Origin of the sequence: Mesorhizobium sp. J18, assembly GCF_007829525.1 — a bacterium.
Lineage (GTDB): Bacteria > Pseudomonadota > Alphaproteobacteria > Rhizobiales > Rhizobiaceae > VLJP01.
Map to the genome: position 1 here is coordinate 1 of NZ_VLJP01000056.1, position 57,671 is coordinate 57,671.

Genomic DNA, 57,671 nt, shown 5'->3' on the forward strand with positions numbered 1-57,671 from the left:
TATGCGTGTTGGCCGTTGCCCCTGAAGACGGCGGAGCCGGCGACCAGCACATTGGCGCCGGCGGCAACCACCTGCGGCGCCGTCTCCGGCGTGACGCCGCCATCGACCTCGATATCGATCGGCCGCTCACCGACCAGCGCCTTGACGCGGCGGATCTTCTCCACCACCGCCGGGATGAAGGCCTGGCCCCCGAAGCCCGGATTGACCGTCATCAGCAGGATGAGGTCGAGCCGGTCGAGCACATATTCGATGACGCTTTCCGGCGTCGACGGGTTGAGCGAGACACCAGCCTTTTTGCCGAGGCTCCTGATCGTCTGCAGCGAGCGGTCGAGATGCGGTCCGGCTTCGGCATGGACGGTGATGATGTCGCAGCCGGCTTCGGCAAAGGCGGCAAGATAGGGGTCAGCCGGGGCGATCATCAGATGGCAGTCGAAGACCTTGTCCGTGCGGTTGCGGACCGCTTTCACGACCGGCGGGCCGAAGGTGATGTTGGGGACGAAATGGCCGTCCATGACATCGAGATGGATCCAGTCGGCGCCGGCCGTCGCCACCGCCTCCACCTCGTCGCCCAAGCGCGAGAAGTCAGACGACAGGATCGACGGCGCGATGAGAAGCGGCTTGGTCATGGATATCAGGCTCCAGGCGTGAGGCGAAAGCCTCCTCAGGCATCCGGCCTGACTAGCTTCTCACGCAGACAATGTCGAGCGGCAAGCCTGCGGGCGCTACAGGCGCGTTACCATCCGATGGGTCCCGGGATGTGCCATGCGCACCAACGTGATCGGCTTCTCCTTCAGCCATGTAATGCGTTCGCCGACGAACAGGGGAGCGCCAGCGCTCACATCGAGAAGACGCGCCTCCTCCTCATTGGCCGCTGCTGCCATGAAGGTGAATTCCGCGTCGGAGAAAGGCGCATGGGTGACCAGCCACTCGTTCGGGCCTATCGTTTCGAAGCTCTCCTGACGTGCCGCGGGAACAGCTGTGAGATTGATCCAGCGATCCTCGAACTGATAGGGCGCCCCATCAGCCAGATGCAAGCAGCGCACGTGAAGCACAAGCTCGCTCAGCGATAGCCCGAGCCGGGCCGCAATCACTTCCGGAGGCCTGTCGATCGTGCGGCTGAGGAGCCTGTAACGGTATTCCGCGCCACGGGCGGTTATCTCATTGCCCACAATGGGGATAACGAAACGCGCCTCGCGTAGCGGGTGCAAGGCGACGCGCGTGCCAGACTTGCGCCGGCGCTCCACGAGACCCGAGCGCGCCAGTTCCTGCAAGGCGCGATTGACCGTTGCCCGGGCCGCACCGAACTCGCGGGCAAGGACTTCTTCCCCCGGGATCAGCGTGCCCGGCGCCCAGACGCGTTCCGCGATGCGACGCGCCAGTTCTTCCTTGATGACGCGGAAGGAAATGCGGCCGTTTTTCACAGCCGGTCCATTATCAGGCGCATGGTCTCGCGATACCGGGCGCGGATTTCGCCTGCATGGATGTGCCGGCCGCTGCGTACCATGTGACGCCCGGCACTCCACAGATCCGTGATAGCGCTACCATTGCCGCAAAAGACCCAGCCGTCGAGGATCCCGTCGCCATCGCTGATACCGGGCAGGCGTTCCGTATCAATCGCCACAAGGTCGGCTAACCCGCCGGGAGTGATGGTACCGCATTCACGGCCCAATGCCTGCGCGCCGCCGGCAAGAGCCTTGCCGTAGAGCACGCGGCCGGCGGATTCCCCTGGGCCGGCAAGGACGACACGCGCCCTGTCGCGCAACCTTTGCGAATATTCGAGCTGGCGCAGTTCCTCGATTGTGCTGATGCGGATATTGGAGTCCGAGCCGACACCGAACGAGCCGCCCGCCTCCACGAAGCGCGGAGCGTCGAAAATACCATCACCGAGATTGGCTTCAGTGACCGGACAGAGCCCGGCAACCGCCCCCGTACGGGCAAGGCCGATGGTCTCTTCCGGCAACATATGTGTGCAATGGATGAGGCACCAGCGGCGGTCGACTTCGAAAGTGTCGAGCAGCCAGGCGACAGGCCGCGCGTCATGGACCGCCAGCATCTCGTCTATCTCGGCTTCCTGCTCCGCGATATGCATGTGGAAAGGGCTTTCCGGCCGCAGGGCCAGCGCAGCTTGGATATCGTCACGATTGGCGGCGCGAAGGGAATGCGGCGCCACACCGAGACCGACATCAACCGGCAGGGCCTTCAGAATGGTCGCGGCACGCGCCATGAGGGCTTCGAACCCGGGGAGATCATTGCCGAAACGCAACTGCCCACCGGCAAGCGGGCGGCCATCGACGCCGCCATGACGATAAAGAACCGGAAGAAGGGTCAGGCCGATACCCGTCTGCGAAGCCGCCGCGGCAATGCGCGCCGACAATTCGCCGACATCGTCATAGGGCGCTCCGCCCGGCTGGTGGTGCAGATAGTGGAATTCCGCCACGGCCGCGAAGCCTGCTTCCTGCATCTCCATGAATGCGAAGGCGGCGATCGCTTCGATGTCCTCGGGCGAAAGCAGATCGAGGAAGCGATACATGATCTCGCGCCAGGTCCAGAAACTGTCACGCCCAGCCGGCCCGCGCCTTTCGGCCAGCCCCGCCATGCCACGCTGAAAGGTATGGCTGTGGAGGTTCGACAGTGCAGGGAGAAGCGCGTCCACCTGTGTCATCTCGGGGCCAGGCCGCGTCTCCGAGTCGACCGTTGCGATACGGCCGTCAGCGTCGATGGAGACCTGCACATTCTTAAGCCAGCCTTGCGGGGTGAGGGCTATGCGCGCAAAAATTTCGGGCATCGGCAACACTTTCCGTTTGACTTGATTTGTATAGACATAATAGCGTTAAGTCCATACAAGAAACGGGAATAGCAGCCGATGGCCCGGAAGACGATTACGGGAATCCGTCTTGCGACGATGGAGCTGAATATGGGCCCATACGGGCTTGTCGATCGCGGTGCCGTCGCCGTCGAGGATGACCGGATCGTTTGGGCAGGACAGGAAAAGGACCTCCCCGCCGAGTGGCGCAAGGCTGAGGCGGAGGATTTCGATGGCCGCCTGGCGACCCCCGCACTTGTCGATTGTCACACCCATCTGGTCTTTGGCGGAAACCGCGCCCGTGAGTTCGAGATGCGGCTGGAGGGCGCCAGCTATGAAGAGATCGCGCGCGCCGGCGGCGGCATTGTTTCGACCGTTTCTGCCACCCGCGATCTGGATGAGAACCAGCTTGTCCAAGCCGCCTTGCCGCGGCTTGATGCTCTGATCGCCGAGGGTGTCGCGACGATCGAGATCAAGTCCGGCTACGGCCTGACGATCGAGGACGAATTGAAGATGCTGCGTACGGCTCGCCGGCTGGGAACCATGCGCCAGATCCGGGTCGTCACGTCCTATCTCGCCGCGCATGCGGTTCCGGCCGAATACAAGTCCCACGCCGATGCCTATATCGACGAGGTGGTGCTGCCGGGCTTGGAAGCTGCCCGGGAAGAAGGGCTGGTCGACGCCGTTGACGGTTTCTGCGAGGGCATCGCTTTTTCACCGGAACAGATGGCCCGCGTCTTCGACAGGGCGCGCTCGCTCGGTCTGCCGGTCAAGCTGCATGCCGAGCAGCTTTCCAATCTCGACGGAGCGAAACTCGCAGCCTCCTACGGCGCGCTCTCTGCCGATCATCTCGAATATCTGGACGAGGAAGGCGTGGCCGCCATGACGAAGAGCGGCACCGTAGCCGTCTTGCTGCCTGGGGCCTTCTACACACTGCGCGAGAAGCAGGCTCCGCCCGTCGCAGCTCTGCGTGAAGCAGGCGTTCCGATCGCGATCGCGACGGATTGCAATCCCGGCTCCTCGCCGCTCGCCTCGCTGCTCCTGACCATCAATATGGCATCGACCCTCTTCCGGTTGACGCCGGAGGAGGCTCTGGCCGGCGTGACAAGGAATGCCGCGCGAGCACTGGGCCTACATCGGGAAATCGGCACGATAGCACCCGGCAAGCGCGTCGAGATCGCCATCTGGGATGTCGAACACCCGGCCGAGCTTGCCTATCGTATTGGCTTCAACCCCCTTCACCGACGGATGGTCGAGGCGGTATCATGACCCTCATTCTGCAACCGGGCGCCGTCTCGCTCGAAACCCTGATGAAGATTTATCGTGAAGCCGGGAGCGTGCGCGTCGATCCCACCTTCGATGAGCGGATTGAGGCCTCCGCCCGGCGTATTGGCGAGATAGCTGGCGGTGATGAGCCGGTCTACGGCGTCAATACGGGCTTTGGAAAGCTCGCCAGCATGCGCATCCCGGCCGCCGATGTCGCTACCCTTCAACGCAACCTGATCCTTTCGCATTGCTGCGGGGTCGGCGCGCCGCTCGGACCGGATATCGTACGGCTCATCATGGCACTGAAGCTCGTCTCGCTTGGCCGCGGAGCATCGGGTGTCCGCCTTGAGATCGTGCGGCTGATCGAGGCGATGCTGGAGCGCGATGTCCTTCCGGTCATTCCCGAAAAGGGTTCCGTCGGCGCCTCGGGCGATCTGGCGCCACTGGCCCATATGGCCGCTGCCATGATCGGCGAAGGCGAAGTCTTTTATGAAGGCACCCCCATGCCGGCACGCTCGGCTCTTCAAAAGGCCGGTCTCGAACCGGTCAGGCTCGCAGCCAAGGAGGGGCTCGCGCTGATCAACGGCACGCAGGTCTCGACTGCCCTCGCCCTCGCGGGCCTGTTCCGAGCGCATCGCGCCGCGCGTTCGGCGCTGATTACCGGAGCGCTTTCGACCGATGCGGCCATGGGTTCTTCGGCGCCCTTCCATCCGGAAATCCACACGCTGCGCGGCCATCGCGGCCAGATCGACACCGCAGCAGCACTCTGGTGCCTGCTGGATGGTTCGGAAATCCGTGAAAGCCATCGCGAGGGTGACGAGCGGGTGCAGGATCCCTATTGTATCCGCTGCCAGCCGCAGGTGGATGGCGCCGCGCTGGACGTCCTGCGGCAGGCTGCACGGACTCTGGAAACGGAAGCCAATGCGGTCACCGACAATCCGCTCGTGCTTTCGGACGGGTCCGTCGTTTCCGGGGGCAATTTCCACGCCGAGCCGGTGGCATTCGCGGCTGACCAGATAGCGCTCGCTATTTGCGAGATCGGCGCGATCGCCCAGAGACGCATTGCGCTCCTGGTCGATCCAGCGCTCTCCTTCGGCCTGCCGGCCTTCCTCGCCAAGAAGCCGGGGCTGAATTCCGGTCTGATGATTGCCGAGGTCACTTCGGCCGCGCTGATGTCGGAAAACAAGCAGATGGCGCATCCGGCATCGGTGGATTCCACACCGACTTCCGCCAACCAGGAGGACCACGTCTCCATGGCCTGCCATGGGGCACGGCGGCTGATCGCAATGACAGATAATCTTTTCGGCATTATCGGCATCGAGGCCGTAACCGCCGCACAAGGCATTGATCTGCGCGCGCCGCTGAAGACAAGCGCGGAGCTTCAAAAGGCACATGCAGCGATCCGGCAGGTCGTGCCGGAACTCGAAGTGGACCGCTATATGGCCACGGATCTCGAGGCAGCAATCGAGCTGGTGCGTTCCGGCGACCTGAATGCCAGCGTGTCGGAAGGCATATTGCCGGGACTGGAAGCGTGATCATGGCCCCTGTTGAAGTCAGGCGGGGCTCTTCACCCGTTATCCTCGGCCTGCCTCATACAGGCACCGAGGTGCCACCCGATATCTGGGACGATCTGAACGAGGAAGGGCACCGGCTGCGTGACACGGACTGGCATGTCCATCGCCTCTATGACGGCTTGCTGCCCGACGTTACCACGGTTCGAGCGCACTTCCATCGCTATGTCATAGACGCCAATCGCGATCCCTCGGGCCGGAGCCTTTATCCAGGACAGAACACGACCGGACTCGTGCCGCTCACCGATTTCGACAATCAGCAAATCTGGCGGGAAGGTCGCGAGCCTGACGATAGCGAGATAGAAAGGCGGCGGTCGCTCTTCCATCAACCTTATCACGCCGCTCTCGCCGAGGAGATCGAGCGGGTGAAGAAACTGCATGGCGTGGCCATACTTTATGATTGCCACTCCATACGCTCGGTCTGCCCATATCTGTTCGAAGGCCGCCTGCCGGATTTCAATATAGGTACTGACAACGGCAGCACCTGTGCCCCCGAGATCGAAACGGCAGTAGCCGCGATCTGTGCCGATGCCTCGGGCTATTCTCACGTTCTGAACGGCCGCTTCCGCGGCGGCTGGACGACCCGCCATTACGGCCGGCCGCAGGAAGGCGTCCATGCCATCCAGATGGAACTCGCACAGGCGACGCATCTGGAGACCGAAGAACCGCCCTTCGCCTATGACGAAGGCAAGGCCGAAAAGCTGCGCATCCATCTGCGCTCCATCCTGGAGCGGCTCGAAGAGCTCGCGCTGACACTGAAATCCGGAGAGGTCCGATGAACAATCCCCGCCACAATATCCGTGAGGTGCGTGCGCCGCGCGGCACCGATCTCAACGCGCTTTCCTGGCTGACGGAAGCTCCGTTGCGGATGCTGATGAACAATCTCGATCCCGACGTGGCGGAGAATCCGAACGAACTGGTCGTCTATGGCGGCATCGGCCGCGCGGCCCGCACCTGGGACGATTTCGACCGTATCGTCGCCACGCTGAAGACATTGAAGGAGGACGAGACGCTGCTCGTCCAGTCCGGCAAGCCGGTAGGCGTTTTCCGCACCCACACTGATGCGCCGCGCGTGCTGATCGCCAATTCCAATCTCGTGCCGCACTGGGCGACCTGGGATCATTTCAACAAGCTCGATCGTCAGGGCCTGATGATGTACGGTCAGATGACCGCCGGTTCCTGGATCTATATCGGAACGCAAGGAATCGTACAGGGCACTTACGAGACTTTCGTCGAGGCGGGCCGCCAGCATTACGATGGCAATCTCAAGGGCAAGTGGATACTGACCTCCGGGCTTGGCGGCATGGGAGGCGCGCAGCCGTTGGCCGCAGTCATGGCCGGCGCCTCATGCCTCGCCATCGAATGCGATTCCGACCGCATCGCCTTCCGCTTGAGAACCCGTTATCTCGACGAGAAGGCCGAGACGCTGGACGATGCACTGGCGATGATCGAGCGCTGGACCAAGGCAGGCGAGACGAAGTCGGTCGGTCTTCTCGGCAATGCCTCAGAGCTTCTGCCTGAGCTCGTGAAGCGCGGAGTAAGGCCGGATATCGTGACCGACCAGACTTCGGCGCACGACCCGCTCAATGGATATCTCCCGAAAGGCTGGTCCCTGGCCGAATGGCGCGAAAAACGCGAGAGCGACCCGAAGGCGGTGGAGAAGGCTGCGCGCGCCTCCATGCGCGAGCATGTAGAGGCCATGGTCGCCTTCTGGAACGACGGCATTCCGACGCTCGACTATGGCAACAATATCCGCCAGGTGGCGAAGGAGGAAGGCTTTGACAATGCCTTTGCATTTCCGGGCTTCGTGCCGGCCTATATCAGGCCGCTCTTCTGCCGCGGCATAGGCCCCTTCCGCTGGGCGGCGCTTTCCGGCGACCCTGAGGACATCTATCGCACCGACGAGAAGGTGAAGGAGCTCCTACCCGACAATCACCACCTGCATCGCTGGCTCGACATGGCGCGCGAGCGCATCGCCTTCCAGGGCTTGCCGGCACGCATCTGCTGGGTCGGCCTCGGCGACCGTCATCGCCTCGGTCTTGCCTTTAACGAGATGGTGGCGAAAGGCGAGCTGAAGGCACCCGTTGTTATTGGCCGAGACCATCTGGATTCCGGCTCGGTGGCTTCCCCCAACCGGGAGACGGAAGCGATGATCGACGGATCGGACGCGGTGTCCGACTGGCCGCTGCTCAATGCCCTGCTCAACTGTGCCTCGGGCGCGACCTGGGTATCTTTACATCATGGTGGCGGCGTCGGCATGGGCTTCTCGCAGCATGCCGGCATGGTGATCTGCGCCGATGGCACCCCGGAGGCGGCGCGGCGGCTCGAGCGGGTGTTGTGGAACGATCCGGCGACCGGCGTCATGCGCCACGCCGATGCGGGCTACGAAACCGCACTCGAGTGTGCGCGTGAGCATCAGTTGAACCTTCCCGGCATCCTGCCCTGATGCCGGCAAACGAGCCGGCAACTGACGACATCGAAACCGGACAAGGAGATCAGGCGTGACGAATAATTCGATGATCATGACCGGTGGCAGCCAGGTGCAGAACCTGCTGAAGCTCATTCTCTGCAGCGCAGTGGGTATTTTTGCCTTCTTCGTGCCGGTCACCATCGGCGGCAAAACCACCATTCCGCTCGATCACGCCGCCAACGCGGTGACCACCTTTGCCAAGCCGGCTGCAATCGTATTCGTCTGCGCGCTGATCCTTTACGGTGCGATTGCGCCCTTCATTGCCGGGCGGTGGCGCGAGGATACTGCCGCGATCATATTCTCCATCCTGAGGCTGTTGGGTGTCGTCTTCACGGCAATGTATCTCACCGGCATCGGACCAGCAGCACTCTTTGCACCTGACATGCTGCCTTTCCTGTTCGACAAACTGGTGCTTTCGGTCGGCATCATAGTGCCGATCGGCGCGCTGGCTCTGGGTTTCCTCGTCGGCTACGGTCTGCTCGAATTCACCGGCGTCATCGTACAGCCGATCATGCGTCCGGTCTGGCGCACGCCAGGCTGGTCGGCCATCGATGCCGTGGCTTCCTTCGTCGGCAGCTATTCGATTGCGCTGCTGATCACCGACCGCGTGTTCAAGCAAGGCAAATATTCGGTCCGGGAGGCAGCGATCATCGCTACCGGATTCTCCACCGTTTCGGCCACTTTCATGATCATCGTGGCCAGAACCCTCGGACTGATGGATAGCTGGAATCTCTACTTCTGGGGCACGCTGGTGGTGACATTCGTCGTTACGGCCATATCGGCGCGGCTCTGGCCACTTGCCAGTCTCGAGCATGGCGACCGCACAGATCCGCCATTGCCGCAGGGACGTAACCGTCTGCAAACAGCGTTCGACGAGGGGCTAAAACAAGCCGCATCCGCCCCGCCCCTGCTGCGGAACCTGGCGGACACTTTCGTCGATGGGCTGCGCATGGCCTCGATCATCCTGCCGAGCATCATGGCGGTGGGACTGCTGGGACTCCTGGCTGCGAAATACACGCCCATCTTCGATGCAGTCGGCGTGCTGCTTTATCCGTTTGCCTGGATCGGGCGCCTGTCGGAAGCCATGGAGGCTTCCCGGGCTATGGCATCCGGTCTTGCCGAAATGTTCCTCCCGGCGCTGCTGCTCAAAGACGCCGACATCGTGGTCAAATTCACCGCTGCGGTTGTTTCGGTGAGCCAGGTCTTGTTCCTGTCAGCCTCGATCCCCTGCGTGCTGGCGACCAGCATCCCGATCCGTTTCCGTGACATGATCGTGATCTGGTACATCCGCACCGCGCTCAGCATCGTGCTGTCGGCAGGCCTTGCCTGGTTGGCGTTCGGCCTCGGCTGGCTCGCCTGACACCGGTTGAGCCGATACTGAGCTGCGGCGCGCGAACGGCGTAGAGACCGCCGGTTGCCGATCCTCAACTGAAGGGTTGCGGAAAATATTGGTAGAGCCAGGTTTCAGTCAGCGCCGTGCCGTCATTGCCTTCGACATACATCCGCATGTCGATCGGTTCGGATCCTTCCACGATTGTGTCGAAGAAGACACGGAACAGGCCGGGCTGATCGACAACGTGATAGGCGTCCGATATCGCGACTTCACCGCGTGAGAGCGTGATCCTGGGCCTTGCCTGCCCGCGGCGGGCATTCCGAACCTTCTCACCGCGGAAATCGACCACGAAGCGTACCGCGCCTTCAGGTCGATCCTGGCCGGGAATGCCGCCGATACCGGTATAGGTGGCAACCACCCGGCCGAGATCGGCCGGGAAAGGCTCGTCGGCATCCCAGAACATGCGGTAGGAAAAATCCAGAGTACGGCCCGGCTCGACGGCACCGTCAGGCACCCAGTACATGACGATGTTGTCATGGATTTCGACATCGGTCGGGATCTCGACGAGTTGAACCTGCCCCTTGCCCCAATTTCCTCGCGGTTCGATCCAGACGGAGGGGCGGCGATCATAGAAGACCCCATCGTCCTGATAGTGGTTGAAATCACGATCACGTTGCAGAAGGCCGAAACCCTTCGGGTTCTCGTCCAGGAAGGCGTTGGTAACGGTCCAGAGCGGGTTGTTGAGAGGACGCCACAGACGCTCTCCGTTGCCCATCCAGATGGCCAGCCCGTCGGAATCATGGATTTCCGGCCGCCAGTCGATCGCCTGCTGCTTGACCGTTTCCGAATACCAATACATCGAAGTCAAAGGTGCGATGCCAAGCCTCTCGATCGGCTTGCGCGGATAGAGTGAACAGTCCACGTCCATGATGACGCCTTTTGTCTTTGAGCAATCAAAGGAATAGGCGCCGGTAATGCTCGGGCTGTCGAGAAGCGCATAGACGAGAACGCGGTCGTTTATTCCTTCCTTCCGCTCCAGCCAGATTTCGGAAAAGCGTGGAAACTCTTCAGGCTTCTGCAGCGCCGTATCCACGGCCAGCCCCCGCGCAGACAGACCATACTGGTTGAGGGAGCCGGAGGAGCGGAAATAGGAAGCGCCAAGAAAGGCCAGCCAGTCATAGTCCTGCGACTGCTCGTGCAGGCGAAAACCGGAAAAGCCGATATCGTCCGGAAGCGCATGGGCGGGATGGTCCGGCGGCATGCTGAAATAGCTTTGCCGATAGAGGATTTCACGCGCCGTTCCGCCCTCCACGACATGTATGTGGACCGGTTCCTGGAAGTATCGCCCAAGATGGAAAAGCTGGACCGGCGAGCCGCCTTTGCCGTCATTCCAAAGAGCATCATTCTTGTTGAATACGATCTTCTGGAAAGCGTCATAGTCAATCTTCTGAAGGATTTCGCCGTAAGGGGACTTGCCGTCCTTCCACGGTTCTCCGGCCATGACTTCCGCGCGCTGCTTCAAGGCATCGAAGCTGAAGGCTTGAGGCGGGCCGAATGTAAGATGCTCGCTCGTGGAAGCATCTTTGTCGTTTGCGGACGCACGGGCTGAAAGGGTCGTTGCGAGCAAGGACGAAAGGAGAAGCGAAAGCGTGTCCCGGCGGTTGATCTCAGCCATGCCTAAGAAATCTCCGTCGATTGGTGTCGGTCGCAACGATCGCGGGCGACCGGTCGGGAATCTGGATTCCCGTTGAAGCGTCCCGATGAGCTTTTCGCGGCGATAGTTAGTCGTCTGTCTGCCGCCGTGCAAGATTGTCACGGCTTGAACAGGTCACATCATGTAGCAGTTTGTGAACGCGCCGGAGACTAAGCGACTTTCTTCGCTTCCTCGCGGATTTCCTCCGTCAGCCGCATCTTGAGTTCGAGGAAGTCCGGTTCGGCCTTCATGCGATAGTGCCGGGGATGGGCGAGCGGTATCTGGACATCGGCCTTGATGCGTCCGGGCCGGGCGGTCATCACGAGGCAGCGGCTGCCCAAAAAGATCGCTTCCTCAATATCATGCGTAACGAAAAGGACGGTCTTGCGCTCAGCTTCCCAGATCGTCAGCAGAAGCTCCTGCATCAGGCCCCGTGTCTGGTTGTCCAAGGCACCGAAAGGCTCGTCAAGAAGCAATATGGCCGGGTCGTTTGCAAGCGCCCGTGCTATAGCCACGCGCTGCTGCATGCCGCCCGAAAGCTGCTTCGGCCAATGCTCCTCGAAGCCGGTCAACCCGACCTTGGAGACGTAGTCGGCCACGATGGCGTCACGCTCGCCCTTGGACATCTTCTTCTCACGCAGGCCAAAGGCGATGTTCTGAGCCACCGTGAGCCAGGGGAAAAGCGTATAGGACTGAAAGACCATGCCGCGATCGGCGCCCGGCCCGGTGACCGTGCGGCCGCGTACGGTAACAGAACCCGTCGTGGGCTCCTCGAGACCTGCCACGATCCTGAGCAGGGTCGACTTGCCGCAACCCGACGGTCCGAGGATGGTGACGAAGTCATTCTCCGCGACGGACACATTTATCGGTGTCAGGGCCTTGGTCGGCACGCCGCCACGCACGCCGGGAAAGATGCGCGAGACATTCTTGATCACCACCGCGCTCATGCAAAGCTCCATGGGAAGAGGCGGCGATTCACCTCCTTGAAGAGAAAGTCGGAAACAAGGCCGATCAGGCCGATGACGATAATGCCGAAGATGATCTGACCGGTATTCAGCAGCGCCTGTGAATCGACGATCATGTGACCGATGCCGGAGGAGGAGCCGATAAGCTCGGCGACGATGACATAGGTCCATGCCCAGCCCAGCACCAGCCTCAGCGTCTCCGCGATCTGCGGCGCGGAAGCGGGGATGAGCACGCGTTTGACGATGCCGGCGTCGCTTGCGCCGAGCGTATAAGCGGCTTCCACGAGGTCCCTTCGCGTCTGGCCTACAGTCACCGCGACCATGAGAATGATCTGGAAGACCGAGCCGATGAAGATGACAAGCAGCTTCTGAGTTTCGCCGATGCCGGCCCACAGGATCAGAAGCGGAATGAAGGCGGACGCCGGCAGGTAGCGGGCGAAGGAAACAAAGGGCTCGAAAAAGGCTTCCACAGCCTTCCAGGCTCCCATGGCAATGCCGAGAGGCACCGCCACGATCGCTGCCAGGACGAAACCGCCCAACACACGCCAGATGGTGATGCCAATGTCAGCCATGAAGCCGTATTCGGTCAGCAGGCTCCAGCCCTCCTCGACCATGCGCAGCGGGCTTGCGAGGAACAGGGGGGATACGAACCCGCCAAAGGTCACGAAAGACCAGCCGGCCACGAAGAGAATGAAGAAAAGGATGCCGAGCAAAACCCGCAAAGCTGTGGGCACCGGCTTCAAGGGGCGCAGGTAATAACCGGGCTTTTCGGCAGCCTCACGTGCCATAGGAACTAACCCCCGCTGATTGACAGGAAGCTGGCTTCATCGATTTCTCCGACTGGGCAGGAATGCAGCAAGACGGCGCGAGGACGGACCGTTGTAGTCCGGCTACCTGCGCGCCGCCTCCGATATCAAAACCGGAAGGGTTATTCCATCCAGCTTGTATCGACCAAATCGGCAGTCGCGGGAATTTCCTTGATGATGCCGATATCCTTCAGAAGGGGTCCTGCCTTGGCGTAGAATTCCTCGATACCGCCGGCCATGAAGGCCTCGTTGGCCTCTTCGTCCTGCCATTCCAAGTAGCTGGCAGACTTGCCGAATTCCTCGCCGCTCTGCTTCACGCCCGCGCCCATGATTTCATAGGCTTTCGCCTTATCGGTATCGATCATGTCGAGGGCGTCATAATAGCTCTTGGCGAGCGCCTTCACCGCTTCCGGATTGGACGAGATGAAATCCGGCGTGCAGCCGAAACTATCCATCACGACCGGATAGTCGATGGTGGTGGCGATGATCTTGCCCGCATCAGGATTGTCGCGCACAGCCGAAAGGTAAGGCTCGTAGGTCATTGCAGCGTCGTTCTGCCCGGCGATGAAGGACTGGGCGGCGGCAGAGGGCTCCAGATTGGCGATTTTCACATCGTCCAGACTGAGACCATTCTCGTTGAGCATCCAGGCAAGCACGAAATAGGGCGAGGTGCCCGGCGCGGAAGCCGCCACCGTCTTGCCCTTGAGGTCGGCGATCGCTTCGATATCGTTGCGGACAACCATTCCATCGGCACCGTGAGACATGTCGAGTTGGAAGAGCTGCTTCACGGCGACGCCGTTCGCATTCCAGATCATGAAGGTCTCGACGGTCGTGGCGGCGCATTGGATATCGCCCGAGGCGATGGCCAAATGCCTGTCCTTCTGCGGGATCATCTTGATCTCGACATCAAGACCGTTCTTCTCGAAAAGTCCGGCCTCCTTGGCGAGCGTGAGCGGGGCGAAGCCGGTCCATCCGCTCATTCCTATTGCCACTTTCGTGGGCTCCTGAGCCTGTGCCGTGGCGAGGCTTGCCAATATGGCCGCGAAAGCGGCCCCGATCCCGTATCCGAATTTCATGTTCCCGCTCCATGCGTGTTCTGGTTATCGATCCTCCCGTTTGGAGATTTGCATCATTGGTGCATCGGAGCAAGAGGATTGCTCGCCGTCAGCGATCTGCCGGCGGGCAGCCTGATTATTGCCAAGATCGCCTAGCGCGCCAGCCTGGTCCAGGCCGCGTTCTTTTTCGAGGACTTGACGCAGGCTTCGACGAAGGCAACCCCTTCTACGCCGTCCTCGACCGTCGGATAGACAACATCCCTCCCTGCCGATCCGCCCTTGCGCCGCGCAGCACGGATCGCACGTGCGGCCTCGGCATAGATATTGGCGAAACCTTCGAGATAGCCCTCCGGATGGCCAGATGGTACACGGCTCACGCGGCCTGCCGCCGCACCCGCGCCGGCGCCGTTGCGGGTGATCAATCGGCGCGGCTTGCCGAAGGGCGTGAACCAGAGATGGTTCGGCTGCTCCTGGTCCCATTCCAGCCCGCCCCTGCTGCCATAGACTCGCAGCTTCAAGGCATTCTCGTTGCCCGGGGCGACCTGGCTCGCCCACAGCATGCCTTTCGCGCCGCCTTTGAAGCGCAGCAGGATATGAGCATTGTCATCGAGCTTGCGGCCTTCGACGAAGGCAGTCAGGTCGGCGGCCAAACTGTCGAGCTCAAGGCCGGTCACAAAGCGGGCCAGATTATAGGCATGGGTGCCGATATCGCCCGTCGCGCCGCCGACGCCGGACTGCTTCGGATCGGTACGCCACGCAGCCTGTTTCGAGCCGGCATCCTCCACCTTCTCGGTCAGCCAGTCCTGCGGATATTCGGCCTGCACAACTCTAATCTCGCCAAGCAGGCCCTTCTGGATCATCTCGCGTGCCTGCCGCACCATGGGATAGCCGGTGTAGTTGTGCGTCAGGATGAAAAGCATGCCGGATTTCTTCACCAACGCCGCCAGCTTCTTCGCATCGGCCAGGTTGGAGGTCATCGGCTTGTCACATATGACATGGATGCCTGCCTCCAGAAACGCCTTGGCGGCAGGCCAATGCATATGGTTGGGCGTCACGATCGAGACAGCCTCGATGCCGTCGGCGCGCTTTGCCTCTGCCTTGGCCATCTCGGCGAAGGACCCGTAAATCCGTTCCGGATCGAGGCCGAGTTCGGTGCCGGAAGCCTTCGCGCGCTCGGGATCGGAAGACAAGGCACCGGCGACAAGCTGGAATTCGCCATCGAGCCGCGCGGCGATGCGATGGACAGCGCCTATAAAGGCACCTTGTCCGCCGCCCACCATGCCGAGACGGATCACGTCTCCGCCAGCCTGCGCCCTCAACCCAGTGACCATGCGATTTCCCTCCTGTCAGCTAGCTTAGTTGGAGACGGTGGCGTCGGCCCCCGTCCGCCACCGTCTCCGTCCCCCAACCGTGGAACGAGGGTCAGGATCCTAATCGATGCCCATCATCCTGCGAAGCAGGTCGCGGTCGGCTTTGCCGGCCGCAAAATCGTCGAACGCCTTTTCCGTCACGCGGATGATGTGGGAGGCAATGAAAGGGGCGCCTTCCGCCGCGCCGTCCTCCGGATGCTTGAGGCAACACTCCCATTCCAGCACCGCCCAGGAATCGTAGCCATACTGGGCCAGCTTGGAAAAGATGGAGGTGAAATCCACCTGTCCGTCGCCGAGCGAGCGGAACCGGCCGGCGCGCTGCAGCCATCCTTGATAGCCGGAATAGACACCCTGTCGCCCATCCGGGTTGAATTCGGCATCCTTGACGTGAAAGGCCGTGATGCGCTCGTGATAGATGTCTATGAAGGCGAGATAGTCGAGCTGCTGCAGCAGAAAATGCGACGGATCGTAATTGATCGTGCAGCGCTTGTGCCCCTTGAGCGCGTCGAGAAACATCTCGAAGGTCACCCCGTCGAAGACGTCCTCCGCGGGATGAATCTCGTAGCCGACATAGACGCCCTGGTCCTCATAGGCGTCAAGGATCGGCTTCCAGCGTCTGGCAAGCTCGGTAAATGCCTCGTCAATCAGGCCAGCCGGCCGTTGCGGGAAAGGGTAGAGATAGGGGAAGGCAAGTGATCCGGTAAAGGAAACGCTGACATCAAGGCCCATCATGCGCGACACCTTCGCCGCCCTGACGACCTGATCGACCGCCCATTCCTGGCGCGCCCGAGGATTGTTGTGCACCTTTTCCGGCGCAAAACCGTCCATCTGGGCATCATAGGCTGGATGAACAGCGACGAGTTGGCCTTGCAGATGCGTCGAAAGCTCGGTGATCTCGACCCCGGCCTCCTCGCAGACGCCTTTTACCTCGTCACAATAATCCTTGGAGGCGGCGGCCTTGTCGAGATCGAATAGCCGGCTGTCCCAGGTCGGAATCTGGATCCCCCTGTAACCCAGTGCGGCGGCCCATCTGGCGATCGAAGGCAAACTGTTGAACGGCGCCTCGTCTCCGGCGAATTGCGCAAGAAAAATCGCAGGCCCCTTCATCGTCGCCGGCATCAAGCCAATCCTCCCGATCTGTGGAAATGCGAAGCATGACCGTCGCTTCGCAAAAAGCTCGCTTAATCCTTCACAAATTAGGGGTTCCCTCAACCCCCTATCGCCCCCGCCCGCCTTATTGTGATCCCCATTGGGGTTCCTTTCCGTGAGGAACGGGTGGGATTTTGCAGATAGTTTGGAATCATTCCAAACTATAGATGATAAGTTTTGTCAGGTTTGGATTGACAGGTCATTTGCGAACGGCTTTTATGCGCTCGTGTCCGAAGGATGCGTCGCTTTGATGTCGGGGCCTTTAACCCTGTCAATTGGGCGGCGCCATGTCGACCCAGACGCGTCGCCTCTCCCGTGCGGCGCGCCAAGGCAGGCTTAATCGCCTTCATTCGACAGGCTCCCCCATTTGTACAGACCTCCCGGCTCACAAGGTGACGCCCTCGCGATCCTTGTGTTCAGGAGAGTTCGTCCGGGTCATGCTGGTCTGTCACTGCAACATCGTCACGCAAAAGGAAGTTGAAGAGGCGATCATAGCGCTTCTCGATGATGACCCTTGGCAGCTTCTGGTTCCGGCGAAGGTCTATCATTCGCTGAAGAAGCGTGGTCGCTGTTGCGGCTGCTTCCCAAATGTGGTGGATACGATCATTCGGGTAACCGAAGAGTATCACCGCCGTTCGGACACCGGCGGTGCTGAGATCGTGACACATCTGGACCGCGTGCGTGCATTGCGCGGTCAGTACGGGAGCAGAATGCATGAAAGGCGAACCACGGGTAATAGAGCGGCTTAACGAAGCGCTTTTTCTGGAGCTTGGCGCGGTCAATCAGTATTGGCTGCACTATCGTCTCCTCGATGACTGGGGCTACACCAAGCTGGCGCAAAAGGAGCGCGCGGAGTCGATCGAGGAAATGCACCACGCCGACAAGCTGGTCGAGCGCATCATTTTCCTCGAAGGCCATCCCAACCTGCAATCGGTTGGTCCGCTGCGCATTGGCCAGAACGTCAAGGAAGTGCTGGAGGCCGACCTTGCCGGCGAATACGACGCCCGCACCTCCTACAAGAAATCACGCGAGATTTGCCAGGAACTCGGCGACTACGTGACGATGAAGCTCTTCGAGGAACTGCTGAGGGACGAGGAGGGCCATATCGATTTCCTCGAAACGCAGCTTGAGCTCCTGAATTCGATCGGCGAAGAGAAATACGGCCAGCTCAATGCCGGTTCGGCCGACGAGGACGAGGACTAGCAGCAGCCATTTCCATGATCCGGATATGCCGGCACCCCGGCATATCCGGAGGCCAGAACCGTACCGGAATTGACGCTGCCTCGGGCTCCGATCAGCTTGATCGGCGACGGCTTCAAATGCTGTCGCAGACTGCGCTCCAGGCAAGCGCCTTGGACAAAGCGGTGACAAAGCGCGCGCCGCCTTCCTCCAAGGTACCGGAATTGTCGATGACGGTGGCGCCGGGCGTACCATTGGCGTAATTTGCATTGCGCTCCAGCCGCGCAAGTATTTCGTCGTGACTTTCGCGGCCACGTCCGGCGAGCCGCTCCGCCAGCACTTCAGCAGGAGCGGTCACGATGATGACCGCCACATTCCGGTAACGCGCTTCAATCTCAGGAATGGCCGCGCGAGAGACGTTGGCGACCACGACGCCTCCCTTGCGTAGGATATCGTCGACCTCGGCAGGCAGAGCATAGCAAAGGCCGTTTGCTTTCCACGATATCGAGAACCGGCCCTCGGCATGCGCCTTGTCGAAGGCCTCCTTGCTGATCGTATCGTGATCCTCGTTCGATGTGTCTGCGGGTCGTGTCACGATCCTTCGAACAAAAACGATCGCATCACTGCGCTCAGCGAAATGCCGCCGGGCAAAATCCATCAGCGTATCCTTGCCTGCACCCGACGGGCCGGCCACGGCAACGAATACGCCGTCACGGATTGGGAAGGCCTGTTCGGAAAGGGCCTTCTCGATCGTCGCCGAAACTATCATGCCACCCGGCGGCCCTCACGCCAGACGGTGCGCACCACCGGCACATGCTCGTCAACGCGCACGCGCACGAGATCGGCGCGGCGCCCTTCAAGGATCGCTCCCCGATCGTTCAGTCCGATAGCCTCGGCCGGGTTCTTGGATACCATCGCCATAGCCCTGGGAAGGGAAATGCCCTCCACCACCTCGCCCAGGAAGAAGGCGGACTGGATCAGGCTGAAGGGGATGTAGTCGGAAGACAGGATGTCGAGATTGTCGCTTTCGGCCAGAGTGCGGGCCGAAATGTTGCCTGAATGCGAGCCGCCGCGCACCACATTGGGCGCACCCATCAGCACGGCCATGCCGGCTTCCTTGGACGCCTTCGCGGCCACGCTGGTGGTGGGAAATTCGGCGACGCGCACACCCTGACTGACGGCTTCCTCGACATGTTCCAGCGTCGCGTCGTCATGGCTGGCGAGGACGATGCCGCGCTCGCGGCAGGCTTCCGTCACAGCCTTCCGGTTGGGTGCCGAATTTTCACGCGATTCCTCTATGCGCTTCTCGCAGAAGAGGCGGAATTGTTCTTCCGTCAGCTTCATCTTGCGCATGTAATAGAGCCTGTAGCTTTCCATCTTGGTGAACTGGCGCTGTCCAGGCGAATGATCCATCAGCGAAGCGAGTTTGACCCGTTCATCGCCATCGAAGTAAGCGAAGCCCTCCATGCATTCGGGCGAAGAGACTTCGCAGCGCAGATGCAAAAAGTGATCGGCGCGCAAACGGTCGGTCTTGACACTGTCCTCAATGGCATCGGCGAGTTGACGCATGTCGGCCGGCGTCAAGTCGGCGTCACCGTCGAGACCGATACGAAGCGCATCGAGAACCGTCGTGATGCCGGAGGAGGCGACCTGGGCATCATGGGCCAGCACGGCCGCGATCGGGTTCCAGCGGACCTTCGGGCGTGGCGCGTAGTGACCCTCGAGGTGGTCGGTATGGAGCTCGACCAGACCCGGGATGAGGAAATCGCCTTCCAGATCCTCGCCCCTGCGCGTGTCCCCGGCCGAAACATCCAGGATGCGGCCGTCACGGATCGCCACGCTGCCCGTGATTACCTCGTCGGGCAGCACGATCCGGGCATTCTTCAATACAGTTTCACTCATTTTATGCGTACTTTCGTTTTCTGATTGGCCCCATCGGATGGAAGGAGCGGATATGGAACGGAGCACCGGGCTCGCTCTCAACAAAAACGGCAAGGCCGTCTACGTCCAATGGCCCGGAAAGCAGCGGCCCGAAAAAACCCTCGATCGCTTTGGCGACCCGTTCCTGTTCTGCAGCGGCTACGCGTCCGGTCAAGGTCATATGGAAGCGGAACTCCTCGAAGACGTAAGGATAACCCCATTTGTGGAGATTCTTCAGCTGCCCCGGCGTGAGCGCATCCGGATTGCGCCGCTCGATCTCAGCCGCCGTCAGAGGCGCCCGAAAGCGTTCGAAAGCCGTCACGACATTCGCGGCCAGATTGGCCAGTGCTGCTGAGCCTTGTGACGGCAGGATGGCGAAGAAGCCGTCCAGGCGACGAAGCGTGATCTCCGGCAGGCATACCGGCTCCTGGGATTGGGCAAAATTCTCCACAGCGCCGATGAGTTCGCTTTCGCTGACGCCCTCGGCAAGACGGAACGGGGCCTTCAGTGTAGCATGAAAGCCGTAACGCCGTGCGGCTGCGGTCTGAAAGGCGACTTCTGCGGGCGATAGAGGACCGGCGGCAGGCGACGGCAGGACTTCTCCGCTGAAGGCATCGCGCCCAAGCCACTGCGCCGCCCTCCGCGTCAGCGGATGATCCTTTTCCGGAGTAAAATAGATGGCAAAGCGCATGTTTGTTCCTCGCCCGATTCGCGATGCAATTAGGCGATTTGCATGACAGATTGACGAAAACGCGAAGCAAAACCCTTCTATCAGATCGTTCTGCTCGCCTCCACCCGTCAGTCCGAACTAGTGAGCCGGCGCACCAATCAGGCGTTTGCGCAGCCAGTTGGATACATTGTCGAAGACGAAAACCACGATCAGGATCAGGATCACCATATAGGCCACGTTTTCCCAGTCGGAATTTGTACGCATGGCTTCCCAGAGCTTGAGCCCGATGCCGCCGGCGCCGACCGCGCCGATAATGGTGGCCGACCGCGTATTCGATTCCCAGAAATAGAGCGCCTGACTGATCAGTACCGGCGCCACTTGAGGCACCACGCCATAACGCTGGACGACGGCCGGCGCGGCCCCCACCGAGCGCACGCCCTCGCGCTGCTTGTCGTCGATATTTTCCAATGCCTCCGAATAGAGCTTTCCGAATGTCCCGGTATCGGTGAAGAAGATTGCCGATATGCCGGCGAGCGGGCCGGGACCGAATGCGCGGGTAAAAAACAGCGCCCAGATGAGCATGTCGACGGAACGCAGGAAATCAAAGAAGCGCTTCAATACCTGGTTCACCAGGCGGTTCGGGTTGATATTGCGCGCCGCAGCGAAGGCGAGCGGGAATGCGACAAGCGTGGCAAGAACAGTGCCCGCAAAGGCCATCACTATGGTTTGCAGGAGTTTGAGCCAGACATCGCCATGCTGCCAGTCGGTATTGTTGACGATGTTGTTCCAGGCGAGGGCGAGATTGGACCTGTTCGGATCGAAGCGCTCACCAGTGAAGATTATCGAGGCAACTTCACTGACAGATTTGCCCCAGAAAGGTGAATTCGTGTCGAAAACGAAATTTTCCCACCCTAAGAAACGATGGCGGATTTTGACCTCGTCATCCTCGACCTCGGCACGGCCGGCAAAGCCGAAATAGACAAGCACTTTGTCGCCCGGATTCTTCTGCGTGGCCCAGTCCGGCAGTTCGCCCCGGGCTGTCACGCTCCGCCCGGGTTCGATGTCGAGGACGAGGACTTCATCGCCGCGCGTGACGGTCACCTGTTCGGGCGTCACGTCGATCAGATTGCCGCGGCCGATCTCGACGGTAGCCTGAACGACTTCTTCCGTCCTCTCCGTTGCCGGGGTTGCGGATCGAGGCGCGCCGGCGGAAGTCCCACCGCCATCCGCTTCGCCCTCGAGCGGACCGAGGAAGCCGTCGGTCGGCGCCGTTTCCAGCGTCCCCAGAAATCCCTGCTGGGCCGGAGCGCTGTTCTCGGGGGAAGACGGGGCAGAACTCGATATGGTGCGTTCCACCATCGCTGTCTTCCTGGTGAGCCAGTCCGGATTCGGGTTTGCCCCCAGCGGAGAGGTACGCGGAAACGATATGTCGAGATAGCCGTCCTCGAATTCGATATCGGGACGGATCTCATAGGAGATCCAATCGGCGAGATAGTTGCCCGCTATGTCCCAGTTGCCGTTCGATATGACTTGGCCGATGGCGAAGAACCACCATGCGAATACGAGGTAGACAGCAATTCCGACTGCTATCAGCCAGCCGGCGCGCTGCTTGCGGGCCGCTGCACGGAATATCTCCGGGTGGCGGGCTGCTATTGCGGCATCGGATTCGAAGGTCGCGCTCATGGATCAGCCTCCGCGTCCAAATTCGAATGCCTGTTCGCCGACAAGCCGACGCCGCAGCCAGGCAGAGAACTGATCGACGGCAACGATGGTGCAGAAAAGCAGGAGCACGATCGCCAATGTCTTGGCCTCGTGATTGCGGCTGATCGACAGGCGCAGCGCCTCGCCGATCCCGCCGCCGCCGACGGCGCCGATTATCGTCGAAGCGCGCACATTGATCTCGAGCCTCAACAGGGCATAGCTGAGGAAATTCGGCATCACCTGCGGCACGATGCCGAACCAGATACGCTCGACCCAGTTTGCGCCGGCGGCCCGGAGGCCTTCCTCCGGCTTCAAATCAGCATTCTCCACAACCTCGAAGAACATCTTGCCGAGAGCGCCGATCGTATGGATCGAAACCGCGATCATGGCAGGCACTGCCCCGATACTGAAAACGGCGAGGAAGAAGCCGGCAATGACGATTTCCGGGAAAGCGCGCAGAACTTCCATGAAGCGCCGCACAAGGAAGCGCAGCCAGCGCCGCGTCGTCAGATTGGAGGCCGCAAGGAAGCAAAGCAGGAAACCGAAACCAAAGCCGACCAGAGTGGAGACGAGCGCTATATTGATCGTCTCCAGCATCTTGTAGGCATATTCGGGCAGGTAGAGCGTCTCCGTCAGATAGATGCGCCCTTCCGGATAGTTGTATTTTAGACTGCCGTCGTAATAGGGCGAGGGCAGGTCGAAAAGGGCGCGCCAGACTTCCCATCCGTCGCGTGGAATCAATTGACCGATGAAATCAAAAAAATAAGGCAGGCGGTCGAGGAATTTGCCTGCATTCGAGGCATTGGCAAACCAGAGCGAGCCACTCATGGCCATCACAAGGAAGACCACGCTGCCAATCGTATAGAGTCGGCGGCGAGCGGTCATTTCCTGCCAATGGCTTTCGACCGTAAGACCCGCCGGCGAAAGAAGTTTTTCCGGAGCAGTGATGCTCATTCCCGCCCTCACACATGAAAGGGGCGCGGCGTGGCAAGACCGCGCGCCGCGCCCCGATACCTGAAATATCAGGAGCCGATCTGCGCCTTACGCGCGTCGATGATCGGCTGATAGAAGGCAGGCGTCACTTCGGTGTAGCCGGTATAGTCACCGCCCTGGATGGCCGAAAAGCATTCGGGATCCGATTCCGGCAGAGCAACCATGAATTCCTTGAACTTCGTCTTCATGTCCGCATCCATAGAGGTGCGCACGACGATAGGGCCGTTGGGGATCAGCGGCGATTTCCAGACCTCTACGAGGTCATCCATGTCGAGGATGCCCTTTTCGACCATCTTGTGCAGATTGCCGGAGGTATAGCCTTCTTCGAACTCGCCGACGCCCGACGCCCAGGTCGTACCGGCATCGAACGTGCCTTTGAGAACTTCGAGAACGAGGTTTTCGTGACCGCCGCCGAAACCGGTCTCGGAGAAATACTCCTCGACAGGCATTCCAAGGGACTGCGCCAGGGTGACCGCAGGAACGAGATAGCCCGAGGTCGAGTCCGGATCGGCGAAGCCGAGCTTCTTGCCCTTCATATCCTCCAGCGTAGCGATGCCGGAATCCTTGCGGGCGACCATTACCGAGTAGTAGCCTTTCGAGCCGTCGGTCTGGACCGTGGTAAGGATCGGCTCAACTGCGTCCGGGTTCTCAAGATAGATCTTGGCGTATCCGGAAGCACCGAGCTCGGCATAGTCGAGCGTGCCGCCGAGCAACCCCTGAATGACGCCATCATAGTCCGCAGCCGGGAAAAGCGACACCTTCTCGACCCCGAGCACTTCCGGCAGCTTTTCTGTCAGGCACTGGAAATTGCGCAGACGGTCGGCCTCGTTCTCGCCGCCCAGGATGCCGACGCGGAATTCCTTCAGGTCTTCGGCTTGCGCGGCGCCCATAGCCAACATGCCGAGTGCCACTGCACCCAAAAGTGTCTTTCTGATCATGGATTTCTCTCCTGTTCGCCAAAGTTGGCGGTTCATCCTTGGTGTGAGAAGCCCGTAACGGGGGCGAGTCGATCCCGGGTTCAGACGTCCGCCAAAGCGGGGCGGAGGCTGCCGGTGGATTCCACCTTCTGCCGCGAAGGCGCAGCTATACTTGTCGAGGTGATCGCCTCGGACAGTTCCTCTCCTTCGGCATCGGCACCGTAGATCCTCCGGACCGCAGTGGTCGTCAGCTCCTCCGGCGAGCCGTCGAAGACCACGGAACCCTGCGCCATGCCGATGATGCGCTGGCAATAGTTCCGTGCGGTGTCGAGCGTATGAAGGTTGGTGATGACGGTGATGCCATCACGTGCATTGATGTCACGCAGCGAATCCATCACCACTTTCGCGTTCAGCGGGTCGAGCGATGCGATCGGCTCATCTGCAAGGATGATTCTGGGCTCTTGCATCAGTGCCCTTGCGATGGCCACGCGCTGCTGCTGTCCGCCCGAAAGCGTGCCGGCGCGCTGGAGGGCAGTGTGTGCGATGTCGAGCCTCTCGAGTGCGGCAATGGCCCGGATGCGCTCCTCGCGCGTGAAGATATTGAGAAGATTGAGGGCCGTGGACCTGTGGTTCAGGCGGCCGAGAAGCACATTGGTGAGCACATCCAGCCGCGGCACGAGGTTGAACTGCTGAAAGATCATGGCACAGTCCCGCTGCCAGCGCCGCAGGGCAGCGCCTCGCAGCGATGAAACCTCGACCTGATTGAAGTGGATCGAGCCCTCGCTTGGCTCCACCAGGCGATTGATCATGCGCAAGAGAGTGGATTTGCCGGCACCGGAACGCCCGATGATGCCGACCATCTGCCCTTGGCCGATTTCGACATCGACGCCGTTCACAGCGATATTCGAGCCGAATCGTCGCGTGATCTTGCGGATTTCCAGCATCGCGCCTTTCCCCGATGGACGGGCTTTCTGCCCTTGTTTGGGAATGCCCTAAGGGATGCAGATGAAGCTGGGATGTCGATCACATGTAGGTTTTATGACGATCCACATCGTGTTCGACCCGAAAGGGAACAAGGGAACCCTTCCCGGGGTGGCGAATTGTAAGTGCCATAAGAGTGAAGGAGTTGAAGGAATGAAAGCCTATCTCTATGGCGCGGCCATCGCGCTGCCGATGCTTGCCGGCGCGGGCCTTGCCAACGCCCAGACGGTTATCGTTTCACCCGAACAGGAAACGGTGATTCGCGAATATGTCATCCAGCATGAAGCGCCGGTGGTACAGATGCCGGCAGACACGCAGCTTTCGATAGGCGCGACCCTTCCCGCCGATGTCGAACTGCAGGTGATCGAAGTGCCCGAAGTGCAGCCGGAATACCGCTATGTGGTGATCGACGGACGCACCTATCTCGTGCAGCCTGACACGCGCGAGATCGTGCATATCATCGAATAGGCCTGTCGATATGACATTCTGGCCCACCCACCGGGCGGGCCAGAATGATCAGGACCCGTATTTTTCCAGAAAGGCGTCGGCTGACAAGGCACGGAAATCATCCAGCGATTCGCGCAGCCGCGCATGATCCCAGTCCCACCAGGCAAGTTCCTCGAACCGGCGGGCGGTGCGCTTGTCGAAGCGCTCGCGTATCGGCTTGGCCGGTACGCCGCCGACGATCGTATAGGGAGCCACATCCTTGGTGACCACGGCGCCTGCCCCGATGACGGCACCGTTGCCGACCGTTACGCCGGGCAGGACGGTCGAGCCGTGTCCGAGCCAGGTATCGTGACCAATGGTCACCGCATTGCCGCGGCGCCAGTCGAAGAATTCCACTTCATGGGCCGCATCATCCCAATAGTCCGAGGCGCGATAGGTGAAATGATGCAGCGTAGCCCGCCATGTGGGATGGTTGGTCGCATTGATGCGTACGGCAGCGGCGATATTGGAGAACTTGCCGATCGTGGCGCACCAGACGCTGCAATCCTGCATGATGTAGGAATAGTCGCCAAGGCTGCTCTCGTGAACACGCGAGCGGGCTTCGACCTCGGTATAGACACCGAGCGTTGAGTTCTCGACCTCGGCCGTCGGATGGATGAGGGGCGTCTCGGAAAGCCTGGTCATGCGGCTGCCTTTCCCGGCGCAAACTGCGTGACGTCGATGATGCGGTCGGCCACCGCCTCCCGCACTTCCTGATCATGGAAGATGCCGAGCAATGCGGTGCCGGCCTTCTTTTTTTCATCGATCATCTCGATCACCACCTCGCGATTCGTCTTGTCGAGCGACGCGGTCGGCTCGTCGAGAAGAAGAATCGGATGGTTCGTGATGAAACCGCGGGCAATATTGACGCGCTGCTGTTCACCACCGGAGAAAGTGGCCGGCGGCAGAGACCACAGCCGCTCGGGAAGGTTGAGGCGGGAAAGCAAGGCGGCGGCCCTGTCCCGGGCTTCGGTTGTACTCACGCCCCGTGCCGACAGCGGCTCGGCCACGACGTCGATGGCCGGCACACGCGGGACGGTGCGCAGGAATTGGCTGACATAACCGATCGTATCGCGGCGAACGGCGAGTACCGTGCGCGGGGTGGCTGTGACCAGATCGATCAGGCCGTGGTCATGCTTGATGATGATCTGGCCCTCATCGGCGGAATAGTTGCCATAGACCATCTTGAGGATGGAACTCTTGCCGGCACCGGAAGGGCCTCCGAGCACGGCGCATTCACCGGCCCCGACCGAGAACGAGACGTTGACGACAACGGGCAGCCTCACGCCGCCGCGCAGATGCATGGTGAAGGTCTTGGCGACTTCGGAAACGACGAGCGGTGTCGGCATGGTCAGACCTGCAGGATCGAGGAAACGAGAAGCTGGGTATAGGGCGCGTGAGGGTCGTCCAAGATGCGATCGGTCAGGCCGGTTTCCACCACATGACCGTCCTTCATCACGATCATCCGATGCGACAGCAGGCGCGCAACAGCGAGATCATGCGTGACGACAATAGCCGCCAGCCCCATATCGTGCACGAGCCCGCGCAGGAGATCGAGGAGCCGGGCCTGAACCGACACGTCGAGACCGCCGGTCGGCTCGTCCATGAAGACGAGACGCGGCCCTGTAACCAGATTGCGGGCGATCTGTAGGCGCTGACGCATGCCTCCGGAAAAAGCGCGGGGTTCGTCATCGATCCGGTCGCCGGGAATTTCCACGCGCCCGAGCCAGTCGCTGGCGGTCGCGCGGATATTGCCGTAATGCCGATCGCCGATCGCCATCAGTCGCTCGCCTACATTGGCGCCCGCCGATACCGTCATGCGCAGCCCGTCAGCGGGGTTCTGGTGGACAAAACCCCAATCGGTACGCATCAGGAAGCGCCGCTCGGCCTCGCTCATGCGGTAAAGATCGCGAAAGATACCATCGCGCATACGGTAGGAAACGGTACCCGATGTCGGCATGAGCCGCGTTGAAAGACAATTGAGCAGGGTCGTCTTGCCGGAGCCGGACTCGCCGACGACGGCCAGCACTTCGCCCGGCCAGAGCTCGAAGGAGACATTCTCGCATCCGATGCGAGTGCCATAATATTTGGAAACGGAGGAAACCTTCAGGAGAGGCTCGTCGCCCGATCTTGATGTGGTCATTGGGCTGCCTCCTCGCTCATATGCCCCGTATGTCCGGCTTCCCGTCGCTCCTCGCAATGATCGGTGTCGGAACAGACGAACATGCGCCCGCCGCGATCATCGAGGATCACCTCGTCGAGATAGACATCGGTGCCGCCGCACAATGCGCAGGGCTGGTCGAATTTCTGGATTTCGAACGGATGGTCCTCGAAATCGAGGCTTTCCACCCGCGTATAAGGGGGGATGGCATAGATGCGCTTTTCCCGGCCCGCGCCGAAAAGCTGCAATGCCGGCGACATATGCATCTTCGGATTGTCGAATTTCGGCGTCGGCGAAGGGTCCATGACATAGCGGCCCTCAACCTTGACCGGATAGGCATAAGTGGTCGCGATATGACCGTGCTTGGCGATATCCTCATAGAGCTTCACATGCATGAGGCCATATTCCTCCAGCGCGTGCATCTTGCGCGTCTCGGTCTCGCGCGGCTCGAGGAAGCGTAAGGGCTCCGGAATGGGCACCTGATAGACGAGGATCTGGCCTTCCTGCAGAGGCTTTTCGGGAATTCGATGGCGCGTCTGGATGATCGTCGCCTCGCCCGTATGCGTAGTGACCGCAATCTCGGCCACCTTCTGGAAGAAGGCGCGGATGGAAACCGCATTGGTTGTGTCGTCAGCGCCCTGGTCGATCACCTTCAAGACGTCGCCCGGGCCGATCACCGACGCCGTGACTTGAACGCCGCCCGTGCCCCAGCCATAGGGCATCGGCATTTCGCGGCTGGCGAAAGGTACTTGATAGCCAGGAATGGCGATGCCCTTGAGGATCGCGCGGCGGATCATCCGTTTCGTCTGCTCGTCCAGATAGGCGAAGTTGTAGCGGGCGATGGTCTCGGTGCTCATTCGGCGGCCTCCTTGCGCTCGTCGTCGCCGGTCTGACGCTTCTCGAATTCCCTCCGCATGCGGCGGACGAGATCAAGCTCGGCCTGGAAGTCTACATAATGCGGCAGTTTCAGATGCTCGACGAAGCCCGTGGCCTGCACATTGTCGGAATGGGAGATGACGAATTCCTCATCCTGTGCGGGAGCGATGATATCTTCACCGAGCTCGCGGGCACGCAGGGCGCGATCACAGAGCGCCATGGCCATGGCCTTGCGCTCCGACTGGCCGAACACCAGCCCATAGCCGCGGGTGAATTGCGGGGGAGCCTTGGCTGAGCCTTTGAACTGGTTGACCATCTGGCACTCGGTCACACGTATGCGGCCAAGACTGACAGGGAAATCGAGCTCCGGCACATCGATCTCGATTTCCACTTCGCCGATGCGAATTTCTCCGGCAAAGGGATGATTGCGCGCGTAGCCGCGTTGTGTCGAATAGCCAAGCGCAAGCAGGAAGCCCTCGTCGCCTCGCGACAGCGCCTGAAGACGCGTGTCACGCTCCATGGGGAACTCCAGAGGTTCGCGCGTGATGTCGCCTATCTCGTGATCTTCCGGCATGGCGCCATCGCCTTCGATCAGGCCCTCATGGGCGAGGATTTCGGAAACGCGCAGCATGGTTTCATCTTCCTGAGGCCGGCTTTCCGGAGCCTCCGGCTCGTCGTCGGTCGCAAGCGAAGGGTCGAGCAGGCGATGGGTGTAATCGAAGGTCGGCCCAAGCAGTTGTCCGCCGGGCAGGTCCTTGTAGGTGGCCGAGACCCGGCGTTCCACAAGCATGCCGCCAGTATTGATCGGCTGCGAATAGCCAAAGCGCGGCAGGGTCGTGCGATAGGCCCGCAAGAGAAAGATCGCCTCGATCATATCGCCCCGCGCCTGCTTGATGGCCAGCGCGGCAAGCTCCCGGTCATAGAGCGAGCCTTCGGTCATGACCCTGTCCACGGCCAGCGCAAGTTGGCCGACGATCTGCTCCAGACTTATCGCGGGCACCATACGATCGCCCCGACGCCGATCGGCCAAAAGCCTGTGGGCGTTGCGGATAGCGGCTTCCCCGCCCTTGACTGCGACATACATGGCTATTCCTCCGCAGTGATGCGTGTTGTGCGCGGCAGGGCGGCAACGCCTTCGCGTGCTACGAGAACAAGGTCGATGCCGCGAGGGAAGCGTGCGCGATTCTGCACCCATTGCTCGGCAAAGTGGCGGGGCATGGGCGAAGGCGCCAGTCGCGCCGTGGTTCGGATGCCGGGTCCTTCTAGCGCAATGGCGGGGCCATTGGCCAAAGTCTCTACCTGCAGGACCAGCGTGGCCGAGCGGTCGGGATAGTCCTGCGTGCCTTGGGCGAAATTGTCGAGACTGATCAAGGTTGCCGGATAGGACACGAAAGCGAAATGCGCATCCGACGGATTGGTCACGATCGGTGCACCGGTATGGAAAGCGAGCCACGCCCGCACGGCTTCTTCGGCCTGGAGCGGCGGATCGAGCCAGATCGGAGTATCATGATCGCAAAGGGTCAGCGCGACGGCCCCGGCCTCAGGTGTCAGGGGCGCAGGCGGACGCGCGGCAGCCAGGCTTTTCTGTATCGTACCGGGCCGGGCCAGTGCTTCCATCACTGCACGAAAGGTGGCCTGGGCGTCAAAGACGGGTTGCCTGAAGCCGCCCTCAATCGACTTGCCGTGAAAGCTCATCAGTCTTCTCCGCGCACGAGTGTGAAGAAATCGACCTTGGTCGCGGCGGTTTCCGCGCGCTTTCGCGTATCGGCTTCGGCGAGGGCTTGGCGCAGGGGAGACAGGATACGTTCCTCGACCAGCTCGGCATGCTCCGCTCGCTGACGCAGGGCGTCTATGATGGCCGCGACCCGCACCTTCTCCAGGTCGCGGCCGAGCGCATAAGCATGACCGACCTCTCCTTCCGGCAGCTTAACCGTGGCGCGCGTCACTGTGGCCTCACCGAAATTGAACGGCGCACCGCCGCCGCCCATGCGCCCGCGCAAGGTCACGAGCCCGGTCTCCGGTCCCCGCAAGAGCTGGGCATCATCGGGCAGGCCGGATTGTTCCCAAAGTCGCATGAGGTCTCGCGCGGGCGCGGCGGCCAGAATGGCCATTGCCTCCCGGCGCCGCTCCGTCGTCTGGTGATTTCTGGGTGTCATCTTGTTACCATGAATTTGTCTATTGATATAGACAACCATACAAATTATAATCTCTCTGTAGTGGTTGTCCATGACGTGATTGTGACAGGCAGCAGGCTGGTGGCGATAAAAGGAGACGGAGTGATCGAGCGGCGCAGCGGCATAGCCCTGTGGCGCCAGATAGCGGATCGCATCCGTCTCGGATTGAATGCCGGGCTCGCCGGCCCTGACGGCCGACTACCCCCCGAGATAGCGCTTGCCGAACGTTACGGCGTGAACCGCCATACAGTGCGGGCGGCGATTTCCGCTTTGGTACAGGAAGGAGTTCTGCGTGCCGAACAGGGGCGCGGCACTTTCGTCGAGCGGCGCAGGCGGCTTGCCTATCCGATCGGCGTCCGCACGCGTTTTTCCGCCGGCCTTGCTGGGCAGGCACGGGACCGGCGCGGACATTTGATCGAACACGCCGAGGAGCCGGCTTCGGAAGAAGTCGCCAAGGCCCTGGGGCTTGGCGTCGGCGCCTCCGTCATCCGGCTGGAAACGCTTGCCGAGGCCGATGGGCGTCCCGTCTCGCGCGCGAGAAGCTGGTTTGACGGCGTAAGATTCCGCGGCATTGAGCAGCATTTCGCCGAAACAGGCTCGATAACCGCCTCCCTGCTGGCCCTAGGCGTCGAAGACTACTTCCGCCATTCAACGATCGTTTCCGCGCGCCATGCGGATTCGGAAGACCTGAAGGACCTGGCACTTTCCCCGGGGGCCATCGTCCTGGTGACGGTTGCCTTGAATGTCGATGCCGAAGGTGTGCCGCTGCAATATTCCGAGACACGCTTTGCAGCCGACCGGGTGGAACTTCATGTGGGGAGTGGCGATCAGCCGTAACGGTCTCACTCCTTCTTGACCCGGCTTCCTGCTCTGGTGATTTGACCAATTTCAGCGGCACAGGCACAACGCTTGCGATAAATGACAACCGCAGGGGAGGCATGACCGTGAAGACTGCTCTAGTGACCGCATTGGTCTTTTTGTTTCTTGCAGCGGCCGCACCGGCTCAGGATATCGACGTCAAGGCCTGGGATGCAGTCGTCGAGAAGGCGCGCGGCGAGACCGTCTATTTCAATGCCTGGGGCGGGTCGGAAAGCATCAATGCCTATCTTGAATGGGCAGGCGAAGAGCTCCGTGAGCGCTATGGTGTCAAACTGGTCCATGTGAAGGTGGACGACACAGCGAATGCGGTGACCAAGGTCGTGGCCGAGAAAGCCGCCGGAAAAGATGAAGGCGGCACGGTCGATCTCATCTGGATCAACGGCGAGAATTTCGCCTCCATGAAGCGTCAGGACCTGCTCATGTCGCCCGGTTGGGCCGAAGACCTGCCCAACTGGCAATATGTGGATGTCGAGAACAAACCGACCATCCGCACGGACTTCACCATTCCGGTCGAGGGGCTGGAAAGCCCGTGGGGTATGGCCAAGCTCGTTTTTTTCTATGATTCCGCCCGCACCGATGCTGCGAGCCTGCCGGAAAATGCCGATGAGTTGCTCGAATGGGCCGAGGCCAATCCCGGCCGGTTCTCCTATCCCCAGCCGCCGGACTTCATGGGCTCCTCCTTCCTGAAACAGATTCTGGCGGAAAAGGCGGAGGATCAGGCCGTCCTGCAGAGGCCGGCCGAGGAAGCGGATTTCGAGGCGGTGACGGAACCGCTGTTCGCCTATCTCGATAAACTCAATCCACTAATGTGGCGCGGCGGCAAGGCCTTTCCACAGAACTATCCGGCGATGAAGCAGCTTCTGGCGGACAGCGAGCTGGACATCATCTTCGCCTTCAATCCTTCCGAAGCTTCCAGCGCGATCGCCAATCAGGAGCTGCCGGACACGGTGCGGTCCTTCACCTTCCCCGGAGGCACGCTTGCCAACACGCATTTCGTCACCGTCCCTTACAATGCGACGGCCAGGGCCGGAGCACTGGTGACGGCGAATTTCCTGCTTTCCCCCGAGGCCCAGGCACGCAAACAGGATCCGAAATATTGGGGCGACCCGACAGTGCTTGCACTCTCCAAGCTCGATGACAAGGATCGCGCGCTCTTCGAGGCAATTAATCTCGGTGTTGCCACGCTCGGTCCCGACGAACTGGGCCCGGCAATCGACGAGCCGCATCCGAGCTGGATGGAGCGTATCGAAGAGGAATGGAAACGCCGTTACGGCGTCGGGAACTAGGTCAGGACCTAGCGTGTTTCCCGCTTCGACCCTGCCTCGTAGAGCCGAAGCGCTTCCGGGCCGAACATAATGCTGACGCGCCTCGCTCCTTCCCTTGCCATGCTGCTTCTGGCCGGCCCGATCCTGCTCGGCTTGACCGGCACGCTGTTGCCCGCTTTCGGCTACCTGCCGGCACTTGGCGGCATGCATCCCACGGGCGAATATCTCGCCAGGCTCTTGCAGGAACCGGCTATCTTTCATTCCGCATTGATGAGCTTTGCAGCCGGGCTCATCACCGCAGCGGTTTCGCTCACAGTCGTCATGCTGTTCGTGGGCGGCTGGGCGGGAACAAGACTTTTCAGCCGCGTCCTGCATCTTGTCTCGCCGTTGCTCTCGGTACCTCACGCGGCTGCCGCTTTTGGCCTCGCTTTCCTGGTTGCTCCCTCTGGCATGATCGCGCGCTTCATCTCGCCGGAACTAACCGGTTGGACCCGTCCGCCCGATGTGCTCATACTTCACGATGCGATGGGCCTGACGATGATGGCGGGGCTGGTGATCAAGGAAATCCCTTTCCTCTTCCTCGTCACCCTCGCCGCCCTTCCGCAGATACGCCTTGCCGAGACACGCGCCCTTGCGGCATCGCTTGGCTATGGCCGCGTCGCCGGATTTCTCTTCGGCCTTTGGCCGCAGCTTTACCCGCAGATCAGGCTGGCGGTTTTCGCGGTCGTCGCCTTTTCCAGCTCGGTGGTGGACGTGGCGACGATCCTTGGGCCAACTTCACCGGCGCCGCTCGCCGTGCGCCTGCTCGGCTGGATGAATGATCCGGACCTTTCGATGCGTTATCTCGCGTCGGCGGGGGCGATGTTGCAACTGATCGTGACGGCTGCGGCGCTCGGCGCCTGGACATTGGTGGAGCGGATATGTGCCGCTTTGCGCGACAGCTTCGCCGCTGCCGGTAAGCGTTTGCGCCGTGATCACGCAATACGCATAGCAGCCTTTGCGGCCATGACCCTTTCCGCGACCGTCGTAATTGCCGGGCTCGGCACGCTGGCCGTCTGGTCGGTCGCCGGGCTTTGGCAATTTCCGCATGCGCTGCCCAAAGACTTCACGCTCAAAAGCTGGATCGCTGCCGGCCCCCGCATCCTCTCGCCTTTGACGACAACGCTGGTGGTCGCCTTTTTCTCCACGCTACTTGCCGTCGCCCTGACCCTCCTGTGCCTTGCGCGCGAAGACGAAAAGGGGCGGAAGGTAAGGCGCGGCACGATGCTTCTCTTCTACCTGCCGTTGCTGGTGCCGCAGGCGGCCTTCCTGTTCGGCCTGCAGCTCTTCTTCATCCTTACGAACAGTGCCGCCAGCATCGTGGCGCTTGTCTTCGCCCATTTCATCTTCGTCATGCCTTATGTCTTCCTGTCGCTGTCGGATCCTTGGAGAGCCTTCGACCGCCGCTATGACGCGATCGCGGCAGGGCTGGGCAAAGGGGCATGGGTGCGGCTCCTGCGCGTTCGCCTGCCCATGCTCACGCGGGCGATCCTGACAGCCGCCGCGGTCGGCTTCGCCGTGTCGATCGGTCAGTATCTGCCGACCGTGCTGATCGGGGCGGGGCGTCTCACGACCATCACCAGCGAGGCCGTGGCACTGGCCTCCGGCGGCAACCGGCGTGTCATTGGAGTCTATGCCTTCCTGCAGATGGTTCTGCCGGCGCTGGGCTTTCTCGTTGCCACGCTGGTGCCGGCGCTGTTATTCCGGCGCTTTCGGGCGATGCGGGTCTGATGGCGGAAGATGGCGCAGAAAGGACTGGAACTCCAAAGCGTAACGATCGCGCTTGAAGGTCGCGTGCTCGTCGCACTGTCACGCAGCGTGGCACCCGGCGATGTCCTGACCCTCATGGGGCCATCGGGTTCGGGGAAGTCTTCCCTGCTGGCCTATATCGGCGGCTTCCTCGATCCTGTCTTCTCGGCTTCGGGGAAAGTGATGATCGGTGGTTGTGATCTTACCAATCTGCCAACCGAGGATCGACATGCGGGCATCCTTTTCCAGGACCCCTTGCTTTTTCCGCATATGACGGTCGGCGGCAATCTTGCCTTTGCCATTCCCGCATCGATCAAAGGCCGTGAGGAGCGACGTAATCGCGTCGAGGAGGCGCTCGAAGGCGTCGGCCTTGCGGGGCTGGCCGGACGCGACCCGGCCACGCTTTCCGGCGGCCAGAAGGCGCGTGTCGCCCTGGCGCGCGTTCTGCTCTCCAGCCCGCGCATGCTGCTCCTCGACGAACCATTCTCCAGGCTCGACACCGAACTGCGCCAGCAGGTACGCGAACTGGTTTTCGCCAAGGCGCGCGACAGCCGGCTGCCCGTCGTCCTCGTCACCCACGACGAGGACGATGCAGCCGCAGCCGGCGGCGACGTTGTGCGGGTCGGTTCGCAATGATGCCCAACCTGCCCGATCTGCCGGTCAGGGAAGCACTGCCGGCTCTCCTGGATGTGCTTGAAGTGGAGAAGAAGGCGGTGCTGGTCGCTCCACCTGGTGCAGGCAAGACAACGCTGGTGCCGCTGGCGCTCCTCGACCGGCAGACGCCGGGCCGCGGCACGATCCTGCTTCTCGAGCCGCGCCGGCTGGCGGCACGCGCTGCGGCGCGCCGGATGGCCGCGCTGATCGGCGAAGAGCCTGGCCGTACCGTCGGTTACGCCATGCGCATGGAGAGAAAGGTTTCGGAAAAGACGCGGATGCTCGTCGTAACCGAAGGCGTACTTTCGCGCATGATCCTCGACGATCCGGAGCTTTCAGGAATATCGACCGTGATCTTCGACGAGTTCCACGAGCGCTCCCTGGACGGCGATTTCGGGCTGGCGCTGGCGCTCGACGCGCAAGGTGCATTGCGGCCGGACCTCAATCTTCTCGTCATGTCGGCCACACTCGACGGCGCGCGCATATCGTCGCTTCTGGGGAACGCGTCGGTGATCGAAAGCAAAGGGCGCAGCTTTCCGGTCGAGATACGCCACAGGGAGCGGTCGCCCGACCAGTCTGTCGAGGAGGCTGTTGCCACCGCCGTCCGCGACATGCTTGCTTCGGAACAGGGCAGCATCCTCGCCTTTCTTCCCGGGCAGCGCGAGATCGACCGCACGGGGGAACTGCTTGAAGGCAGGGTGCCTGCCGATACCGAGGTCATGAAACTCCACGGCGGTCTCGACGGACGCGCGCAGGATGCGGCGATCCGGCCGGCCGAGGCCGGTCGACGCAAGGTTGTGCTGGCGACGGCCATCGCAGAGACCTCGGTGACCATTGATGGCGTTACGATCGTCGTCGACTGCGGCCTGTCGCGCCTGCCGAAATATGAGCCCGCCACCGGACTGACTCGGCTGGAAACGGTTCGCGTTTCCCGAGCTTCCGCCGATCAGCGCGCCGGCCGGGCAGGCCGCACCGCACCCGGCATTGCAGTGCGTTTGTGGCGAGCGGAACAGACAGCGGCACTACCGGCCTTCACGCCGCCGGAGATCCTGGAGGCCGACCTTTCCGGCCTGCTTCTCGATTGCGCAGCATTTGGGGTTACCGACCCGCGCAGGCTTGCCTTCCTCGACCCACCGCCCGATCCGGCACTCGAAGAAGCACGCAAGCTGCTGCTCGACCTGGACGCCATCGATCTTGATGGCCGGCTGACTGAGACAGGAACTGCCATGCGGCGCCTCGCTCTGCCGGTGCGGCTCGCCCATATGGTGACAGAAGGTGCCAAACGGGGAGATGCCGGAACCGCGGCGGAACTGGCAGTACTCCTGACTGAACGCGGCCTTGGCGGCAACAGCGTCGATCTCGACCGGCGACTGATGAATTTCCGCCGCGACCGTGCGGCGCGCGCCGTCGGTGCACGGCAATTGGCCGAAAGATTGGCAAGGATGGCTGCTTCCGCTGTCGAGGGAAAGTCGGCAACGGCCCGAAGCGAGGCTGGCAGGCTGCTCATCCATGCCTATCCGGACCGGGTGGCGAAAGCTCGAGGAGAATATGGACGTTTCGTCCTTGCCAATGGCCGGGGCGGCGTCATCGATGCGGCCGATCCCCTGGCGAAGGAGACCTATCTGGTTGTCGCCGACCTACAGGGGAGGGCACAGAACGCCCGCATCGCTTCGGCTGCCTCGATCGGCGAGGAGGATATAGCCGCCGCGCTTGCAAACCGCATCCAGAGCAAACGCGAAACCTCTTTCGATCCGGAGCGAGGCAGCATTCGGGTCCGTGAGACGCACCGGTTGGGTGCCATCGTGCTCGGGGAAGCTTCCTTGCCGCCGCCGAAGGGCGCCGAGGCCGATCAGGCGGTGATCGATGCCATACGCAGGCACGGATTGGGCATATTGCCTTGGGACTGGGAGACGCAAGGTTTGCGGCGGCGTCTCGCCTGGCTGCACGACACGATCGGATCACCCTGGCCCGATATGTCCGACGACGCCCTTCTGGACAGCCTCAAAGATTGGCTTCTGCCATTCCTGACGGGGAGTCCAAATATAGCCGGCATGGACCCGCAGCCAATCCGCAACGGGCTGATGTCGCTTGTCCCGCATGACCGCCAACGCGCAGTCGAAAGGCTCGCGCCGACGCATTTTGATGCTCCTTCGGGAAGCCGCGTGCCGATCCGCTACGAGGCGGAGGGGCCGGTCCTGGCCATTCGTGTGCAGGAAGTCTTCGGGCTCAGGCAGCATCCGACCATCGGCGAAAACACGCCGCTGAAGCTGGAGCTCCTGTCGCCCGCCCAAAGGCCCATCCAGACGACCCTCGACCTGCCAGGCTTCTGGCGGGGTTCCTGGGCCGATGTGCGCGCCGCCATGCGCGGCCGTTACCCCAAGCATGTCTGGCCCGAGGATCCAGCCACTGCAACGGCGACAAACCGGGCCAAGCCGCGCGGAAAATAACACTTGGCCCTGAACGATCGGTCGCGCATATACCGGTCATGCTGGAAGAATTGCGCCCGTCCTATCCGCGACACAGCCACAATCTCAGGCTGAATACGCTGATCCGCCTCCGCTGGCTGGCAATCATCGGCCAGAGCGCTGCCGTCCTTGTAGTGGCCTATTGGATCGCGTTCCCGCTGCCGGTCGGGCCATGTTTCGTGCTGATCGCCGCTTCCGCCTGGCTCAATCTTTATCTGACCTTCCGCTATCCCGCGACCTACCGGCTGCAGCCTTTCGCCGCTCTCGGCATCCTGACCTTCGACGCCCTGCAGCTTGCCGGCCTCTTGTTCATGACGGGCGGGCTGACCAATCCCTTCGCGTTACTGATGGCCGTTCCGGTAGTCATTTCCGCAACGTCGTTGCCGCTCCACCTCACCGCGCTTCTCGGGTTCCTGGTGGTCGCGCTGGTCAGTATCCTCGCCTTCTTCCACCTGCCTTTGCCCTGGTTTCCGGGAACCGAAATTGCAATGCCTTATCTTTACGTGGCGGGCATCTGGATCGCTGTCGTATCGAGCATTGCCTTCACGGGTGTCTATGCCTATCGGGTAGCGGAGGAGGCGCGGCTTCTCGCGGATGCGCTCTCCGCCACGGAACTCGTTCTGCAGCGCGAGCAGCATATCTCCGCGCTCGACGGTCTAGCTGCTGCCGCGGCTCACGAACTGGGAACCCCGCTTGCAACAATCGCACTGGTGGCGCGCGAGATGGAGCGGGCGCTCGGCAGCGACTCGCGGTTTCGCGAAGATGTCACGCTGCTTCGCACGCAAAGCGAGCGCTGCCGCGAAATCCTGAAGCAGCTGACAAGCCTTTCCAGCGAAGGCGAGGCGCATATGGCCCGTCTGCCCTTCACTTCGCTGATCGAGGAGGTGGTGGCACCGCATCGCGATTTCGGCATCGAGATCAGGCTTGCGCCCAGCGTCACCAGCGGGCCGGAGCCGGTGGGGCGGCGAAATCCCGGTGTCATCTATGGACTCGGCAACCTCGTAGAGAACGCGGTGGATTTCGCCCGTGAAGCGGTGACGATCCATTGGCGATGGGATTCGACAACGGTGGGCCTGACGATCATTGACGACGGGCCCGGTTTTCCAGCGGAGATTTTGGATCGCATTGGCGAACCCTATATGTCCAAGAGATCGGCAGCGACAAGCAGCGGCGGCGGGTTGGGTCTTGGGCTTTTCATCGCCAAGACGCTGCTTGAAAGGTCAGGGGCCACCTTGCGTTTCGGCAATGCAGGCGGTGAAGGCATGGGCGCGACGGTGGAAGTTACCTGGCCTCGGGACGAATTCCTCGCCCCCCATAGTTACGGGGCTGAATCGGAAAGCTCGGACAATCTGGAAATACGAAGGATTTCGGATAAAAGCATGAAGGAGAAGCGAGCGAAAAATGATGAGTGAAGCAGAAGAACAGGCAGAGGATGTGCTGGGCGAGGATCGCTCCCTGCTTATCGTAGACGATGACCGCCCCTTTCTTACGCGGCTGGCCCGGGCAATGGAGAGCAGGGGTTTCCTCGTCGATACCGCCGAAAGCGTAGACGAGGCGATCGCAAAGGCCCGCGCTGCGGCGCCCGCATATGCGGTGGTCGACATGCGGCTCGGCGACGGCAATGGTCTTGATGTGGTCGCGGCAATCCGCGAAAGGCGCAAGGACTCCCGCACGATCATTCTTACCGGTTATGGCAACATCGCCACTGCCGTCACGGCCGTGAAGCTTGGCGCAGTGGATTATCTTTCCAAGCCGGCCGATGCGGACGATATCTATGCGGCGCTGACGCGTCTGCCGGGAGAGAAGGCCGCTCCGCCCGAAAACCCGATGTCGGCCGATCGCGTCCGATGGGAACATATCCAGCGTGTGTATGAAATGTGCGACCGCAATGTTTCCGAAACTGCGCGACGGCTCAACATGCACCGCCGCACCCTGCAGCGCATCCTGGCCAAACGCGCGCCGCGTTAATCACCCTCGCCCTCCAGCGAAGGGATCGGTATGCCGGCGATCTCGGCTGCAGTCAGCCTTGCCGCTCCGGCACGCGCAAAGCGCAACATGAGGGCCTTTCGCGTCGCGGCCGGAAGGCGATGCTCCGGAGCCTCGCGCATGATTTCCGCACCATAGCCGTCCGAAAGGATGAAGCCGCACTCCTCCGGAAAAATGGAGGACGGCACGTCGGGATGCGTCGCAAAGAAGAAACGGTCGGAATGCAGGCGATATTCAGGCCATTTCCGGTCGACGCGGAAATCCTCGATCGAGGATTTTATCTCGATGATCCAGATGTCTCCCTTGCGGGTCAACGCCACGAGATCGGCGCGCCGGCCGGTGGCGAGCGGCAGTTCCGGAAGGATGGCCGCGCCCATCTCCATGAGCAAGCGCTGGACGCCGCGTCTGATCACCATGGCGCGTTCGGACTGCCTGCCATCGGCGAGCGGATTGAGAGGAATCGGAGAGATGATCGGCATGGCTCGACAATGCCATCGGACAGCGGGAATTTGAACCGCTAAGCTTGCCCGGCAATGTCGTCCAGGATCGGGCAGTCCGGCCGCTCGTCTCCGTGGCAGGCCCTGATCAGCCGCTCCAGCGTCGTGCGCATGGATTCCAGTTCGCGAATTTTTGCGTTGATGGCGTCGACATGGGATATCGCGATCTTACGCACGTCATGGCTGGCGCGCGACTTATCTCGATAGAGCGCCATCAGCTGCCGGCACTCCTCGATGGAGAATCCCAATCCGCGGGCACGGCGCAGGAAGGTCAGCCTATGTATGTCCTCGGGGGAGTAGTCGCGATAGCCATTCTCTGCACGAGCGGGCGTGATGAGTCCGACGTCCTCATAATAACGAATCGTCTTTGCCGGCAGACCGGAGCGGGCGGCTGCATTTCCAACATTCATCCTTCGCGTCCTCGTCCCTGGCCGAAATCTTGCGCAAATGCTCGAATTGCGAGCCACCATTTCGTAATTCTGTTGCTCAATTGCAATAATGCGACACCAACGGTGTTCTTTGGCTGCCTCAGGATACGATCTGGCTTGGCAAGTAGCGGAAGGCACATCTAAGAATGGTGGCTAAAATGCGGCTTGATTTGAGCGCGCAGACTATCGGAGCTGGGGTCGAGATCTTTTCATGAAGCTTAGGACTTTACTTATTGTCGCTGCTGTGGGGCTCGCGACGACACTTGCTGGCTGTATGAGCGGCGGCACATATCGGATCTTCTCCTCCGATTACGGTTCGCGCAAAGATGCCGGCTATCATCTCCCCAGCATCCCGATCTACAAGGTCCCGAAGCAGTATCATCGACAGATCGTCAACTACAAGACGGACGAGAAGCCGGGCACCATCATCGTCGATACGCGTGAAAAGTTCCTCTATTTCATACTCGAGGACGACAAGGCGGTCCGCTACGGCATCGGGGTTGGGCGTGAAGGCTTTGAATGGAAGGGTGTGGCGCGCGTTGCCATGAAGCGGGAATGGCCCACCTGGACACCACCCGAGCAGATGATTGGCCGCCAACCGGAACTTGCCAAATGGCGCGGCGGCATGCCACCTGGCCTGAACAATCCGCTTGGCGCCCGCGCTCTTTATCTCTTCAATAAAAGCGGCGACACCGGTTACCGCCTGCATGGCACGCCGGAATGGAATTCGATCGGCAAAGCCATGTCTTCCGGCTGCATCCGGCTGATAAATCAGGACATCATCGATCTCTATGAGCGAGCGAAAGTCGGCGCCAAAGTGATCGTCAAATAGCAGATCAGGCAAGGGAACCGTCTAGGCAACCACTGACGACCCAAGAAAAAACCGGGCACGCGGCCCGGTTTTTTCTTTGTCTTTCCCTCGACGTCTTTCGTTGGACGCCTAGTTGACCTGCTCCACATGCTGCACTTCCGGCAGGAAGTGATGGAGCAAATTCTGGATACCGTGCTTCAGAGTGGCCGTCGAAGACGGGCAACCCGCGCAGGCGCCCTTCATATGCAGGAATACGGTACCGTTCTCGTAACCGCGGAAAGTGATATCACCGCCATCTTGCGCAACAGCCGGGCGGACCCGCGTATCGAGGAGCTCCTTGATCGTCATGACCAGTTCCTCGTCGGCTTCGTCATAAAACTCGCCGCTTTCGGAAGCGTTCTTCTCACCTTCGCTCGTGCTCATGACTGGCTGGCCCGACATGAAATGCTCCATGATCGTGCCAAGAATGGCCGGCTTCAGGTGCTGCCAGTCGGCTCCGTCCTTGGTAACCGTCACGAAATCGTAGCCGAAGAAAACGCCGATCACGCCGGGTACTTCGAACAGACGTCCGGCAAGGGGAGAGGCCGCCCGGGCAGTTTCGGCGTCGCGGAAATCCGCCGTGCCTTCCTCCAGCACCACCCGTCCCGGCAGGAACTTCAGCGTTGCGGGATTGGGGGTGGATTCGGTCTGGATGAACATCTCAGCGGTTCTCCATCATGTTTCTTGGAATTGTTCTAAAATAGTGGCGATCAGAACGCCATTCAAGCGAGACTTTCGATCTCTTCGTCTGTAAGGTTATGCGGAACTACCGTGACAGGAATAGGGAAGGCAGCGCCCTTGCCGGCGATCGAGGAAACGAGCGGTCCCGGTCCCTCCTTCGAATTGCCGGCGGCCAGAACGAGAATGGCGATGTCCTGATCTTCCTCGATCAGTTTGTGAATTTCCTCGGTCGCCTTGCCTTCGCGGACCACCAACTCGGATTCGATACCTATCGTCTCGCGGATCTTGGCGGCGTGGGAATCGAGTGCCGCCTGCGCGGCGGCCGTAGACTCCTCGCGCATGATCTGTTCCACACCGAGCCAATGTTGAAAGTCGCCGGGTTCGATCACGAAGAGAAGCACGACGGCCCCATTGGTCGACTTGGCACGCCGCGCGGCATAAGCCACGGCCCGCTCGCATTCAGGCGTCTCGTCGATGATCGCGAGGAACTTGCGGCGGTGACCGGCTTCCCGGCTCAGTCGTTTTGAGACCATTCACATGTCCTGTTCAGCCGGCATGCATCATGCTCGCCGGAGCGCAATCTGCCACCCGGGAGGGTTTTGGGCAAGGTAGGGCATGGTGAGTACAGGCCTGCTTAATTGGTAAGAAGACCTACGATCTCATGCACCTTCTTCATGGTTTCCTCGGCAAGCGCCCCCGCGCGTTCGCCGCCATCGCGCAGAATTCCATCAATATAAGCCGGGTCGGCCTGGATTCGCCGCATTTCGGCAGCGATGGGACTGAGTTTTTCAACCGCAAGCTCGGCGAGCGCCGGTTTGAAGACGGAAAACTGCTGCCCGCCGAATTCCGCGATCACATCTTCGCGCGAACATTCGGCCAAAGCAGCGTAGATGCCGACGAGGTTCTGCGCCTCCGGCCGGTTCTCCAGCCCTTGCAACTCTGAGGGAAGCGGCTCGGGATCGGTCTTCGCTTTCTTGATCTTCCTGGCGATGGCATCCGCATCGTCGGTCAGGTTAATACGCGCAAGATCCGACGGATCGGACTTCGACATTTTCTTCGTCCCGTCGCGTAGGCTCATGACCCGGGTCGCCGGCCCCTCGATCAGGGGTTCGGTCAACGGAAAAAAGCCGTTCACCACCTCTTCGCCGACCTTCATCTCCGTTCCGTAGCCGAGTTCCGCGATACGGGCCGAAAAATCATTGTTGAATTTCTGCGCAATGTCCCGGGTCAGTTCGAGATGCTGCTTCTGGTCGTCGCCAACCGGAACATGGGTCGCCCGGTAGACCAGAATATCCGCCGCCATGAGACTCGGATAGGCGAGCAGGCCAAGCGATGCGTTCTCGCGATCCTTGCCGGCCTTGTCCTTGAACTGCGTCATGCGGTTCATCCACCCGATGCGCGCTACGCAGTTGAAAATCCAGGCGAGTTCCGCATGCTGCGGCACCCGGCTCTGGTTGAAGACGATATGCTTCTTCGGATCGATGCCGCTTGCCAGGAAGGCAGCCGTGATCGAGCGTGTCTGATCGACCAGATCGTCATGCACCAGCGTTGCCGTCAGCGAATGCATGTCGACCACACAATAGATGCAATCATGGCTCGCCTGGAGCGCGACAAAGTTGCGCAAGGCACCGAGATAATTGCCAAGATGCAGATTGCCGGTCGGCTGGACGCCGGAAAAGACGAGAGGCTTGAACGAGGACATCAGGTGTTCCGGAATGACAGTTTAAACGCCTTGACGGCCGATGATGCGGTTGCGCTTATGGACGACCCATTCGAAAGGTGCAAGGGGCAGGATTTTGCGCAATCAGTCTCCCGGCTGGGTTTCGCCTGCTGCACTCCCGGCGCCCGGCTTGCGTTTCAGGTTGCGTCGGATCATGCCGATGTCGGCCCCGCCCGTTGCGAATGCCATGCCGAAATAAACAACCATGGCACCGGCGATCAGAACGGCCAATGTGGCAATCTGCATAAGCAGCGGCGCCGAAGGGGCCAGTTGCGCCGAAACAGCGTCCAACGCGAAGTGCAGGCCAACCGCCATGACCGCTGCGGACAAGACGAGCAACGGTATACGTTTCAGGAGCGCACGGTCGCTTCCCCAGTGGCCTCGCCGCATGAGAGTCGTCAAAAGCAGCATTGCATTGACCCATCCGGCCGTCGATTCCGCGGTTGCGATGCCTGCTTCAGCCATGGTCGGGAAGAGTGTCAACGCCAGCGCCACGTTCACTGCCACTGCCACACCGGCGAAAATCATCGGGGTGCGCGTATCCTCGCGGGCGAAGAAACCGGGCGTGAAAGCCTTTATGAGAACAAAGGCTGGAAGACCGAGACCGAAGATCGCCAGCGCGCCCGCAACCTTGCCGGTCGTTTCCACGCCGAACGCCCCGCGCTCATAGAGCACGCGGACGATCTCCTCCGACATGACCAGAAGGGCCGCCGCAGCCGGCAATGTCAGGAACAGCGCAAACTCGACCGAGCGGTTCTGCAGGTTGGATGCCTCGCGCATATGCCCGGCCTTCAAGGCCCGTGCGAGTTCCGGCAGGAGCACGACGCCGACCGCTATGCCGACGACCCCGAGCGGAAGCTGGTAGACACGATCGGCATATTGCAGGACGGCGATCGCTCCTTCCTTGCCGGATGCAATCATCTGCCCGATGACGAGGTTGATCTGAGTGATGCCACCAGTGATGGCGGCGGGAAAGGCAAGCACCAAAAGGCGCTTCACGTTCGGAGTCAGCCGCGGCCGGCGGATCTGGATCCTGATGCCCGCCTTTCGCACGGAGATCATCACGATCAGCAATTGCAGTATGCCGGCCGCCAGAACGCCCCAGGAGATGTCGTAGCCGACCGTCAGCGCATCGCGCCCGCTCCACAGCGCATAAGCGAGCACGCCTATGAGAATGATATTGAGGAAGACCGGCGCTATGGCGGCGGCAAAATAACGCTGAAGCGAATTGAGGATACCGCTCATCATGGCCGTCAGAGACATGCACATGAGATAAGGGAACATGATCATCGACAAGACGACCGTGGTCGAGAACTTGTCGGAATCGGAGGCGAATCCCGGCGCGATGATGGTGCGTACGAGGAACGGCATCGCCAGTTCCATGATGATGGTCAGACCCAGCAATACCGTGAAGAGAACGCCGAAGACCTCCTCGGAGAAGCGCTTCGCGCCGTCGGTACCGTTCGCCTCTATCTCCTTGGCGAACAGCGGCACGAAGGCCGCATTGAAGGCTCCCTCGGCGAAAAGCCTGCGGAAGAGGTTGGGAAAGCGGAAGGCGGCATAGAAGGCATCGGCGATCGGCCCTGCGCCAAGCGCAGCGGCCATCAACGCCTCGCGCGAGAAGCCGAGGATGCGGCTTGCAAGCGTGGCGGAACCAACAGTCGCGAATTTCCTGACGAGACTCATGTCAAAGGACCTGTGCCGGACTCTGCGGAGATGTCATTCTGCCGCCGCGGCAGCATGGGGCTTGACGGCCTGCCTTGCTGACTTGCCTTCGAGCGTCTCCAGCAGCCTCCGCCGAATAGCCGCCTGCCTGGACGGATTTTCGATCTTCTGGCCGGTCAGATCGGTGACGTAGAAAGTATCGATCACTTTCTCACCGAAGGTGGTGATATGTGCCGAGGCGATGTCGAGCGAGAGATCCGACAGCGTGCCCGTGATCTCGGAAAGCAGGCCGGGGCGGTCCAGGCCCTCGATCTCGATGACGGAGAACCGGTTGGAAAGCATGTTCCTGATCTCCGCTTGCGGCTCTATGCGAAAGGTTTTCGCTCCGCGCTTGGGCTTGGTGCGTTTCTCTATCATCTCCGGCAGCCACGACTTGCCTGAAAGCACGTCCTCGATCAGCCTGCCGACCCTTTGGGCCCGGCGGCGCTCATCCTCGTCGAAATCGAATCCGCGGCTGATAAGGATCGTGTCGAGCGCCCTGCCGTCTGTGGTCGTGAATATCTGCGCGTCCACGATATTGGCCCCAGCCGCCGCGCAGGCGCCGGCGATCACCGAAAGCAGGCGCGGATGGTCCGGCGCCAGCACCGTGATCTCGGTAACCGCCTCGAATTCGTGCGTCTTGACCATGGTCGAGAGCGGCTTTCTTGCGGCAGTGCTCTCACGGATAAACTCTGCGTGGCGTATCTGGTCCTTGCGATCGACGGCGAGCAGATAGTTGGGATAGTGGAGGCCGAGATAGGCCTCACGCTCAGCTTCGGGCCAGCCTTCCAGTGCCTGGCGGAGCAGTTCGCGCGCCTCGCGGGTGCGAATCTCCCGCGAGGTTTCGGAGAAGCCGCCGGTCAGAAGCAGTTCCGTCTCGAAATAGAGACTGCGCAAGAGCTGCCCCTTCCAGCCGTTCCAGACGCCGGGGCCGACGCCGCGTATATCGCAGACCGTCAGCACTAGAAGCAGCTTCAGACGTTCCACGGATTGCACGATATCGGCAAAGTCCTGAATCGTCTTGCGGTCGTTCAGGTCGCGCGTCTGCGCCGTCATGGACATGGTCAGATGCTGCTCCACCAGCCAGGCGATCAATTCGGTCTCGGCGGCATCGAAGCCCATATGCGGACAAAGCCTGCGGGCGATCCGAGCGCCAGCTTCAGAGTGATCCTCCGGCCGGCCCTTGGCGATGTCATGCAGCAGAAGCGCCGTATAGAGCACCTTGCGCCATGGTCGAATAGACGGCATCAGCGAATGCGACAGCGGATGGATCTTCTCCGCCTCGCCGTGCTCCATCTCCGAGAATACCCCAATGCAGCGGATCAAATGCTCATCCACCGTGTAGTGGTGGTACATGTTGAACTGCATCATCGCCACGACCTTGTTGAAATCGGGGATGAGCTTGCCCAGCACGCCGGCTTCGTTCATGCGCCGCATGTTGAGCTCGGGATCGCGCTCCGAGGTAAGCACGTCCATGAACAGGCGGTTCGCCTCCTTGTCGCGCCGCAGATTGCGGTCGATCAGGTTCAATGAGCGCGTGAGCAGCTTCAGCGCGTCGGGATGAAATTCCAGCCCATGCCTGTCGGCAAACCAGAACAGCCGCAGCAGGTTCACCGGATCGCGCTCGAACACGCCGTCATCGGCGACATTGATGCGATGGTTATCGATGACGAAATCGCTGGTGCCGGCAAGCTTGCGCTTGCGACGCGAGAAAGTCAGGAAGATCCGGTTGAAGCCCGGCACATGCTTCGCATGCTCTTCCTCCAGAGCGGCGCAGAAGATGCGCGTCAGATCGCCGACGGTCTTGGCAGTCAGGAAGTAGTGCTTCATGAAGCGCTCGACCGCCGACAGCCCGGGATGGCCGGTATAGCCGAGCCGTTCAGCGATATCGCGCTGGATATCGAAATGCAGCCTTTCCTCCGCCTTGCCGGTCAAAAAATGCATGTGGCAGCGCACGGCCCACAGGAAATCCTCGGCCTTGCGAAACTGCAAATATTCCCTGCGCGTGAAGACGCCCTTGTCGACCAGCTCCTCGCTGGTGCGCACGCGGTAGTAATATTTGCCGATCCAGAAGAGTGTGTGGAGGTCGCGCAGGCCACCCTTGCCGTCCTTCACATTGGGCTCCACGAGATAGCGGCTTTCGCCGACCTTGGCGTGTCGGTCGTCGCGCTCGGCGAGCTTTGCCTGGATGAATTCCGAGCCGGTGTCCTTCACTACCTCCTCGTCGAACCGGCGGACCAATTCCTCATGCAGTGCCTCGTCGCCGCAGATATAGCGGGCTTCCAGAACCGCGGTGCGGATGGTGATGTCGGTACGCGCGTGGCGAAGGCATTCGTCTATGTTGCGAGTGGCATGACCGACCTTGAAGCCCATGTCCCACAATATGTAGAGCATGTATTCGATGATTTGTTCGCTCCAAGGCGTCTGCCGGTAGGGCAGGACGAAGAGCAGGTCGATGTCGGAACCGGGTGCCAGCGTGCCGCGACCATAACCGCCGACGGCCACCACCGCCATGCGCTCGGCCGACGAGGGATTGTCCGACCGGTAGACATGGCTGGCGGTAAAGTCGTGCAACGCGCCGATCACTTCATCCATGAGATGGGATAACCGCACTGCGCAGGCCGTGCCGCCGCCGTCCTCCATCAGCATGGCTTCCGCCGTCCTGCGGCCGTCAGCCACGCGTTGCTTCAGAAGCTGCAGCACCTTGGCGCGGATGCCGGCAGAGTTGCTGCCGACGGCAGTTGCAAGTTCCGTCAGGTCGTTACGCAGGGCCGCGCCATCTATTATCTGGTCGAGCTTGAGGGGAATCTTGGCCATTTCCGGCAGTCGCTTTGTTTCAGGCGGGGTCTATAGCGCGTTTTGCTCCCATGCGAAACGGCCTCGGCGCTGACATTGAGCCGGGCACGCCAGGCGGCTGGCAGCGCATCCTTGGTGTCCGCGCGCGGCTGATCACCGCCGGCGCGCAAATCACCGCTCCTTGCTCTCATCGCGATACTTGCCCGTTGGCTACACCCGATAATGTCATTTTTCGTGCCATGTCGCGCGCGCCCGGCAAGAGCGTCTTGTCACGCGAAGTCAGGGGCTTGTCTTCAAGGCCGCCCGGCGGCTCAACTGGGGCAATGCGGCGATGGAAGAAGCTTTTGGCCGCAAAAGACAGCGTAACATCATGTAGCATAACGTTAACGAGAAGCGATCGCGGACACCCGGTTTGAATGTTAACCTAAGCGCGGGAGGAAATTACGAGCAGGGGAATTATTTGATGAAGACGGTCGCCAACGCCAGAGGCGTCAATCTCTACTATAGCGATACATCCATCAATCACTTCTCGGCAACAAATTCCGGCCCGCAATTATACGGCACCCCCGACAACGATTCCCTTTGGGGAGACAGCAGTGTCGACGTGACCATGTACGGTGGGGCTGGCGATGATATCTACTACCTCTATTCGCCGATCAACAGGGCCGCCGAAGATCCCGGAGAGGGTGTCGACACCATCGTCACCTGGATGAGCACCAGGCTCCCGGATAATTTCGAGAACCTTACCGTCACGGGCAGCGGGCGCTATGCCTTTGGTAATGCAGCGGACAACATCATCAAGGGTGGATCCGGCCAGCAGACGCTGGACGGCGGCAGCGGGAATGATGTTCTCATCGGCGGTGGCGGAGCCGACATTTTCGTCGTTTCAAAGGGCAATGGCAGCGACCTGATCTTCGACTTTGAAACGACCGACAGAGTTCGCCTCGACGGATACGGATGGAATTCGTTCGACGCGGTCCAGGACCGGATGACCCAAGTCGGATCGGATGTACGACTTGATCTTGGGGTAGGCGAGATCCTGGTGTTCAAGGACACGACCATTGATCAGTTCCAGGCCGATCAGTTCGAATTGCCCTTGGACAGATCTGCAATGTCCCTGTCCTTTGCGGAGCACTTCAACACGCTCAGCCTGTGGGATGGCGAGAGCGGTCGGTGGGATTCCAATTTCTGGTGGGGAGCGCCGAATGGAAGCACGCTGAGCGGGAACAGCGAGCTTCAATGGTACATCGACGCCAATTACGGGCCGACGAGCTCTGTCAATCCGTTCAGCGTCGAGAATGGCGTTCTGACGATCACCGCAGCCCCGACCCCCGACGAGATCAAGCCGCTCATCAACAACTATGAATACACATCGGGTCTGCTGACAACCTATCATTCCTTCTCACAGACCTACGGCTATTTCGAAATGCGGGCCGACATGCCGGAAAACCAGGGGGCCTGGCCGGCCTTCTGGCTTCTTCCCGCAGACGGCTCATGGCCCCCTGAAATCGATGTGGTGGAGATGAGGGGGCAGGACCCGAATACGATCCACATGACGGCGCACACGAATGAAACCGGCAGCCATACGATGGTCTCGTCTGCCATCAATGTTTCAGATACGGAAGGTTTCCACACCTATGGCGTCCTTTGGACGGAAGATGAGCTTGTCTGGTATTTCGACGACGTGGCAGTCGCCCGCGCTGAGACCCCTTCCGACATGCACGATCCCATGTATATGCTGGTAAACCTTGCAATAGGAGGCCCAGCCGGAGAACCTGATGATGGGCTGGCCGTGCCGGCCGAGATGCAGATCGATTACATCCGTGCCTATGAGCTTGACGAGGTGCCGGAAGTCAGCCTTTTGGCCAATCTTTTCGATACGCTCGATTGGCTGATCTAGAGCCGTTCTAAGTCCTGTTCGGCAAGTGACGGTGCTTGCGTTGCCTAGCGATTCTTCGCCGTCAACGCCTTGAGCCGATAAAGGGCCTCCAGTGCCTCGCGCGGCGTCATTTCGTCGGGCTGGAGTTCAAATATTGCTTGCACCAACGCATCATTGGATTGCGGCTTGGATGGCTCGCGTTTCACAGCCACGCTGAAAAGCGGCAGGTCGTCAACAAGTCTTGCGGCCTTGCCTGAGGTCTCGCCTTCTTCCAACTGATGCAGCACTTCGCGGGCGCGCTCCACGACAGCGTTCGGCAGGCCGGCGAGACGGGCGACCTGTATGCCGTAGGAGCGGTCCGCCGCACCCCGCCCGACCTCGTGCAGGAAAACGACTTCGCCTTCCCATTCCTTGACCCGCATGGTGACATTGGCGAGACGAGGCAGTTTTTCGACCAGCGCTGTCATCTCGTGGAAATGGGTGGCGAAAAGTGCGCGGCAGCGGTTCTTCTCATGCAGATACTCGACCGCCGCCCAAGCGATGGAAAGCCCGTCGAAGGTCGCCGTTCCGCGCCCGATCTCGTCCAGTATGACCAGGGAGCGGTCGGTGGCCTGATTGAGGATCGCAGCCGTCTCGACCATTTCCACCATGAAAGTGGAGCGCCCACGAGCGAGATCGTCCGATGCGCCGACCCGGCTGAAAAGCTTGTCAACCACGCCGAGACGCGCACTGCGTGCAGGCACGTAGGAACCTGCCTGGGCGAGGATGGCGATCAGCGCGTTCTGGCGCAGGAAAGTCGATTTACCGCCCATATTGGGGCCGGTCAGCAGCCAGATAGCCCCATGTTTCTGGCCCTCGGCAGGCGACAGATCGCAATCATTGGCCACAAAAGGTTCTGCCAGCTGCTTGCGCAGCGACTGCTCGACGACGGCATGCCGCCCTCCCTCGACCTGGAAATCGAGGCTGTCATCGACCGCCGGACGACAATAATCCTCGCTCTCCGCCAGGACGGCCAATGCGGCGGCCACATCGATCACAGCAAGCGCCTGCGCGCCTGCGCGGATCGCGTCCGCCTCCGCGACTGCCTCCGCCAAGAGCCGATCGAAGATTTCGAGTTCGATTCTCAACGCCCTGTCGGCCGCATTGGCGATCTTGGTTTCGAGATCCGCCAGCTCTGTCGTGGTAAAGCGCATGGCGCTCGCCATGGTCTGCCGGTGAATGAAGCGGGCGCGCGCCGCATCGGTTCCGGTCATGACGGCGCTGTTGTTGGCAGTTACCTCAATGTAGTAGCCTAGCACGTTATTGTGCCGAATCTTGAGCGAACGGATGCCCGTTTCCTCCACCAGATCGCGTTCCATCCCCGCAATCACGCGCCGCGACTGGTCACGAAGCGCGCGCATCTCGTCGAGTTCCGCGTCATAGCCCTGGCGGACAAAACCGCCATCGCGCTTCATCAGCGGCAATTCGTCGGCAAGGGCAGCCTCAAGATGTGCCGAAAGCACTGCCGGTAGAGCGCGGATCGCCTCGAATGCGGCGGCGAGTTCAGCCGGCAAATGCTGTCCGGTGAAGAGAGTTTCGATCTCTTTTGCGGCAGCGAAGCCGTTCCTCAAGGCTCCGAGATCGCGCGGACCGCCTCGGTTGAGGGCCAGGCGCGAAAGGGCGCGCGCCAGATCGGGTGCGCTCTTCAACGCCGCCCGCAGCCGGTCCCGCAATTCCGGTTCCGCTATCAGGAAGCCAACGGAATCGAGCCGCGTATTGATCTCACCGGGATCGGTCAGGGGCGACATCAGCCGCTCCGCCAGGAGCCGGCCACCTGAACCGGTGACCGTACGGTCGATCGACTTGAACAGGCTGCCTTCACGGCTGCCCGACATGGTCCTGATAAGTTCGAGATTGGCCCGAGTGGCCGGATCGATGAAAAGGCTGGCGCCATCCTCATCACGTTCAGGCCGGCCGAGGGGCGGACGTTCGGCCTTCTGTGTCTTTTCCACATAGGCGACCGCGCCGGAGATCGCTGAAAGCTCGGCACGCGAGAAGCGGCCGAAACCGTCAAGCGTTGCCACTCCGAAAAAGCGCGAAAGCCGCATCTCGGCGCTGGCCGAATCGAAGAAGCTCGGCGGCTGCGGACTGACAATCCGCCCAAGCATATCGAAGACGGGCCGCAGATCAAGGTCGTGGAATACGGGCTCTGCCACGATCAGCTCGCGCGGATCGATCCGCATAATATCCGCGAGCAGCCGGTCGGCGCGGGTCTCCGCCACACGGAAATTGCCGGTGGATATGTCGATCCAGGCAAGCGCGAGCTGCTGGCCGATGCTTCCCTTCACCCTGCCCAGCGACATCAGATAATTGGCTTCCGATGGTTCCAGAAGCTTTTCCTCGGTGATCGTGCCGGGCGTCACCAGCCGCACCACATCGCGGCGCACGACGGATTTGGAACCTCGCTTCCTTGCTTCTGCCGGATCTTCAATCTGTTCGCAGACGGCGACCCGGTGGCCAAGGGCGATCAGCTTTTGCAGATAGTCATCCGCAGCATGCACCGGCACCCCGCACATGGGAATGTCTTCCCCCAGATGCTTGCCCCGCTTTGTGAGCGTTATGCCCAATGCGCGGCTAGCGACTTCGGCATCCTCGAAGAATAGCTCGTAAAAATCGCCCATTCGGTAGAAGAGCAGCGAATCCGGGTTTGCCGACTTGATATCGAGATACTGCTCCATCATCGGCGTTGCGCCATTCGCCGCCGCACCGGCGGGCCTGGCTGCATTCCGACGCATTGGTGTTTCGTCGTTCAAGGAGCGCACCCGGTGAAAAAGAACAGTTTTACCCTGCTTGGCGATTTACGTGGCGAAAGTGTAGCCTTATTCCCTTTCCGGCGGCAGAACTCCACAAGAACACGCTCAGGGAAGGAATAACGAAGCACATGGCTGCGAAACACATGCATGACGATCCCGGTCCTTCCGTGAGCGAGCAGGAGGCACTTGATTTCCATGCGCTCGGCCGCCCGGGCAAGCTGGAGATCAATCCGACCAAGCCTATGGCGACCCAACGCGATCTGTCACTGGCTTATTCTCCGGGCGTGGCGGTGCCGGTCAAGGCGATCGCGGAGGATCCGAGCCGCGCCTTCGACTATACGACACGAGGCAATCTCGTCGCCGTTATCTCCAACGGCACGGCCATTCTCGGCCTCGGCAATCTCGGCGCCCTGGCGTCGAAGCCAGTGATGGAAGGCAAGTCAGTGCTCTTCAAGCGCTTCGCCGACGTCGATTCCATCGATCTCGAGGTCGACACACAGGATGTCGACGCCTTCATCAATTGCGTTCGCTATCTCGGTCCTTCTTTCGGAGGCATCAACCTGGAGGATATCAAGGCACCGGACTGCTTTATCATCGAGCAGCGCCTTCGCGAGCTGATGGATATTCCGGTTTTCCATGACGACCAGCACGGCACCGCGATCATAGCGGTCGCGGGATTGATCAATGCGCTGGAGGTCACCGGCCGCGACATGAAGTCGACCAGGCTCGTCTGCAACGGCGCAGGCGCTGCCGGCATAGCCTGCATCGAACTCGTCAAGGCGATGGGCTTCGCCCCGCAGAATGTCATTCTTTGCGACACCAAGGGCGTCGTCTACAAGGGCCGCGAAGAGGGCATGAACCAGTGGAAGTCTGCCCATGCCGTAGAAACAGAGGCCCGCACGCTTGCAGACGCGCTCGATGGCGCGGATGTCTTCTTCGGTCTCTCCGCCAAGGGTGCGCTGACCTCGGCCATGGTGCAGTCCATGGCGAAGAATCCCATCATCTTCGCCATGGCCAATCCCGATCCGGAGATCACGCCGGAGGAGGTCGCCGAGATCCGCACCGACGCCATCATGGCGACGGGCCGTTCGGACTATCCGAACCAGGTCAACAATGTGCTCGGCTTCCCCTACATCTTCCGCGGCGCGCTCGACGTGCGGGCGACCACGATCAACGAACATATGAAGATCGCGGCCGCTGAAGCACTCGCCGCTCTTGCCCGGCAGGATGTGCCTGATGACGTGGCGGCTGCCTATCAGGGCAACCGACCGCGCTTCGGGCCGAACTACATCATTCCGGTACCCTTCGATCCGCGTCTGATATCGGCCGTGCCGGTGGCGGTGGCGAAGGCAGCAATGGATTCCGGTGTGGCGCGCCGGCCGATCCTCGATTTCGAAAAATATGCCAATGAGCTGTCGGCACGCCGCGACCCGATCGCCTCGACATTGCAGCGTATCTATGACCGCGTGCGCCGGGAGCCGAAGCGCGTCGTCTTCGCCGAAGGCGAGGAAGAACAGGTCATGCGCGCCGCGGTGGCCTATGTGAACCAGCGGCTTGGAACCGCGATCCTGCTCGGCCGCGACGACGTGATCAGGGAAAACGCCCGCAACGCCGGTGTCGATCTGTCGAAACCCGGCATTGAGATCATCAATGCCAGATTATCGCGCCGAAATGGTGTCTATGCCGATTATCTCTATGAGAGGATGCAGCGAAAAGGCTTTCTCTTCCGCGATTGTCAGCGTCTGATCAACAACGACCGCAATCATTTCGCTGCCTGCATGGTTGCCCTGGGCGATGCCGACGCTGTGGTGACAGGGGTGACGCGCAACTACTCGACGGCGCTTGCAGACATAAGCCGCGTGATTGACGCCAAGCCCGGTCATCGCGTCATCGGCGCCTCGATCGCGCTCTGTCGCGGCCGCACGGTGATCGTCGCCGATACGGCGGTGCATGACATGCCCGATTCCGAGCAGATTGCCGACATAGCAGAGGAGGCGGCCGGCTTTGCCCGCCGCATGGGCTACGAACCGCGTGTGGCCATGCTCGCCTATTCCACTTTCGGCCATCCACCGGGCGAGCGCTCGGAGCGCGTCCAGGAGGCGGTGAAGATCCTGGACAAGCGGCGTGTCGATTTCGAGTATGACGGCGAGATGGCCGCCGATGTGGCGCTCAACCCGCGCCTGATGCGGCAATATCCCTTCTGCCGCCTTTCAGGTCCAGCGAATGTGCTTGTCATGCCGGCTTTCCACTCGGCATCCATCTCCACCAAGATGCTGCAGGAACTTGGCGGCTCGACCGTGATAGGGCCCCTGCTCGTGGGCCTCAACAAGCCAGTGCAGATTGTTCCCCTCAACGCCAAGGACTCTGACATCGTCAATATGGCGGCGATCGCCGCCCATAATGCTGGCGGTTGAAGTAAGCGTCCGATCGCGCCTCAGCCCGCAAAGCGTTGTGCGTCCGGACCGTAATAATTGATGTAACGTTGGGAGATCGCTTCCACGGGCAGGACGACCAGAACGTCCGTGGTGCCGAAATCGCGGTCCACGACGCAGCCTTCTCCGAACCGTGCACCGAGGCGCAGATAACCTTTGAGAAGTGGCGGCATGGCGGAAAGTGCCGAACGATCGTTGATCGCCTCGATCGGCATCAGGTCCATGCACTCGTAGCGCTCAGCAACCGCACGCACCCGCCAAGGTTCCTGGGCAAGACAGAAATGGTGAAGGAAAGACAGTGCCTCCGCATGGGCAGCCGGTACTATGCCGGCAAAGGAGGCGCATCCTGTCATCACATCGATGCCATGGAGACGGCAATAGGCCCATATACCTTGCCAGAGCAGTTCGACCGTGCGCTTTGTCCGGTATTCGGCCATGACGCAGGACCGGCCCAGTTCGAGGAAATTACGGTCCGGATGGCGCGCGATCAGCGTCTCCAGCTCGAATTCAGCGCTGGAATAGAAGCCACCGATCTCTGCCGCACGATCCTGGCGCAAAAGCCGGTATGTTCCGACGATACGCTCCTGCGGCGATCCGGCTGTAGCCGTATCGATGACCAACAGATGGTCGCAAACGGCATCGAAACGATCCGAATCACGCTGGTCGGGGATACGCTCACCGGCTCTGCCGGCACCCAGTTCTTCATAGAAGACGCGGAAGCGCAGGCGTTGGGCGGCAGCAACCTCCTCCTCATCACGTGCGAGGCGCACCTCCAGGGACCCGATGCGACCAAGTGGCGATTGCAGGATGGCTTCAGACTGATAGCCGGCTTGCGGAAGGGCGGATGTCTCGCCTCGGATCTGAATGTCAGACTTCAGCATCGCGCTCTGCACAGGTGATTCTCCTCATAGCCGATCTGGCGTGGAGATAAGGCTGCGGTGCGACATTCGCATGACAGTATCGTTTCAGCCTTTCGACAGCAACATCAAGAACCTATGCCGAAACATCCCCCTCGAGCGCGTCAATCGCTTTTCTCGATCAAGCGGCTTATCACGAAGCCGCGCGCGCAATGAGGAACGTGCGTCTCATTCACGGCAATCTGCCGACAAGATCATAGGGGGCAGATGTGACAGGCCTGAAGCCGCAAGCTTGCCGCTTCAATGGCAAAAGCGCGCCGATGCTTGGATTTACATCTCGACGACAATCCGCCCGCGCACCTTTCCTTCGACAATGTCTCGACAGGCGTCGATCACGCCCGAAAAGGGAATAACGGTGGTGATCTTGTTCAGCCTTCCATGATCGAGATCGCTTGCAATGCGCTTCCAGGCTTCCAGGCGCAATTCCTTTGGCGCCATGACGGAATCGATCCCCAGAAGCGAGACCCCGCGGAGGATGAAGGGGGCCACGCTTGCCGGCAGGTCCATGCCCTGGGCAAGACCGCAGGCGGCGACCGCACCACCATAGGACGTCATGGACAGCACATTCGCCAGTGTATGGCTGCCCACGGCATCGACGCCGCCGGCCCAGCGCTCCTTGCCCAACGGCTTGCCCGGGCCGGAAAGCTCCTCGCGCGCGATCACTTCCGAAGCGCCGAGCTCTTTCAGGTAGCTGGCTTCCTCCTGCCGGCCCGTCGAGGCTATGACCTCATAGCCGAGCCGTGAAAGAATGGAGACGGCCACGGAGCCGACGCCGCCTGCCGCACCTGTGACAACCACCGGTCCGCGGTCGGGCACGATCCCATGGCGCTCCAGCGCCATTACACAAAGCATCGCGGTGTAGCCGGCCGTGCCAACCGCCATGGCGTCATGCACGCTCATGCCTTCGGGCAGAGGGACCAGCCAATCGCCATTTACCCGCGCGCGGGCGGCATAAGCGCCATAATGCGTCTCGCCGACGCCCCAGCCATTGAGCACGACCTTGTCACCCTCCTTCCAGTCGGGGTGGGAGGAGGTCAGCACCGTACCGGCGAAATCTATGCCCGGGATGAGTGGAAAGCGTCTCACGACGGGAGCCTTTCCCGTGATGGCGAGACCATCCTTGTAATTGACGGTCGTCGCCTCCACGGCCACGGTGACATCACCGGGCATCAGATCCTCCTCGGTCAGCTCGACCATCTCGACGGACTGCTTCCTGTCCTCGTCACGGTCCACCAGGACGGCTTTGAAACTGTCGGCCATCTTTCCTCCAGATGTTGGTCGTTGAAGTCTGCGGTCTCCTAACTGCGAGGTCAACGCCCGATTAGGAAGAACGCTCCGCGCGTTCGCGGCGCCAGCCTAGGAATTCTTCAAGGATAACCAGTCCCGCGCCGATTGTGAT

At 61.0% G+C, this 57,671-nt stretch carries 52 protein-coding genes and 1 pseudogene (1 of these 53 running past the window's edge); 19 read left to right on the forward strand and 34 right to left on the reverse strand.

The window, feature by feature from the left end; translation table 11 throughout:
• The 3 genes from rpe to L598_RS17065 all read right to left on the reverse strand — a co-directional run.
• A partial coding sequence (gene rpe, locus L598_RS17055; RefSeq protein ID WP_144864477.1) for a ribulose-phosphate 3-epimerase occupies nt 1-626 on the reverse strand: 626 nt, incomplete at its 3' end.
• Nucleotides 627-722: 96 nt separating this feature from the next.
• Nucleotides 723-1,421 (reverse strand): GntR family transcriptional regulator, encoded by a 699-nt coding sequence (locus L598_RS17060; RefSeq protein ID WP_144864479.1) that lies wholly within the window; start codon nt 1,419-1,421, stop codon nt 723-725.
• A complete protein-coding gene (locus L598_RS17065; protein WP_144864481.1) occupies nt 1,418-2,785 on the reverse strand; it encodes a formimidoylglutamate deiminase in 1,368 nt (455 codons plus the stop codon). Before L598_RS17065 ends, L598_RS17060 begins: the two co-directional genes overlap by 4 nt.
• A 78-nt stretch (nt 2,786-2,863) precedes the next feature.
• On the opposite strand from L598_RS17065, the gene hutI reads away from it, so the two are divergent.
• Genes hutI through L598_RS17090 form a run of 5 tightly spaced genes read left to right on the forward strand, consistent with a single transcriptional unit; the run spans nt 2,864 to nt 9,470 of the window.
• A complete protein-coding gene (gene hutI / locus L598_RS17070; RefSeq protein WP_144864483.1) occupies nt 2,864-4,072 on the forward strand; it encodes an imidazolonepropionase in 1,209 nt (402 codons plus the stop codon).
• Complete coding sequence (hutH, locus tag L598_RS17075) at nt 4,069-5,604, forward strand: histidine ammonia-lyase (RefSeq protein WP_144864485.1); 1,536 nt, start codon at nt 4,069-4,071, stop codon at nt 5,602-5,604. Before hutI ends, hutH begins: the two co-directional genes overlap by 4 nt.
• A 2-nt stretch (nt 5,605-5,606) precedes the next feature.
• Nucleotides 5,607-6,419: an N-formylglutamate deformylase gene (gene hutG, locus L598_RS17080; protein ID WP_144864487.1), complete on the forward strand. Its 813-nt coding sequence runs from the start codon at nt 5,607-5,609 to the stop codon at nt 6,417-6,419.
• Nucleotides 6,416-8,086 (forward strand): urocanate hydratase, encoded by a 1,671-nt coding sequence (hutU, locus tag L598_RS17085; RefSeq protein ID WP_144864489.1) that lies wholly within the window; start codon nt 6,416-6,418, stop codon nt 8,084-8,086. Before hutG ends, hutU begins: the two co-directional genes overlap by 4 nt.
• Nucleotides 8,087-8,141: 55 nt before the next feature.
• Nucleotides 8,142-9,470 (forward strand): YjiH family protein, encoded by a 1,329-nt coding sequence (locus L598_RS17090; RefSeq protein ID WP_246658808.1) that lies wholly within the window; start codon nt 8,142-8,144, stop codon nt 9,468-9,470.
• A gap of 64 nt (nt 9,471-9,534) precedes the next feature.
• On the opposite strand, the gene L598_RS17095 is transcribed toward L598_RS17090, so the two are convergent.
• From L598_RS17095 to L598_RS17120, 6 genes are all read right to left on the reverse strand, one after another.
• Nucleotides 9,535-11,118, reverse strand: a complete 1,584-nt coding sequence (locus L598_RS17095) for a glucan biosynthesis protein D (protein ID WP_144864491.1) — start codon at nt 11,116-11,118, stop codon at nt 9,535-9,537.
• A 188-nt stretch (nt 11,119-11,306) separates the two neighbouring features.
• A complete protein-coding gene (locus L598_RS17100; protein WP_144864493.1) occupies nt 11,307-12,083 on the reverse strand; it encodes an ABC transporter ATP-binding protein in 777 nt (258 codons plus the stop codon).
• The gene (locus L598_RS17105; RefSeq protein ID WP_144864738.1) at nt 12,080-12,853 is read right to left on the reverse strand and encodes an ABC transporter permease; all 774 of its coding nucleotides are present in this window, start codon (nt 12,851-12,853) and stop codon (nt 12,080-12,082) included. Before L598_RS17105 ends, L598_RS17100 begins: the two co-directional genes overlap by 4 nt.
• Before the next feature lie 176 nt (nt 12,854-13,029).
• Nucleotides 13,030-13,983 (reverse strand): ABC transporter substrate-binding protein, encoded by a 954-nt coding sequence (locus L598_RS17110; RefSeq protein WP_144864495.1) that lies wholly within the window; start codon nt 13,981-13,983, stop codon nt 13,030-13,032.
• Nucleotides 13,984-14,114: 131 nt separating this feature from the next.
• Entirely contained in the window at nt 14,115-15,293 is a 1,179-nt protein-coding gene (locus L598_RS17115; RefSeq protein WP_144864497.1) for a Gfo/Idh/MocA family oxidoreductase, read from the reverse strand.
• Between the two features lie 99 nt (nt 15,294-15,392).
• On the reverse strand, nt 15,393-16,451 hold the full coding sequence (locus L598_RS17120) for a sugar phosphate isomerase/epimerase (RefSeq protein WP_144864499.1): 1,059 nt from the start codon (nt 16,449-16,451) through the stop codon (nt 15,393-15,395).
• A gap of 467 nt (nt 16,452-16,918) precedes the next feature.
• Between L598_RS17120 and L598_RS17125 the strand changes: the two genes are divergently transcribed.
• A complete protein-coding gene (locus tag L598_RS17125) occupies nt 16,919-17,230 on the forward strand; it encodes a (2Fe-2S)-binding protein (RefSeq protein ID WP_144864501.1) in 312 nt (103 codons plus the stop codon).
• Complete coding sequence (bfr, locus tag L598_RS17130) at nt 17,196-17,684, forward strand: bacterioferritin (RefSeq protein WP_144864503.1); 489 nt, start codon at nt 17,196-17,198, stop codon at nt 17,682-17,684. Before L598_RS17125 ends, bfr begins: the two co-directional genes overlap by 35 nt.
• 112 nt (nt 17,685-17,796) lie before the next feature.
• Here bfr and phnN read toward each other — a convergent pair whose 3' ends face one another.
• From phnN to phnC, 7 genes are all read right to left on the reverse strand, one after another.
• Nucleotides 17,797-18,429: a phosphonate metabolism protein/1,5-bisphosphokinase (PRPP-forming) PhnN gene (gene phnN, locus L598_RS17135; protein ID WP_144864505.1), complete on the reverse strand. Its 633-nt coding sequence runs from the start codon at nt 18,427-18,429 to the stop codon at nt 17,797-17,799.
• The gene (locus tag L598_RS17140) at nt 18,426-19,562 is read right to left on the reverse strand and encodes an alpha-D-ribose 1-methylphosphonate 5-triphosphate diphosphatase (RefSeq protein WP_144864507.1); all 1,137 of its coding nucleotides are present in this window, start codon (nt 19,560-19,562) and stop codon (nt 18,426-18,428) included. Before L598_RS17140 ends, phnN begins: the two co-directional genes overlap by 4 nt.
• Before the next feature lies 1 nt (nt 19,563).
• Nucleotides 19,564-20,271 carry a DUF1045 domain-containing protein gene (locus L598_RS17145; RefSeq protein ID WP_144864509.1) on the reverse strand — a complete coding sequence of 236 codons (708 nt, stop codon included), beginning with the start codon at nt 20,269-20,271 and terminating at the stop codon, nt 19,564-19,566.
• A 117-nt stretch (nt 20,272-20,388) separates the two neighbouring features.
• Entirely contained in the window at nt 20,389-21,933 is a 1,545-nt protein-coding gene (gene phnE, locus L598_RS17150; RefSeq protein ID WP_144864511.1) for a phosphonate ABC transporter, permease protein PhnE, read from the reverse strand.
• Between the two features lie 3 nt (nt 21,934-21,936).
• Nucleotides 21,937-22,905, reverse strand: coding sequence for a phosphonate ABC transporter, permease protein PhnE (phnE, locus tag L598_RS17155; protein ID WP_144864513.1), 969 nt, complete (start codon nt 22,903-22,905; stop codon nt 21,937-21,939).
• A gap of 68 nt (nt 22,906-22,973) precedes the next feature.
• Entirely contained in the window at nt 22,974-23,882 is a 909-nt protein-coding gene (gene phnD, locus L598_RS17160; RefSeq protein ID WP_144864515.1) for a phosphonate ABC transporter substrate-binding protein, read from the reverse strand.
• A gap of 80 nt (nt 23,883-23,962) precedes the next feature.
• Nucleotides 23,963-24,805: a phosphonate ABC transporter ATP-binding protein gene (gene phnC / locus L598_RS17165; RefSeq protein ID WP_144864517.1), complete on the reverse strand. Its 843-nt coding sequence runs from the start codon at nt 24,803-24,805 to the stop codon at nt 23,963-23,965.
• 190 nt (nt 24,806-24,995) lie between these two features.
• On the opposite strand from phnC, the gene L598_RS17170 reads away from it, so the two are divergent.
• Nucleotides 24,996-25,310 (forward strand): DUF1236 domain-containing protein, encoded by a 315-nt coding sequence (locus L598_RS17170; RefSeq protein WP_144864519.1) that lies wholly within the window; start codon nt 24,996-24,998, stop codon nt 25,308-25,310.
• Nucleotides 25,311-25,358: 48 nt separating this feature from the next.
• On the opposite strand, the gene L598_RS17175 is transcribed toward L598_RS17170, so the two are convergent.
• From L598_RS17175 to phnG, 7 genes are read right to left on the reverse strand one after another with little or no spacing between them, the layout of a single operon-like run.
• Nucleotides 25,359-25,973, reverse strand: coding sequence for a DapH/DapD/GlmU-related protein (locus L598_RS17175; RefSeq protein WP_144864521.1), 615 nt, complete (start codon nt 25,971-25,973; stop codon nt 25,359-25,361).
• Entirely contained in the window at nt 25,970-26,677 is a 708-nt protein-coding gene (gene phnL / locus L598_RS17180; protein WP_144864523.1) for a phosphonate C-P lyase system protein PhnL, read from the reverse strand. The genes L598_RS17175 and phnL overlap by 4 nt, the downstream gene beginning before the upstream one ends.
• Before the next feature lie 2 nt (nt 26,678-26,679).
• A complete protein-coding gene (gene phnK, locus L598_RS17185; protein WP_144864525.1) occupies nt 26,680-27,471 on the reverse strand; it encodes a phosphonate C-P lyase system protein PhnK in 792 nt (263 codons plus the stop codon).
• Nucleotides 27,468-28,346: an alpha-D-ribose 1-methylphosphonate 5-phosphate C-P-lyase PhnJ gene (locus L598_RS17190; protein ID WP_144864527.1), complete on the reverse strand. Its 879-nt coding sequence runs from the start codon at nt 28,344-28,346 to the stop codon at nt 27,468-27,470. The genes phnK and L598_RS17190 overlap by 4 nt, the downstream gene beginning before the upstream one ends.
• Nucleotides 28,343-29,449, reverse strand: coding sequence for a carbon-phosphorus lyase complex subunit PhnI (locus L598_RS17195; RefSeq protein WP_144864529.1), 1,107 nt, complete (start codon nt 29,447-29,449; stop codon nt 28,343-28,345). The genes L598_RS17190 and L598_RS17195 overlap by 4 nt, the downstream gene beginning before the upstream one ends.
• 2 nt (nt 29,450-29,451) lie before the next feature.
• Entirely contained in the window at nt 29,452-30,060 is a 609-nt protein-coding gene (phnH, locus tag L598_RS17200; RefSeq protein ID WP_144864531.1) for a phosphonate C-P lyase system protein PhnH, read from the reverse strand.
• On the reverse strand, nt 30,060-30,521 hold the full coding sequence (gene phnG / locus L598_RS17205; protein ID WP_144864533.1) for a phosphonate C-P lyase system protein PhnG: 462 nt from the start codon (nt 30,519-30,521) through the stop codon (nt 30,060-30,062). Before phnG ends, phnH begins: the two co-directional genes overlap by 1 nt.
• Nucleotides 30,522-30,620: 99 nt before the next feature.
• Between phnG and phnF the strand changes: the two genes are divergently transcribed.
• From phnF to L598_RS17240, 7 genes are all read left to right on the forward strand, one after another.
• Nucleotides 30,621-31,376: a phosphonate metabolism transcriptional regulator PhnF gene (gene phnF / locus L598_RS17210; protein WP_246658811.1), complete on the forward strand. Its 756-nt coding sequence runs from the start codon at nt 30,621-30,623 to the stop codon at nt 31,374-31,376.
• Nucleotides 31,377-31,477: 101 nt separating this feature from the next.
• Nucleotides 31,478-32,704 (forward strand): ABC transporter substrate-binding protein, encoded by a 1,227-nt coding sequence (locus L598_RS17215; protein WP_144864537.1) that lies wholly within the window; start codon nt 31,478-31,480, stop codon nt 32,702-32,704.
• Nucleotides 32,705-32,773: 69 nt separating this feature from the next.
• A complete protein-coding gene (locus L598_RS17220; RefSeq protein WP_144864539.1) occupies nt 32,774-34,453 on the forward strand; it encodes an ABC transporter permease subunit in 1,680 nt (559 codons plus the stop codon).
• A gap of 9 nt (nt 34,454-34,462) precedes the next feature.
• A complete protein-coding gene (locus L598_RS17225) occupies nt 34,463-35,107 on the forward strand; it encodes an ATP-binding cassette domain-containing protein (protein WP_144864541.1) in 645 nt (214 codons plus the stop codon).
• Entirely contained in the window at nt 35,104-37,572 is a 2,469-nt protein-coding gene (gene hrpB / locus L598_RS17230) for an ATP-dependent helicase HrpB (RefSeq protein ID WP_246658809.1), read from the forward strand. The genes L598_RS17225 and hrpB overlap by 4 nt, the downstream gene beginning before the upstream one ends.
• A gap of 38 nt (nt 37,573-37,610) precedes the next feature.
• On the forward strand, nt 37,611-39,002 hold the full coding sequence (locus tag L598_RS17235) for an ActS/PrrB/RegB family redox-sensitive histidine kinase (protein ID WP_144864545.1): 1,392 nt from the start codon (nt 37,611-37,613) through the stop codon (nt 39,000-39,002).
• Entirely contained in the window at nt 38,995-39,558 is a 564-nt protein-coding gene (locus tag L598_RS17240) for an ActR/PrrA/RegA family redox response regulator transcription factor (RefSeq protein ID WP_144864547.1), read from the forward strand. Before L598_RS17235 ends, L598_RS17240 begins: the two co-directional genes overlap by 8 nt.
• Here the strand turns inward: L598_RS17240 and L598_RS17245 are convergent.
• Both L598_RS17245 and cueR read right to left on the reverse strand, forming a co-directional pair.
• Complete coding sequence (locus L598_RS17245) at nt 39,555-40,055, reverse strand: MmcB family DNA repair protein (RefSeq protein ID WP_144864549.1); 501 nt, start codon at nt 40,053-40,055, stop codon at nt 39,555-39,557. The two genes, L598_RS17240 and L598_RS17245, sit on opposite strands and share 4 nt — an antisense overlap.
• A 38-nt stretch (nt 40,056-40,093) precedes the next feature.
• On the reverse strand, nt 40,094-40,483 hold the full coding sequence (gene cueR, locus L598_RS17250; protein ID WP_144864551.1) for a Cu(I)-responsive transcriptional regulator: 390 nt from the start codon (nt 40,481-40,483) through the stop codon (nt 40,094-40,096).
• A gap of 229 nt (nt 40,484-40,712) precedes the next feature.
• On the opposite strand from cueR, the gene L598_RS17255 reads away from it, so the two are divergent.
• Nucleotides 40,713-41,333 carry a L,D-transpeptidase gene (locus L598_RS17255; RefSeq protein ID WP_144864553.1) on the forward strand — a complete coding sequence of 207 codons (621 nt, stop codon included), beginning with the start codon at nt 40,713-40,715 and terminating at the stop codon, nt 41,331-41,333.
• A 108-nt stretch (nt 41,334-41,441) separates the two neighbouring features.
• Here L598_RS17255 and L598_RS17260 read toward each other — a convergent pair whose 3' ends face one another.
• From L598_RS17260 to L598_RS17280, 5 genes are all read right to left on the reverse strand, one after another.
• Nucleotides 41,442-42,011: a NifU family protein gene (locus tag L598_RS17260; protein ID WP_144864555.1), complete on the reverse strand. Its 570-nt coding sequence runs from the start codon at nt 42,009-42,011 to the stop codon at nt 41,442-41,444.
• A 62-nt stretch (nt 42,012-42,073) separates the two neighbouring features.
• Entirely contained in the window at nt 42,074-42,565 is a 492-nt protein-coding gene (locus tag L598_RS17265; protein WP_144864557.1) for a universal stress protein, read from the reverse strand.
• Nucleotides 42,566-42,666: 101 nt separating this feature from the next.
• Nucleotides 42,667-43,734 carry a tryptophan--tRNA ligase gene (gene trpS, locus L598_RS17270; RefSeq protein WP_144864559.1) on the reverse strand — a complete coding sequence of 356 codons (1,068 nt, stop codon included), beginning with the start codon at nt 43,732-43,734 and terminating at the stop codon, nt 42,667-42,669.
• A 102-nt stretch (nt 43,735-43,836) separates the two neighbouring features.
• A complete protein-coding gene (murJ, locus tag L598_RS17275; protein WP_144864561.1) occupies nt 43,837-45,438 on the reverse strand; it encodes a murein biosynthesis integral membrane protein MurJ in 1,602 nt (533 codons plus the stop codon).
• A 33-nt stretch (nt 45,439-45,471) separates the two neighbouring features.
• Entirely contained in the window at nt 45,472-48,273 is a 2,802-nt protein-coding gene (locus L598_RS17280) for a [protein-PII] uridylyltransferase (protein WP_144864562.1), read from the reverse strand.
• Nucleotides 48,274-48,347: 74 nt separating this feature from the next.
• Between L598_RS17280 and L598_RS17285 the strand changes: the two are divergent.
• Nucleotides 48,348-48,628: pseudogene (locus L598_RS17285) on the forward strand (small ribosomal subunit Rsm22 family protein); the annotation flags it as partial.
• Between the two features lie 87 nt (nt 48,629-48,715).
• The gene (locus L598_RS17290; protein WP_281407412.1) at nt 48,716-50,152 is read left to right on the forward strand and encodes a family 16 glycosylhydrolase; all 1,437 of its coding nucleotides are present in this window, start codon (nt 48,716-48,718) and stop codon (nt 50,150-50,152) included.
• 44 nt (nt 50,153-50,196) lie between these two features.
• Here L598_RS17290 and mutS read toward each other — a convergent pair whose 3' ends face one another.
• Nucleotides 50,197-52,905, reverse strand: coding sequence for a DNA mismatch repair protein MutS (mutS, locus tag L598_RS17295; RefSeq protein ID WP_144864566.1), 2,709 nt, complete (start codon nt 52,903-52,905; stop codon nt 50,197-50,199).
• Between the two features lie 146 nt (nt 52,906-53,051).
• Here mutS and L598_RS17300 point away from each other — a divergent pair, with 146 nt between their 5' ends.
• A complete protein-coding gene (locus L598_RS17300) occupies nt 53,052-55,337 on the forward strand; it encodes an NADP-dependent malic enzyme (protein WP_186445078.1) in 2,286 nt (761 codons plus the stop codon).
• 20 nt (nt 55,338-55,357) lie between these two features.
• Here the strand turns inward: L598_RS17300 and L598_RS17305 are convergent, their stop codons facing one another.
• From L598_RS17305 to lspA, 3 genes are all read right to left on the reverse strand, one after another.
• Nucleotides 55,358-56,236 carry a GNAT family N-acetyltransferase gene (locus L598_RS17305; RefSeq protein WP_144864568.1) on the reverse strand — a complete coding sequence of 293 codons (879 nt, stop codon included), beginning with the start codon at nt 56,234-56,236 and terminating at the stop codon, nt 55,358-55,360.
• A 306-nt stretch (nt 56,237-56,542) separates the two neighbouring features.
• Complete coding sequence (locus L598_RS17310; protein WP_144864569.1) at nt 56,543-57,532, reverse strand: MDR family oxidoreductase; 990 nt, start codon at nt 57,530-57,532, stop codon at nt 56,543-56,545.
• Between the two features lie 61 nt (nt 57,533-57,593).
• Nucleotides 57,594-57,671, reverse strand: the 3' portion of a protein-coding gene (lspA, locus tag L598_RS17315) for a signal peptidase II (protein ID WP_144864571.1). Its footprint extends 411 nt past the window's final position; only the last 78 of its 489 coding nucleotides appear in the window; its start codon lies off the right edge, out of view; its stop codon occupies nt 57,594-57,596.

Coding starts and splice junctions, on each gene's coding strand:
- L598_RS17065 (WP_144864481.1), bottom strand. CDS start 2,785: ATGCCCGAAATTTTTGCGCGCATAGCCCTCACCCCGCAAGGCTGGCTT.
- L598_RS17140 (WP_144864507.1), bottom strand. CDS start 19,562: ATGAGTGAAACTGTATTGAAGAATGCCCGGATCGTGCTGCCCGACGAG.
- L598_RS17225 (WP_144864541.1), top strand. CDS start 34,463: ATGGCGCAGAAAGGACTGGAACTCCAAAGCGTAACGATCGCGCTTGAA.
- L598_RS17245 (WP_144864549.1), bottom strand. CDS start 40,055: ATGCCGATCATCTCTCCGATTCCTCTCAATCCGCTCGCCGATGGCAGG.
- L598_RS17110 (WP_144864495.1), bottom strand. CDS start 13,983: ATGAAATTCGGATACGGGATCGGGGCCGCTTTCGCGGCCATATTGGCA.
- L598_RS17260 (WP_144864555.1), bottom strand. CDS start 42,011: ATGTTCATCCAGACCGAATCCACCCCCAATCCCGCAACGCTGAAGTTC.
- hutH (WP_144864485.1), top strand. CDS start 4,069: ATGACCCTCATTCTGCAACCGGGCGCCGTCTCGCTCGAAACCCTGATG.
- phnN (WP_144864505.1), bottom strand. CDS start 18,429: ATGATAGTTTCGGCGACGATCGAGAAGGCCCTTTCCGAACAGGCCTTC.
- phnK (WP_144864525.1), bottom strand. CDS start 27,471: ATGACCACATCAAGATCGGGCGACGAGCCTCTCCTGAAGGTTTCCTCC.
- cueR (WP_144864551.1), bottom strand. CDS start 40,483: ATGAATGTTGGAAATGCAGCCGCCCGCTCCGGTCTGCCGGCAAAGACG.
- L598_RS17310 (WP_144864569.1), bottom strand. CDS start 57,532: ATGGCCGACAGTTTCAAAGCCGTCCTGGTGGACCGTGACGAGGACAGG.
- L598_RS17170 (WP_144864519.1), top strand. CDS start 24,996: ATGAAAGCCTATCTCTATGGCGCGGCCATCGCGCTGCCGATGCTTGCC.
- phnH (WP_144864531.1), bottom strand. CDS start 30,060: ATGAGCTTTCACGGCAAGTCGATTGAGGGCGGCTTCAGGCAACCCGTC.
- murJ (WP_144864561.1), bottom strand. CDS start 45,438: ATGAGTCTCGTCAGGAAATTCGCGACTGTTGGTTCCGCCACGCTTGCA.
- L598_RS17190 (WP_144864527.1), bottom strand. CDS start 28,346: ATGAGCACCGAGACCATCGCCCGCTACAACTTCGCCTATCTGGACGAG.
- L598_RS17195 (WP_144864529.1), bottom strand. CDS start 29,449: ATGTATGTCGCAGTCAAGGGCGGGGAAGCCGCTATCCGCAACGCCCAC.
- bfr (WP_144864503.1), top strand. CDS start 17,196: ATGAAAGGCGAACCACGGGTAATAGAGCGGCTTAACGAAGCGCTTTTT.
- hutG (WP_144864487.1), top strand. CDS start 5,607: ATGGCCCCTGTTGAAGTCAGGCGGGGCTCTTCACCCGTTATCCTCGGC.
- phnG (WP_144864533.1), bottom strand. CDS start 30,521: ATGACACCCAGAAATCACCAGACGACGGAGCGGCGCCGGGAGGCAATG.
- L598_RS17240 (WP_144864547.1), top strand. CDS start 38,995: ATGAGTGAAGCAGAAGAACAGGCAGAGGATGTGCTGGGCGAGGATCGC.
- L598_RS17145 (WP_144864509.1), bottom strand. CDS start 20,271: ATGCGCTTTGCCATCTATTTTACTCCGGAAAAGGATCATCCGCTGACG.
- L598_RS17300 (WP_186445078.1), top strand. CDS start 53,052: ATGGCTGCGAAACACATGCATGACGATCCCGGTCCTTCCGTGAGCGAG.
- mutS (WP_144864566.1), bottom strand. CDS start 52,905: ATGCGTCGGAATGCAGCCAGGCCCGCCGGTGCGGCGGCGAATGGCGCA.
- phnC (WP_144864517.1), bottom strand. CDS start 24,805: ATGCTGGAAATCCGCAAGATCACGCGACGATTCGGCTCGAATATCGCT.
- L598_RS17220 (WP_144864539.1), top strand. CDS start 32,774: ATGCTGACGCGCCTCGCTCCTTCCCTTGCCATGCTGCTTCTGGCCGGC.
- phnE (WP_144864511.1), bottom strand. CDS start 21,933: ATGAGCGCGACCTTCGAATCCGATGCCGCAATAGCAGCCCGCCACCCG.
- L598_RS17115 (WP_144864497.1), bottom strand. CDS start 15,293: ATGGTCACTGGGTTGAGGGCGCAGGCTGGCGGAGACGTGATCCGTCTC.
- L598_RS17095 (WP_144864491.1), bottom strand. CDS start 11,118: ATGGCTGAGATCAACCGCCGGGACACGCTTTCGCTTCTCCTTTCGTCC.
- L598_RS17100 (WP_144864493.1), bottom strand. CDS start 12,083: ATGAGCGCGGTGGTGATCAAGAATGTCTCGCGCATCTTTCCCGGCGTG.
- L598_RS17215 (WP_144864537.1), top strand. CDS start 31,478: ATGACCGTGAAGACTGCTCTAGTGACCGCATTGGTCTTTTTGTTTCTT.
- trpS (WP_144864559.1), bottom strand. CDS start 43,734: ATGTCCTCGTTCAAGCCTCTCGTCTTTTCCGGCGTCCAGCCGACCGGC.
- phnD (WP_144864515.1), bottom strand. CDS start 23,882: ATGATCAGAAAGACACTTTTGGGTGCAGTGGCACTCGGCATGTTGGCT.
- L598_RS17290 (WP_281407412.1), top strand. CDS start 48,716: ATGAAGACGGTCGCCAACGCCAGAGGCGTCAATCTCTACTATAGCGAT.
- hrpB (WP_246658809.1), top strand. CDS start 35,104: ATGATGCCCAACCTGCCCGATCTGCCGGTCAGGGAAGCACTGCCGGCT.
- L598_RS17120 (WP_144864499.1), bottom strand. CDS start 16,451: ATGCCGGCGACGATGAAGGGGCCTGCGATTTTTCTTGCGCAATTCGCC.
- L598_RS17265 (WP_144864557.1), bottom strand. CDS start 42,565: ATGGTCTCAAAACGACTGAGCCGGGAAGCCGGTCACCGCCGCAAGTTC.
- hutU (WP_144864489.1), top strand. CDS start 6,416: ATGAACAATCCCCGCCACAATATCCGTGAGGTGCGTGCGCCGCGCGGC.
- L598_RS17125 (WP_144864501.1), top strand. CDS start 16,919: ATGCTGGTCTGTCACTGCAACATCGTCACGCAAAAGGAAGTTGAAGAG.
- L598_RS17255 (WP_144864553.1), top strand. CDS start 40,713: ATGAAGCTTAGGACTTTACTTATTGTCGCTGCTGTGGGGCTCGCGACG.
- L598_RS17305 (WP_144864568.1), bottom strand. CDS start 56,236: ATGCTGAAGTCTGACATTCAGATCCGAGGCGAGACATCCGCCCTTCCG.
- L598_RS17280 (WP_144864562.1), bottom strand. CDS start 48,273: ATGGCCAAGATTCCCCTCAAGCTCGACCAGATAATAGATGGCGCGGCC.
- phnE (WP_144864513.1), bottom strand. CDS start 22,905: ATGAGCATCACTGCTCCGGAAAAACTTCTTTCGCCGGCGGGTCTTACG.
- L598_RS17235 (WP_144864545.1), top strand. CDS start 37,611: ATGCTGGAAGAATTGCGCCCGTCCTATCCGCGACACAGCCACAATCTC.
- phnL (WP_144864523.1), bottom strand. CDS start 26,677: ATGCCGACACCGCTCGTCGTTTCCGAAGTCGCCAAGACCTTCACCATG.
- L598_RS17175 (WP_144864521.1), bottom strand. CDS start 25,973: ATGACCAGGCTTTCCGAGACGCCCCTCATCCATCCGACGGCCGAGGTC.
- hutI (WP_144864483.1), top strand. CDS start 2,864: ATGGCCCGGAAGACGATTACGGGAATCCGTCTTGCGACGATGGAGCTG.